At 67.5% G+C, this 55,712-nt stretch carries 50 protein-coding genes, 12 tRNA genes and 2 other RNA genes (2 of these 64 running past the window's edge); 18 read left to right on the plus strand and 46 right to left on the minus strand.

Going from position 1 to position 55,712, the window contains the following annotated elements; genetic code table 11:
• The 5 genes from IB227_RS04985 to dnaX form a co-directional block, all read right to left on the minus strand.
• Positions 1-1,017, minus strand: the 5' portion of a protein-coding gene (locus IB227_RS04985) for a hypothetical protein (RefSeq protein ID WP_192286532.1). Its footprint begins 282 nt before the window's first position; only the first 1,017 of its 1,299 coding nucleotides appear in the window; it begins with the start codon at positions 1,015-1,017; the stop codon falls past the left edge of the window.
• A gap of 60 nt (positions 1,018-1,077) precedes the next feature.
• Positions 1,078-1,428, minus strand: coding sequence for a histidine triad nucleotide-binding protein (locus IB227_RS04990; RefSeq protein ID WP_192286533.1), 351 nt, complete (start codon positions 1,426-1,428; stop codon positions 1,078-1,080).
• Between the two features lie 51 nt (positions 1,429-1,479).
• A complete protein-coding gene (recR, locus tag IB227_RS04995) occupies positions 1,480-2,079 on the minus strand; it encodes a recombination mediator RecR (RefSeq protein ID WP_132864805.1) in 600 nt (199 codons plus the stop codon).
• Between the two features lie 91 nt (positions 2,080-2,170).
• Positions 2,171-2,491 (minus strand): YbaB/EbfC family nucleoid-associated protein, encoded by a 321-nt coding sequence (locus tag IB227_RS05000; protein WP_132864806.1) that lies wholly within the window; start codon positions 2,489-2,491, stop codon positions 2,171-2,173.
• A 5-nt stretch (positions 2,492-2,496) separates the two neighbouring features.
• Complete coding sequence (dnaX, locus tag IB227_RS05005) at positions 2,497-4,383, minus strand: DNA polymerase III subunit gamma/tau (RefSeq protein ID WP_192286534.1); 1,887 nt, start codon at positions 4,381-4,383, stop codon at positions 2,497-2,499.
• A gap of 139 nt (positions 4,384-4,522) precedes the next feature.
• Here dnaX and IB227_RS05010 point away from each other — a divergent pair.
• The 3 genes from IB227_RS05010 to IB227_RS05020 all read left to right on the plus strand — a co-directional run bounded on the left by IB227_RS05010 (position 4,523) and on the right by IB227_RS05020 (position 7,960).
• A tRNA-Ser gene (locus IB227_RS05010) sits at positions 4,523-4,615 on the plus strand.
• A gap of 496 nt (positions 4,616-5,111) precedes the next feature.
• Positions 5,112-7,475 carry a GH92 family glycosyl hydrolase gene (locus IB227_RS05015; RefSeq protein WP_192286535.1) on the plus strand — a complete coding sequence of 788 codons (2,364 nt, stop codon included), beginning with the start codon at positions 5,112-5,114 and terminating at the stop codon, positions 7,473-7,475.
• Positions 7,472-7,960 (plus strand): GNAT family N-acetyltransferase, encoded by a 489-nt coding sequence (locus tag IB227_RS05020; RefSeq protein ID WP_192286536.1) that lies wholly within the window; start codon positions 7,472-7,474, stop codon positions 7,958-7,960. Before IB227_RS05015 ends, IB227_RS05020 begins: the two co-directional genes overlap by 4 nt.
• A 6-nt stretch (positions 7,961-7,966) precedes the next feature.
• Here the strand turns inward: IB227_RS05020 and sugE are convergent, their stop codons facing one another.
• On the minus strand, positions 7,967-8,284 hold the full coding sequence (gene sugE, locus IB227_RS05025) for a quaternary ammonium compound efflux SMR transporter SugE (protein ID WP_132864811.1): 318 nt from the start codon (positions 8,282-8,284) through the stop codon (positions 7,967-7,969).
• Between the two features lie 313 nt (positions 8,285-8,597).
• Here sugE and ffs point away from each other — a divergent pair.
• An RNA gene (gene ffs / locus IB227_RS05030) (signal recognition particle sRNA small type) lies at positions 8,598-8,694 on the plus strand.
• Positions 8,695-8,721: 27 nt separating this feature from the next.
• Here ffs and IB227_RS05035 read toward each other — a convergent pair.
• From IB227_RS05035 to IB227_RS05045, 3 genes are read right to left on the minus strand one after another with little or no spacing between them, the layout of a single operon-like run.
• Positions 8,722-9,135 carry a nuclear transport factor 2 family protein gene (locus IB227_RS05035; protein WP_225591591.1) on the minus strand — a complete coding sequence of 138 codons (414 nt, stop codon included), beginning with the start codon at positions 9,133-9,135 and terminating at the stop codon, positions 8,722-8,724.
• A gap of 2 nt (positions 9,136-9,137) precedes the next feature.
• Positions 9,138-9,905, minus strand: coding sequence for an MBL fold metallo-hydrolase (locus IB227_RS05040; RefSeq protein ID WP_192286537.1), 768 nt, complete (start codon positions 9,903-9,905; stop codon positions 9,138-9,140).
• Position 9,906: 1 nt separating this feature from the next.
• On the minus strand, positions 9,907-10,656 hold the full coding sequence (locus IB227_RS05045; protein WP_132866158.1) for a 3-deoxy-D-manno-octulosonic acid kinase: 750 nt from the start codon (positions 10,654-10,656) through the stop codon (positions 9,907-9,909).
• 22 nt (positions 10,657-10,678) lie between these two features.
• Between IB227_RS05045 and IB227_RS05050 the strand changes: the two genes are divergently transcribed.
• Positions 10,679-11,725 (plus strand): glycosyltransferase family 9 protein, encoded by a 1,047-nt coding sequence (locus IB227_RS05050; RefSeq protein WP_192286538.1) that lies wholly within the window; start codon positions 10,679-10,681, stop codon positions 11,723-11,725.
• A gap of 61 nt (positions 11,726-11,786) precedes the next feature.
• Here IB227_RS05050 and IB227_RS05055 read toward each other — a convergent pair whose 3' ends face one another.
• A complete protein-coding gene (locus IB227_RS05055) occupies positions 11,787-12,185 on the minus strand; it encodes a DUF6165 family protein (RefSeq protein ID WP_192286539.1) in 399 nt (132 codons plus the stop codon).
• A gap of 592 nt (positions 12,186-12,777) precedes the next feature.
• Between IB227_RS05055 and IB227_RS05060 the strand changes: the two genes are divergently transcribed.
• Entirely contained in the window at positions 12,778-14,238 is a 1,461-nt protein-coding gene (locus tag IB227_RS05060) for an MFS transporter (protein WP_192286540.1), read from the plus strand.
• A 296-nt stretch (positions 14,239-14,534) separates the two neighbouring features.
• Here the strand turns inward: IB227_RS05060 and IB227_RS05065 are convergent.
• From IB227_RS05065 to IB227_RS05075, 3 genes are all read right to left on the minus strand, one after another.
• A non-coding RNA gene (locus IB227_RS05065) (RtT sRNA) lies at positions 14,535-14,661 on the minus strand.
• Positions 14,662-14,739: 78 nt separating this feature from the next.
• A tRNA-Ser gene (locus IB227_RS05070) sits at positions 14,740-14,830 on the minus strand.
• Entirely contained in the window at positions 14,809-15,045 is a 237-nt protein-coding gene (locus IB227_RS05075; RefSeq protein ID WP_192286541.1) for a hypothetical protein, read from the minus strand. Before IB227_RS05075 ends, IB227_RS05070 begins: the two co-directional genes overlap by 22 nt.
• On the opposite strand from IB227_RS05075, the gene IB227_RS05080 reads away from it, so the two are divergent.
• Complete coding sequence (locus IB227_RS05080) at positions 15,028-15,732, plus strand: protein phosphatase 2C domain-containing protein (protein ID WP_132864872.1); 705 nt, start codon at positions 15,028-15,030, stop codon at positions 15,730-15,732. The genes IB227_RS05075 and IB227_RS05080 overlap by 18 nt on opposite strands.
• 17 nt (positions 15,733-15,749) lie before the next feature.
• Here IB227_RS05080 and dnaQ read toward each other — a convergent pair whose 3' ends face one another.
• From dnaQ to IB227_RS05095, 3 genes are read right to left on the minus strand one after another with little or no spacing between them, the layout of a single operon-like run.
• Entirely contained in the window at positions 15,750-16,475 is a 726-nt protein-coding gene (gene dnaQ / locus IB227_RS05085; protein ID WP_192286542.1) for a DNA polymerase III subunit epsilon, read from the minus strand.
• An 8-nt stretch (positions 16,476-16,483) separates the two neighbouring features.
• Complete coding sequence (rnhA, locus tag IB227_RS05090) at positions 16,484-16,936, minus strand: ribonuclease HI (protein ID WP_132864874.1); 453 nt, start codon at positions 16,934-16,936, stop codon at positions 16,484-16,486.
• Between the two features lie 17 nt (positions 16,937-16,953).
• Positions 16,954-17,418 (minus strand): methyltransferase domain-containing protein, encoded by a 465-nt coding sequence (locus tag IB227_RS05095; protein WP_225591592.1) that lies wholly within the window; start codon positions 17,416-17,418, stop codon positions 16,954-16,956.
• Positions 17,419-17,618: 200 nt separating this feature from the next.
• Here IB227_RS05095 and gloB point away from each other — a divergent pair, with 200 nt between their 5' ends.
• Both gloB and IB227_RS05105 read left to right on the plus strand, forming a co-directional pair.
• On the plus strand, positions 17,619-18,383 hold the full coding sequence (gene gloB / locus IB227_RS05100; protein WP_192286544.1) for a hydroxyacylglutathione hydrolase: 765 nt from the start codon (positions 17,619-17,621) through the stop codon (positions 18,381-18,383).
• On the plus strand, positions 18,380-19,567 hold the full coding sequence (locus tag IB227_RS05105; RefSeq protein WP_192286545.1) for a lytic transglycosylase domain-containing protein: 1,188 nt from the start codon (positions 18,380-18,382) through the stop codon (positions 19,565-19,567). The genes gloB and IB227_RS05105 overlap by 4 nt, the downstream gene beginning before the upstream one ends.
• A gap of 243 nt (positions 19,568-19,810) precedes the next feature.
• Here IB227_RS05105 and IB227_RS05110 read toward each other — a convergent pair whose 3' ends face one another.
• The 16 genes from IB227_RS05110 to IB227_RS05185 form a co-directional block, all read right to left on the minus strand.
• Positions 19,811-21,781, minus strand: a complete 1,971-nt coding sequence (locus tag IB227_RS05110) for a peptidyl-prolyl cis-trans isomerase (protein ID WP_192286546.1) — start codon at positions 21,779-21,781, stop codon at positions 19,811-19,813.
• 130 nt (positions 21,782-21,911) lie between these two features.
• Positions 21,912-21,988, minus strand: a tRNA-Asp gene (locus tag IB227_RS05115).
• Between the two features lie 63 nt (positions 21,989-22,051).
• Positions 22,052-22,128, minus strand: a tRNA-Asp gene (locus IB227_RS05120).
• Between the two features lie 81 nt (positions 22,129-22,209).
• Positions 22,210-22,286 (minus strand) — tRNA-Asp (locus IB227_RS05125).
• Positions 22,287-22,313: 27 nt separating this feature from the next.
• Positions 22,314-22,388, minus strand: a tRNA-Val gene (locus IB227_RS05130).
• Positions 22,389-22,400: 12 nt separating this feature from the next.
• On the minus strand, positions 22,401-22,673 hold the full coding sequence (locus IB227_RS05135) for an HU family DNA-binding protein (RefSeq protein WP_132862574.1): 273 nt from the start codon (positions 22,671-22,673) through the stop codon (positions 22,401-22,403).
• 206 nt (positions 22,674-22,879) lie between these two features.
• Positions 22,880-25,333, minus strand: a complete 2,454-nt coding sequence (lon, locus tag IB227_RS05140; protein ID WP_192286547.1) for an endopeptidase La — start codon at positions 25,331-25,333, stop codon at positions 22,880-22,882.
• Between the two features lie 140 nt (positions 25,334-25,473).
• The gene (clpX, locus tag IB227_RS05145) at positions 25,474-26,763 is read right to left on the minus strand and encodes an ATP-dependent Clp protease ATP-binding subunit ClpX (protein ID WP_132862572.1); all 1,290 of its coding nucleotides are present in this window, start codon (positions 26,761-26,763) and stop codon (positions 25,474-25,476) included.
• Between the two features lie 127 nt (positions 26,764-26,890).
• Positions 26,891-27,517, minus strand: coding sequence for an ATP-dependent Clp endopeptidase proteolytic subunit ClpP (clpP, locus tag IB227_RS05150; RefSeq protein ID WP_132862571.1), 627 nt, complete (start codon positions 27,515-27,517; stop codon positions 26,891-26,893).
• 67 nt (positions 27,518-27,584) lie between these two features.
• Positions 27,585-28,880: a trigger factor gene (gene tig, locus IB227_RS05155; protein WP_192286548.1), complete on the minus strand. Its 1,296-nt coding sequence runs from the start codon at positions 28,878-28,880 to the stop codon at positions 27,585-27,587.
• 181 nt (positions 28,881-29,061) lie between these two features.
• Positions 29,062-29,146, minus strand: a tRNA-Leu gene (locus IB227_RS05160).
• Positions 29,147-29,257: 111 nt separating this feature from the next.
• A tRNA-Lys gene (locus IB227_RS05165) sits at positions 29,258-29,333 on the minus strand.
• 110 nt (positions 29,334-29,443) lie between these two features.
• Positions 29,444-29,519, minus strand: a tRNA-Lys gene (locus IB227_RS05170).
• A gap of 79 nt (positions 29,520-29,598) precedes the next feature.
• Positions 29,599-29,675 (minus strand) — tRNA-His (locus tag IB227_RS05175).
• 37 nt (positions 29,676-29,712) lie between these two features.
• Positions 29,713-29,789: transfer RNA gene (locus IB227_RS05180), tRNA-Arg, on the minus strand.
• A gap of 45 nt (positions 29,790-29,834) precedes the next feature.
• A tRNA-Pro gene (locus tag IB227_RS05185) sits at positions 29,835-29,911 on the minus strand.
• A gap of 139 nt (positions 29,912-30,050) precedes the next feature.
• Between IB227_RS05185 and IB227_RS05190 the strand changes: the two genes are divergently transcribed.
• Positions 30,051-30,812 carry a Bax inhibitor-1/YccA family protein gene (locus tag IB227_RS05190; protein ID WP_132862569.1) on the plus strand — a complete coding sequence of 254 codons (762 nt, stop codon included), beginning with the start codon at positions 30,051-30,053 and terminating at the stop codon, positions 30,810-30,812.
• Positions 30,813-31,105: 293 nt separating this feature from the next.
• On the opposite strand, the gene IB227_RS05195 is transcribed toward IB227_RS05190, so the two are convergent.
• From IB227_RS05195 to grxC, 3 genes are all read right to left on the minus strand, one after another.
• On the minus strand, positions 31,106-32,110 hold the full coding sequence (locus IB227_RS05195; protein WP_192286549.1) for an isocitrate dehydrogenase: 1,005 nt from the start codon (positions 32,108-32,110) through the stop codon (positions 31,106-31,108).
• Positions 32,111-32,242: 132 nt separating this feature from the next.
• On the minus strand, positions 32,243-32,635 hold the full coding sequence (locus tag IB227_RS05200; RefSeq protein ID WP_192286550.1) for a carboxymuconolactone decarboxylase family protein: 393 nt from the start codon (positions 32,633-32,635) through the stop codon (positions 32,243-32,245).
• Positions 32,632-32,922 carry a glutaredoxin 3 gene (gene grxC / locus IB227_RS05205; RefSeq protein ID WP_192286551.1) on the minus strand — a complete coding sequence of 97 codons (291 nt, stop codon included), beginning with the start codon at positions 32,920-32,922 and terminating at the stop codon, positions 32,632-32,634. The genes IB227_RS05200 and grxC overlap by 4 nt, the downstream gene beginning before the upstream one ends.
• A gap of 152 nt (positions 32,923-33,074) precedes the next feature.
• Here grxC and IB227_RS05210 point away from each other — a divergent pair, with 152 nt between their 5' ends.
• The 5 genes from IB227_RS05210 to ppx all read left to right on the plus strand — a co-directional run bounded on the left by IB227_RS05210 (position 33,075) and on the right by ppx (position 40,738).
• Complete coding sequence (locus tag IB227_RS05210; protein WP_192286552.1) at positions 33,075-34,730, plus strand: M48 family metalloprotease; 1,656 nt, start codon at positions 33,075-33,077, stop codon at positions 34,728-34,730.
• 113 nt (positions 34,731-34,843) lie between these two features.
• On the plus strand, positions 34,844-35,533 hold the full coding sequence (phoB, locus tag IB227_RS05215; RefSeq protein ID WP_132862564.1) for a phosphate regulon transcriptional regulator PhoB: 690 nt from the start codon (positions 34,844-34,846) through the stop codon (positions 35,531-35,533).
• A 90-nt stretch (positions 35,534-35,623) separates the two neighbouring features.
• Positions 35,624-36,964, plus strand: coding sequence for a phosphate regulon sensor histidine kinase PhoR (gene phoR, locus IB227_RS05220; protein ID WP_132862563.1), 1,341 nt, complete (start codon positions 35,624-35,626; stop codon positions 36,962-36,964).
• The gene (ppk1, locus tag IB227_RS05225; RefSeq protein ID WP_192286553.1) at positions 36,961-39,039 is read left to right on the plus strand and encodes a polyphosphate kinase 1; all 2,079 of its coding nucleotides are present in this window, start codon (positions 36,961-36,963) and stop codon (positions 39,037-39,039) included. The genes phoR and ppk1 overlap by 4 nt, the downstream gene beginning before the upstream one ends.
• A gap of 172 nt (positions 39,040-39,211) precedes the next feature.
• Positions 39,212-40,738 carry an exopolyphosphatase gene (gene ppx / locus IB227_RS05230; protein WP_192286554.1) on the plus strand — a complete coding sequence of 509 codons (1,527 nt, stop codon included), beginning with the start codon at positions 39,212-39,214 and terminating at the stop codon, positions 40,736-40,738.
• A 33-nt stretch (positions 40,739-40,771) separates the two neighbouring features.
• Here ppx and IB227_RS05235 read toward each other — a convergent pair whose 3' ends face one another.
• Genes IB227_RS05235 through IB227_RS05250 form a run of 4 tightly spaced genes read right to left on the minus strand, consistent with a single transcriptional unit; the run spans position 40,772 to position 46,093 of the window.
• Positions 40,772-42,835 (minus strand): prolyl oligopeptidase family serine peptidase, encoded by a 2,064-nt coding sequence (locus tag IB227_RS05235; RefSeq protein ID WP_192286555.1) that lies wholly within the window; start codon positions 42,833-42,835, stop codon positions 40,772-40,774.
• A gap of 58 nt (positions 42,836-42,893) precedes the next feature.
• Entirely contained in the window at positions 42,894-44,714 is a 1,821-nt protein-coding gene (locus IB227_RS05240) for a hypothetical protein (RefSeq protein ID WP_192286556.1), read from the minus strand.
• Between the two features lie 13 nt (positions 44,715-44,727).
• A complete protein-coding gene (locus IB227_RS05245) occupies positions 44,728-45,642 on the minus strand; it encodes an ATP-binding cassette domain-containing protein (RefSeq protein ID WP_192286557.1) in 915 nt (304 codons plus the stop codon).
• A 28-nt stretch (positions 45,643-45,670) separates the two neighbouring features.
• Positions 45,671-46,093, minus strand: a complete 423-nt coding sequence (locus IB227_RS05250) for a GntR family transcriptional regulator (protein ID WP_225591594.1) — start codon at positions 46,091-46,093, stop codon at positions 45,671-45,673.
• Between the two features lie 182 nt (positions 46,094-46,275).
• Between IB227_RS05250 and IB227_RS05255 the strand changes: the two genes are divergently transcribed.
• From IB227_RS05255 to lpxH, 3 genes are read left to right on the plus strand one after another with little or no spacing between them, the layout of a single operon-like run.
• Positions 46,276-47,412, plus strand: a complete 1,137-nt coding sequence (locus tag IB227_RS05255) for a glycosyltransferase family 1 protein (protein WP_192286558.1) — start codon at positions 46,276-46,278, stop codon at positions 47,410-47,412.
• Positions 47,393-47,935, plus strand: coding sequence for a phosphatase PAP2 family protein (locus tag IB227_RS05260; RefSeq protein ID WP_192286559.1), 543 nt, complete (start codon positions 47,393-47,395; stop codon positions 47,933-47,935). The genes IB227_RS05255 and IB227_RS05260 overlap by 20 nt, the downstream gene beginning before the upstream one ends.
• 46 nt (positions 47,936-47,981) lie before the next feature.
• Positions 47,982-48,731 carry a UDP-2,3-diacylglucosamine diphosphatase gene (gene lpxH / locus IB227_RS05265; protein WP_192286560.1) on the plus strand — a complete coding sequence of 250 codons (750 nt, stop codon included), beginning with the start codon at positions 47,982-47,984 and terminating at the stop codon, positions 48,729-48,731.
• 120 nt (positions 48,732-48,851) lie between these two features.
• Here lpxH and IB227_RS05270 read toward each other — a convergent pair whose 3' ends face one another.
• The 7 genes from IB227_RS05270 to IB227_RS05300 all read right to left on the minus strand — a co-directional run.
• On the minus strand, positions 48,852-49,286 hold the full coding sequence (locus tag IB227_RS05270) for a hypothetical protein (RefSeq protein WP_192286561.1): 435 nt from the start codon (positions 49,284-49,286) through the stop codon (positions 48,852-48,854).
• Positions 49,287-49,464: 178 nt separating this feature from the next.
• The gene (locus IB227_RS05275; protein ID WP_192286562.1) at positions 49,465-50,334 is read right to left on the minus strand and encodes a ferritin-like domain-containing protein; all 870 of its coding nucleotides are present in this window, start codon (positions 50,332-50,334) and stop codon (positions 49,465-49,467) included.
• Between the two features lie 75 nt (positions 50,335-50,409).
• Positions 50,410-51,876, minus strand: coding sequence for an amidophosphoribosyltransferase (gene purF, locus IB227_RS05280; RefSeq protein WP_132862551.1), 1,467 nt, complete (start codon positions 51,874-51,876; stop codon positions 50,410-50,412).
• A gap of 33 nt (positions 51,877-51,909) precedes the next feature.
• Positions 51,910-52,623, minus strand: a complete 714-nt coding sequence (locus IB227_RS05285) for a CvpA family protein (RefSeq protein ID WP_132862550.1) — start codon at positions 52,621-52,623, stop codon at positions 51,910-51,912.
• A gap of 57 nt (positions 52,624-52,680) precedes the next feature.
• A complete protein-coding gene (locus tag IB227_RS05290) occupies positions 52,681-53,682 on the minus strand; it encodes an SPOR domain-containing protein (RefSeq protein ID WP_192286563.1) in 1,002 nt (333 codons plus the stop codon).
• Between the two features lie 66 nt (positions 53,683-53,748).
• Positions 53,749-55,023 carry a bifunctional tetrahydrofolate synthase/dihydrofolate synthase gene (folC, locus tag IB227_RS05295; RefSeq protein ID WP_192286564.1) on the minus strand — a complete coding sequence of 425 codons (1,275 nt, stop codon included), beginning with the start codon at positions 55,021-55,023 and terminating at the stop codon, positions 53,749-53,751.
• A 330-nt stretch (positions 55,024-55,353) separates the two neighbouring features.
• Positions 55,354-55,712 carry the 3' portion of a histidine phosphatase family protein gene (locus IB227_RS05300; protein ID WP_192286565.1) on the minus strand. It continues 286 nt past the right edge of the window, so 359 of the gene's 645 nt are visible here — the last part of the coding sequence; its start codon lies off the right edge, out of view; the stop codon is at positions 55,354-55,356.

Raw genomic sequence — 55,712 nt, forward strand, 5'->3', positions numbered from 1 at the left:
CACCGGTACGCCCAGCACCGGGCCATCGACCAGCCGCGCACGCAGGGCCGCCACCACCTCGGCCTGCTGCCTGGCGCGGGCGGCCTCCTCGGCCTCGACCTCGGCCAGGCCATGGCGCGCGCCAGCACGCCGGAACGCGGCCTCATCGGCGTCGATGGGTACCCCCAGGCCGACCGCAAGCAGCTGTGGCAATCCGTCCTTCCGGTTCCAACGGGTGCGCCAGTCCGGCGCAGCCCGGTCCAGCAGGACACCGTAGGCAGGCCCGGTGTAGTAGGCGAAGGAACGGGCATAGGCGGTCACGCCGTCGCCGCGGCGCAGGTGTTCGGCAAGGTGTGCTTCCCGCGCCGCATCCTGCGCGAGGATGCGGCCGGTGTACTCGGCGATGCCCTCATGGCGCTCCATCGCATCCTCGGCAGCACGCGACTCCGGGAAACGCGCCTGCCGCCAGCCCCGGAAGGTCAAGGCATCACGGCTGGCCCGTTGCCGCTGCGCCGCGTCCGTTGCCTCCATTGCCGCACGCAACGCACGCAGCTCCAGCCGCAGGGCCGTACGCCCCTGCGCCGTCTCCAGCTGGTCCTGATCGGCATGGGTGGCCGGCAGGCCGATCTGCGCCTGGATGCGGTGCCAGGCCTCGTGCATGAAGAGGATGGACTGCGCCACCGGATCTTCCGGCAGCGGCAGCATCAACATCGTCCAGGTACGCCCATTCCACTCCACCGCGGTGTTGGCCACCGGCACCTTGTCGGGCAAGCGGCCACGGAAGAGTGCGCCCTCGCGCTCCAGCGCGGCATCCACGCCGTCCATGTTGGCAATGAACTGGCGGCTGGCCGGATCGGCCAACAGCACTGGTCCGCACAGGCTCACGCCCCAGGTCTTGCCATCATCGGCCGTACACAGCTGCTGCATGCGCTGGAAGGCCGCGCTGGCGACGGATGCCTCCGGCAAGCCCTGTGCGAATGCTGCCGACGGGAACAACACGAACAGCAGGCCAATGCGCCTGCAGATGCCTCCAGCCACCGAACACCCCCTCATGGCGGAACCGTGTTCCGCGCGTCGTCAAACCCACCCGATGTCGGCTTACGCCGCGCCGAAATGCCCCAGCGGCGCGCCGGCCAGCAGATGCAGGTGGATGTGGAACACCGTCTGGCCGGCATCTTCGCGGCAGTTCATGACGATGCGGTAGCCGTTCTGCGCGAAGCCTTCCCTGCGCGCGTACTCGGCAGCAGCCAGGGCCAGCTTGCCGATCAGGTGTGCCTGCGAGGGCTGCAGGTCATCCAGGGTCGGGATGACGTCGTTCTTGGGAATGAACAGGACATGCACCGGCGCCTGCGGGGCGATGTCCTTGAAGCCCAGCACCTCGTCATCTTCATAGACGATGTTGGCGGGAATCTCGCGGCGGATGATCTTGCCGAAAATCGTATCGGTCATGCGACGGCTCATTGGCGTTGAACGGCCTACAGCTTACCGCCCCGCCGTGGCTTATTCGCTGATTTCGCTGCGGCTGCCAAAGGCGTGCGACAAGGTGCCGCGGTCCACGTACTCCAGCTCGCCCCCCAGCGGCAGGCCCTGCGCCAGGCGGCTGGGCCGCACCTTGTTGCGGCGCGCCAGCTGCGCCAGGTAGTGCGCGGTGGCCTCGCCTTCGACGGTGGAATTGGTGGCGATGATCAGCTCGGTGACCTCGCCTTGCGCCAACCGGGCTTCGAGCTTGTCCAGCCCCAGCTCGCGCGGGCCAATGCCGTCCAGCGGCGACAGCCGCCCCTGCAGCACGTAGTACACGCCGCGATAGCTGGTGGCGTGTTCGATCGCCAGGCGATCGGCCGGTGATTCAACCACGCACAGCGTCTGCCGCTCGCGACTGCTGCTGGCGCAGACCGCACACACCGGGGTTTCGCTGAAATCCCGGCACTGCTCGCAGTGGCCGATCTTCTCGATGGCCTCGGCCAGCACCTCGGACAAGCGCTGGCCGCCGTCGCGTGCGCGCTCCAGCACGTGGTACGCCATGCGCTGGGCCGTCTTCTGGCCGACGCCCGGCAACACACGGAAGGCTTCGATCAGTTGTTCCAGCAGCGGCAGGCTCATCGCGACAGGCTCTCTTCAAAACAAGCGCGCGAAGCCCGGAGGCTTCGCGACGCGGGTAACGCAGGTGCCGGCCCGGCCGGCGCCAGCATCATCAGAACGGCAGCTTCATGCCCGGCGGCAGCTTCATGCCGGCCGTGGCCGAGCCCATGCGGCTCTGCGATTCGGCGTCGATCTTGTTGGAGGCATCATTGAAGGCGGCGGCGATCAGGTCTTCCACCATCTCCTGGTCGGACAGCACCGACGGATCGATGCGCACCTTGCGGCACTCCTTGGTGCCGGTCAGCGTCACGCTGACCATGCCACCACCGGCGCTGCCGGTGACTTCCAGCTTGGCGATTTCTTCCTGGGCCTTCTGCAGGTTCTCCTGCATCTTCTGGGCCTGCTGCATCATTTGGGCGATATTGCCGCGCATGGTTCTTACTCTTTGAAGGGACGGATGGAGTCGGCCACGACCCGGGCGCCCTGCTGGATCAGCTGCTGCACCTGGGGGTCGGCCATGAAAACGGCTTCGGCCGCGGTTTGCTGCTCACCGCGCTGGCGATCAGCGCGCTCGTGCAACGTCTCGGCCTGGACGTTGCCGGTTTCAATCACGATCTTCGGGGTGCTGCCCAAGGCCTGCGACAAGGCCTGCGCCAGCGTCGCCAACGCACGTTCGGACTGCAGGTACTCAAAGCCCGGCAGCAGCGCCAGCTTCAGCACACCGTTCTGGAAGCTAACGAACGCCGCGTTGGCGGCCAGTTCGCGCGACGGGCCGGACAGGCCGCTGTCGACGATCAGGTCCAGCCATTGTTCGGCGCTGTCCAGGGCGCGCCCAGTGCCGGTGGCCGCCGGCCTGGCGGCCGGGGCGATCTCGATTCCGCTCGGGCGCGCTGGCGCGGTCGGGGCCACCGGAACCGCCGGCGCGGCCTGACGTACCGGCGCTTCCTCGACCGGTTCGGACATCGCCATTTCCGCCGCCATCGCCTCGTCACGCGCGGCGGCTTCGGCCGCCTCCACCGCCCACGGCGGCAGGTCGTCATCGGCTACCTGCGACTTGGCCGGCGGCGCCGGCTCGGATGCGGCCACGGCTGCAGGCGGTGCCACCGGCACCACGGGCTCAGCAACCGGCTTGGACGCAGTCACTGGCGCGGCAACGGCCGCGGCCGTCACACCGCTGCCCGTCGTTGCGGCACCGACCTGTTCCCCGGTGCCCTGCCCCGAGCCTTCCGGCACGGCCGGTACCGCGCCGGCCGGACGGAACGCCAGCATGCGCAGCACGGTCATTTCAAAACCGGCACGCGGGCTGGGCGCCAGGTGCAGGTCGCGACGGCCGCCCAGGGCCATCTGGTACCAGAGTTGCACTACTTCCGGGCGCAACCGCTGGCCGAAGGCCACCGCATCCACGCCCTCGCCCGGCACCACGGTGCCCGGGACCAGCTGCTGTACCTGGATGCGGTGCAGCGCCTCGGCCAGCGCGTCCAGCACGCCGCTCCAGTCCGGCGAGAAATCAGCCAGCGCCGCGACCACCTGCAGCAGCCGCGTGCCATCACCATCGGCCAGTGCGTCCAGCATCGCCGCCACCTGGGTGCGGTCGACCGTCCCCAGCATGGCGCGCACCACGTCATCGCGCAGCGCGCCACCGGCATAGGCGATGGACTGGTCCAGCAGCGACAGGCCATCGCGCAGCGAGCCATCGGCTGCACGCGCCAGCTGCACCAGGGCGCTGTCGTCGAACGCGATCTGCTCGGCGGTGAGGATGCGGGTCATCTGGCCGCGGATCTGCTCCTCGTCCAGGCGCTTGAGGTTGAACTGCAGGCAGCGGCTGAGCACGGTGACCGGCAGCTTCTGCGGGTCGGTGGTGGCCAGCAGGAACTTCACGTGCTCCGGCGGCTCTTCCAGCGTCTTGAGCAGCGCGTTGAACGCCGCCTTGGACAGCATGTGCACTTCGTCGATCAGGTAGACCTTGTACTTGCCGCGCGAGGGCATGTACTGGGCGTTCTCGATCACCTCGCGCACGTCATCCACGCCGGTATTGGAGGCGGCGTCGATTTCCAGCAGGTCGATGTAGCGGCCGGCGTCGATGTCCAGGCAGGCCCGGCACTGGCCGCACGGGTCGGCGCTGGTGCCCTGCTCGCAGTTCAGCGACTTGGCGAAGATGCGGGCAATGGTGGTCTTGCCGACACCGCGGGTGCCGGTGAACAGGAAGGCGTGGTGGACGCGGCCACTGTCGAGCGCATTGCTCAGCGCGCGGACCACGTGTTCCTGGCCCACCAGCTCGGCAAAACGCTTCGGACGCCACTTGCGGGCAAGGACGAGATAGGACATCAGGCAACCGTCTTCATCTGAAGCCCCATTGTGCCACGCCCACCCTGTCCGCCAGCACCCTGTTCAGGGGGTGCTTGTGGCCGACGCCCAGTCCCTATAGAATCTGCGCCCCTGCTGAGGCATTGCAGCAGCAGGATCCGGAGAGGTGTCCGAGTGGTTGAAGGAGCACGCCTGGAAAGTGTGTAAGCGTCTAAACCGCGCTTCGGGGGTTCGAATCCCCCTCTCTCCGCCAGATAACTGAAAAAGCCGTCCCTTGTGGGCGGCTTTTTCAGTTATGGGGCGGAAAGCATGGGAGATGACGGCACCAACGGGTTCGACCGCCGGCGTAGCCGGTGGGGCGGCGTAGCCGCCCGAAGGGTGAGGTGCGTAGCACCGAATCAATCCACCTCTCTCCGTCATGTAAAGAAAACACCGCCCAGTGGCGGCTTTCCCTTTGCCGATAAAAGGCACTGAAAGCAGGATGCTCCGCTGCATCGACCTCCGGCCAACGCGGCGGACTGCCCCTCATCACCGGCGACCAGCGATGCAGCCACGCGCAAGTGTCCAGTGAACAAAGACACGATGAGCAAGCCGAGCATTCCCGACGCTCCATGAGAATCGCCCCGACTACTTTTCAGTCTGGATCCGGCACCCCAACGCCGCCAAGTGGTGAGTCGGGAAATGACACCCGCCATGCCCCTCTTTCCCGTGCTAGTTTCGTTTTTTGGACCGATCCAAATAGGTGCGGGATGAAGAAGCTCGGCGGAACCCTGTTGGCACTGGCAACCCTTGCGGGCGCATTCACCGCCGCGCCCTCGCTGTCCCGGGCCGCAGCCCCTGATGCCGGCCAATCGGCCTACGCCGCCGTCGACCCGTTCATCGGCACCGGGGGCGAAGGGCATACGTATCCCGGCGCCACCGTTCCTTACGGCATGGTCCAGCTCTCGCCCGATACCCGCATCCAGTCGCGCAAGGACGGCTACGGCTGGGCGGCAGGCTACCGTTACGACGACAGCACCATCGTTGGCTTCTCGCACACGCATTTCTCAGGCACCGGTCATTCCGACCTGGGCGACCTGCTACTGATGCCGACCACCGGCGCGCTCACGCTTGAACGCGGCAACCCCGACCAGCCGGGCAGCGGCTATACCTCGCGCTTCAACCATGACAGCGAGACCGCGCAGCCCGGCTATTACGCCGTGACACTGGACGACTACAAGGTGCGCGCCGAACTCACCGCCAGCGCGCGCGTAGGCATGCACCGCTACAGCTTCCCGGCCGGTCAGCCTGCGCACGTGCTGCTGGACCTGCGCACCAGCATGTATGACTACCCGGGCAAGATCCTGTGGTCGCGCATCCGCGTGCGCCCCGATGGCACGGTCACCGGCTTCCGCGAAACCCGCGGCTGGGCGCCGGGCCGGCAGCTGTACTTCGCGCTGCGTTTTTCGCAGCCGCTTGCCGGCCATCAGTTGCATGACACCGAGCAGGACGTAGCCTACAAGGGCTTCCCGCCACCGGCCGAAAAGAACCCGGCACAGCGTGCGCAGATCGAAGGCCGGCAACTGGTCGCCGCCTTCGACATAACGCCGCGCGCCGGTACCCCGCTGCTGGTCAAGGTGTCCATCTCGCCGGTCAGCGAGGACAACGCCATCGCCAACCTCGACGCCGAAGCACCGGGCTGGGACTTCGACCGCATGCGTGCGGCGGCCAAACAACAATGGAGCACCGCGTTGGGCGCGGTCGATGCCCAAGGCGACGCCGCGCAACGCACCCGCTTCTACACCGCGCTGTACCACACCCTGCTCGGCCCGACGCTGTTCATGGACAGCGATGGCCGCTACCGCGGGCCGGACAATGCGGTGCACCAGGCAAAGGGTTGGACGAACTACTCGACCTTCTCGCTGTGGGACACCTACCGTGCCCTGCATCCGCTGACGACGTTGCTGCAGCCACCGCAACGCACCAACGACTTCGTCAACTCACTGCTCGCCTCGCGCCGCGAAAGCCCGTACGGCGTGCTGCCGGTGTGGTCGTTCCACGGCCTGGAGACGTGGTGCATGATCGGCTACCACGCGGTGCCGGTGATCGCCGATGCCTACATGAAGGGCATCCGCGGGTACGACACCGATGAAGCCCTGCAGGCCATGGTCGCCAGCGCCAACTACGGCCCGTACGACGGCATCGCGCAGTACCGCGAGCTGGGCTACGTACCGATCGACGAGGAAGGCGAAGCGGCCAGCAAGACGCTCGAATACGCCTATGACGACTGGAGCATCGCGCAGGTAGCGCAGGCGATGGGCAAGGACGCGGTGGCCGGCGAGTTCAGCCAGCGCGCGGCCAACTGGAAGCACGCCTTCGACCCGGCCACCGGCTTCATGCGTGCACGCCAGCGCGACGGCAGCTTCCGCGAGCCGTTCGACCCGAGTGCCAGCGGCTACGGCAGCGATTACACCGAAGGCAATGCCTGGCAGTACTCGTGGTACGTGCCGCAGGATGTGGCCGGGCTGACGGCAGCGCACGGCGGCCGCGAGCGCCTGCTGCAACGGCTGGACGCGGTGTTCCAGGCCAAGGTGGACCCGGCGATCTTCGCGCACATGGAGGACATCACCGGCCTGATCGGCTGGTATGCGCACGGCAACGAGCCCAGCCACCACGTCGCCTACCTGTACGCCTACGCCGGCCAGCCGTGGCGCAGCCAGGCGCGCCTGAAGCAGATCATGGACAGCCAGTACGCCGCGCGCCCCGATGGCCTGGCCGGCAATGACGACCTGGGCCAGATGTCGGCCTGGTACGTGTTCACCGCGCTGGGCTTCTACCCGGTCACGCCGGGCAGCAACCAGTACATCCTCGGCCGTCCGTTCCTGCCGCGCGCCACGCTGAACCTGCCCAACGGCAAGCAGTTCCGCATCGTTGCCGATGGGCTGGATGACGCGCACACCTATGTGGGCGGCGTCACCCTCAACGGCAAGCCATTGGACCGCGTATTCCTGACCCATGAGGAGATCCTGGCCGGCGGCGAACTGCAGTTCCGCATGCAGGCCGAGCCGAACACCCAGTGGCCTTCGGCGGCGGCCATCGCGCCCTATTCCCAGTCCGGCCCGGTGATTCGATGAACCCACCCGGCACCACCACCCGCGCGCCTGTCCACGACGTGCGCGCTTACCGCGCGACCGACGCTGCGGCCTGCCTGGCGTTGTTCGATGGCAATACGCCCGACTACTTCGCCCCCGGCGAGCGTGCCGACTTCGCGCGCTTCCTGGACGCGCTGGCGGGTGAACACGGCTATCTGGTGATTGAAGCTGCGGGCCGGGTCGTGGCCTGCGGTGGCCTGACCCTCAGCCCGGACGGCACGGCGGGCTTCTGCTGGGGCATGGTCGCGCGCCAACGGCAGCGGCAAGGGCTGGGCCGGCAGCTGGCGCTGGCGCGCCTGCAACAGGCACGCCAGCACCCGCAGGTGCGGCAGGTGGTCCTGAGCACCAGCCAGCACACCGAGGCGTTCTACGCCGGGCTGGGCTTCCGCGTGACCGGCCGCGTGGCCAATGGCCACGGCCCCGGCCTGGACGCGGTGGACATGGTCCTGCTGCTGGACGAGCGCTGAGCCGCCTCAGCTGCTGGACAACTTCATCAGCACCAGGCCGCTGACGATCAACACCGCCGCGCCGATACGCATCGCGCTGACCTGCTCGCCCAGGAAGGTGATTCCGATGACGAATGCACCGACCGCGCCGATACCGGTCCAGATGGTGTACGCCGTGCCCAGCGGCAGGGTGCGCATGGCCGCGGCCAGCAACCAGAAGCTGGCGATCATGCCGACGAGGGTGATGACGCTAGGGACCAGCCGGGTGAAACCATGGGATTGCTTCATCGCCAATGCCCAGACGATTTCCAGCAGACCCGCGACCAACAGATAGATCCAAGCCATGACAGGGCTCCTTGAAGGGGCCAGGCCGTCCTGGATGGGTTCCCGCGATGGGGGAGGTCGTCCTCCGTTGTGGGGCGCATTCTAGCCAAGCCGGCCGGCAATGGCCGTCAACGCGAGGTCACGGGTTACACGGGGTTTACACACGGATCTGGCCGCGCAGCCCCGGCATGGGCTACAATCTCCGCGCACGACAGGACCTGCTCCAGTTTGTGTCCGGTCCGTGAGCTGCGGCGGCTGATGATCCCATCGCCCCAACACTTTCTGGATTGCGAATGGCCGCGCATTGCGCGGCCAAACCGTCTCTATGGTGGCCCCGTCGGCCCCTCGCGACGCTAGGTCGAAAATCCCGCCAGGGCCGGAAGGCAGCAACGGTATCGATCGACGCGGGCGCCGAGGTCAGCCGGCGGGGCCACCGCCTTTTTGCGGGGTTGCCGCGCTCAGCGCGCGGGCGTGGCCTGGTGGAAGCACAGCCGCCAGCGTGAACCCTGCCGCCGCCACAACGAACTGCGCTCGGCCCACGCGTCTGCCTGCCCGGCGGGGCGATACCGGCTGCGGTAACGCACCTGGGCAAGATCCGGCGCCAGCAGCGCCACCACGAAGTCCTTCGCCTCGATATCCACCTGCGCGCCTTCGGCGGGCAGGTGCCGCAACATCTGCGTGCGCGTGTAGCAGCGGCCGGACTGGCCGACCTCGCTGAAGTCTTCGTCCAGCAGGGCTTCCAGCCGTTGCCGGTCAGCCCGCACCTCGGCGGTATGCAACGCCCGCTCCAGCATTTCCAGCTCGGTGGCCAACGCCCGCTCCAGCATTTCCAGCTCGGTGGCCAACGCCGCAGAGGCGGACAGGCCGTGCATGCTCAGGGCAAGGTCGCAGGATCGACCTGCGGACCGCTGCAATCGGCCAGTGCAATGCACTCACCCGGCTCCGCCACCCGATGCCCGCGTGCGCGCAGCGCCTGGCCATCGGCGGCGCCGGCGTAGTGGTAGAGCACCATGCGCGCCTGCGTGGCCGCGTCGTACTCGCGCTCCAGGTCGTCCACGCCGGTATGCGAGGGATTGCCGTGCAAGCCGCAATCGTGGGCGATCAATTCGTTGTCGCCGGCATACCGGGCCAGCATCTCCGGGATTGGCCGGGTGTCGCCACTCCAGACCAGTGCGCCGGGCAGGCGCAGGCCATAGGCGGTCTCCGGCCAGTGGTGGCGCACCGGGAATGCCTCCAGCCGCACGCCCTGGTGCCAGAACGCGTCCCCGACCACGATCAGCTGGAACGCATCCCAGAAATTGGCCCCGCCTTCGGCCAGCACGTTCGGATAGTCACCGATGCGCTTGTGCAGCAGCGGCACCACCGTGGCCGGCACGTACACACGCACCTTGCCGCGCCGCTGCCGGTTGAAGAAGGCGTCCACGAACAGCCGCTCGAAGCCGGCCACATGGTCCAGGTGGACATGGGTGATGAACAGCGCATCCGGCAGCGCGCCGTAGTGCGCGCGGTAGGCGGTCAACCCCTCGCCACCGCAGTCGATGGTCAGCCATGGCTGGCCGTCGCGCTCGATCACCGCCATCGGCGAGCCCAGTTCCACCGCCGAGGCATTGCCGACGCCCAGGAAACGTACTGCCCAACTCATCTCACACGCCCCGGTTCCAGGCCAGATCGTAGGCACGGCGCAGCCGTGCATAGTCCTTCTCGACATCCTCGCGGCTGCGCTCGCCGCGCAGCTTGAGCAGCGAACGCAGCAGGCGCTTGAGGTTGCGCTCCCGCCAGCGCGTGGCCGGGATGCGCAGCACGCCCCGGTCGAAATCGATCAACCAGCCACGGCCATTGGCGTCGAACAGGATGTTGTGGGCATTCAGGTCGGCATGGTCCAACCCGGCCCGGTGGAAACGGGCGATCAGCCGCCCGGCTTCTTCCCAGGGGGCGCCACGCCCGGCCACCTGCGCGCGGTCGGCCAGCGAACGCACGTCCTCCAGACGCTCCATCAGGATCGCCGCCCGGTAACGCACGCCATCGCGCATGTAGAACGCGGCCAGCGGCTGCGGCACCGGCAGTTTGTGCGCGATGAGCTTTCGCATCAGCCGGAATTCGGCGAAGCTGCGGGTGCGGTCCGGGCCCTGCCACAGGTAACGGTCACGGCTGAACTTGGCCGCCACCCCACCGCGCAGGTAGTTGCGCAGCACGCAATGCCCGAACGGCGCATCCACGAACCACGCGCCGCCACGCCCGCCCTCGCCCACCGGCCGCGCCTTGTCGCCCCAGTGGGCAGGGGAAAACAGCGTCGGCTCGGCTTGCCGCAGGCGTTGGCGGTCGAACAGAATGGCACCGTATCCACGACCTTCGCGGCACGGCGTCAGAGCTTCAGTGGCGTCGAATGCGACCATTCTTAGCGAGTCTAACAACACCATGCCTGCAACGTCCTCCCCGCTGTGCCTCTTGCGCCTCTCGGCGCTGGGAGACGTGACCCATGTGGTGCCGCTGGTACGCACCCTGCAGCAGGGCCTGCCGGGCACGCCACTGCACTGGGTGATCGACAAGGCCGGCCACAAACTGCTCGACGGGCTGCCGGGCGTGCATTTCCACGTCTACGACAAGAACACCGGCCTGGCTGGAATGCGTGCGCTGCGTCGCGAATTGCCGGAGGGGCGCTTCGAGGCCCTGCTGCAGATGCAGGTGGCGCTGCGTGCCAACGTGCTGTCGGCCTTCATCCCTGCCCGGCGCCGCATCGGCTACGACACGTCACGTTCGAAGGACCTGCACGGGCTTTTCATCAACGAGCGCATCCCCGACCGCCCGGGCATCCATGTGCTCGATGCGATCGGCAGCTTCTGCGAGCCGCTGGGCCTGAAGCAGACCGAGGTCCGCTGGGACCTGGCCACGCCGGCCGACGCCCATGCGTGGGCCGCCGCGCAATGGCAGGACGATGGCCGGCCGGTGCTGATGATCTCGCCCTGCTCCAGCCACCAGCGCCGCAACTGGTACGCCGAGCGCTACGCCGCGCTGGCCGACCACGCCGCTGCCCAAGGCTGGCGGGTGGTGCTGTGCGGCGGCCGCAGCGACCTGGAACGCGACACCACCGACGCCATCCTCGCTGCGATGCAACACCCGGCCCTGGACCTGGTCGGCAAGGACACGCTCAAGCAGCTGCCCGCCCTGCTCTCCCGCGCCAACCTGCTGGTCACCCCGGACTCGGGGCCGATGCATATCGCCAATGCGGTCGGCACCAAGGTGCTGGGCCTGCATGCGGCCAGCAATCCGGCACGCAGCGGCCCCTATTCGGACCGCCGCTACTGCGTGGACCGTTACGACGACGCCGCCCGCCGCTACCTGCACAAGCCGGCCAGCGCGCTGAAATGGGGCACCAAGATCGAGTTCGACGAGGTGATGTCACTGATCACCGTCGAGGACGCCATCGCCGCCTTCGAGCGTTACCGCAGCGACCACGGCCACTGATCCGCGCAACGAAAAGGCCGCCCCCAGGGCGGCCTTTTCAATTGGCGCGGCTTCCTCCGGCTCAGCCGGCGCGGTAATCCTGGTAGGACTTCTCTTCCACGTAGCTGGAGCCCAGCGCCAGGTTGATCGCCTTCTTGATCCGGGCGCGCTCGTCGTTCTGGAAGTAGACGCTGCGCGCCAGCTGCACGAAGCCGTCGTCGAAGGACTGCGCCTTCTCCTTCAGGCGGATGTCGTCCTCGATGTCCCACAACCGCTCGTTGACCGCCTTGAGCTCGCTGCGCAGCGCGGCGATGTCCTGCACCGCGGCCGGGTGGGCCGCCCAGGTGCGGTCCAGCGCCGCCAGTTCATTGCGCACATTGGCCAGCTTGGCCGCATCGCTCATCCGCTCGGACTTGATCTGCAGGATCGAGATCTTGTCGAGCAGCTCGCCAAAGGAAACGGGGACCAGGATTTCAGACATGGGGCACACCTGCGAAACGTGGCGCACAGTGTAGCCGTGCATGGCATCGCAGTGCCCCTCCCTGCCCCTCGGCCCGACCGCCGCCCGCCGTACCAGAGGCATTTGCCGCCCTTTTCCTGCACGGGCGGCAGGGCCCCGCGGCATGGCGGCATGCGTCCGGCGGTCCGCATCCACGCATTGCGGCACATCGTCGGGCGATGCTGCATTGCGGCGACGCGGGCCGCTGTGCACACGCCATTCCGGCCCCGCGGCAGCGAACTTGGTAACGGCTGAAAGTCTTCGTTGACAGTGCCGACAAACGCTCTGTACAACCGTCGCCGGCTGGCTCGGACGGGCAATGCCATGACTGCACGCGGGGAAATCGGGGAACCGGGGGAGGTCGGCCAATGGCCTGACGGCCGCCACCGTCGCTTCCGACACCCGCCGCGTGGGTCGAGTCCAGATCATGCTGCTGGCCTTGCATCGCCCCACGGCACCGGGCACGCAATGCCCGCTGCACCCCTGCATGTGTGACGGGCCGCGCCGACAACTCCCGCAGGGGAAGCCGCGTGGCATCGGGACACCTGCCCTCCTCTGCCGCGATGACTACTCCATGAGCCAAAAAACCCGCTGGTCCCAGTTTGCCGTCCTCATCACGGTGTTCTTCTTCTGGGGCTTCGTCGCTGCCAGCAACGACATCCTGATCCCGGTCTTCAAGAACGCCTTCCACCTGACCCAGGCACAAAGCCAGTACGTGGCGCTGGCCTTCTACGTCGCCTATACGGTGGGCTCGCTGTTCTACTTCTTCACCTCCAAGCTGATCGGCGCCGACGTGCTCAACCGCATCGGCTACAAGAACGGCATCAGCCTGGGCCTGTTGATCTCGGCCGTCGGCACCCTGCTGTTCTACCCGGCCGCCAACCTCGGTTCGTTCGGCCTGATGCTGTCGGGCCTGTTCATCGTCGGCCTGGGCTTCTCGCTGCAGCAGATCGCCGCCAACCCGTTGGCGGTGGTGATGGGCGACCCGGCCACCGGCGCGCAGCGGCTGACCCTGGCCGGTGGCATCAACAACTTCGGCACCACCATCGGGCCGTTGCTGGTGAGCTTCGCCATCTTCGGCAGCGTGGCCTCGGGCAACACCGAAGCCAGCATCGAAAGCGTCAAGACGCCCTACCTCGTGCTCGGTGGCGTGTTCGTGCTGGTGGCGCTGCTGCTGAAGTTCTCGCCGCTGCCCAACCACATCGACCTGGATGCGCTGGCGGCCGACGAGGCCCAGGACAGCGACAAGCTCATCCACAAGCGCTCGGCATTCTCCTACCCGCAGCTGGTGCTGGGGATGATCGCGATCTTCCTGTACGTCGGCGTCGAGGTGTCCACCATCGCCAACCTGCCGGCCTACCTGGAATTGCCGGTCGACCAGGGCGGTCTCGGGCTGGACGTGTCGGTGATCGCCCCGTTCGTGTCGCTGTACTGGGCCAGCCTGATGATCGGCCGCTGGAGCGGCGCGGCCGGCGCGTTCGACGTCGGCAACAACGTCAAGCGCTGGCTGACCCTGCTGTTGCCGTACATCGCCTTCGGCCTGTTCCTGGCGGTCAATGCCATCGCCCGGCATGAGATCTCGCAGTTCTACGGCTACGCTGGCGTGATCGTGCTGATGATCCTGGCCACCCTGGCCAGCAAGGGCAACCCGGCGCGCATGCTGCTGTACTTCGCGCTGTGCGGCATCGCCGCGCTGCTGGTGGGCATGTTCACCACCGGCATGACCAGCGTGATCGCCTTCATCAGCGTAGGCCTGTTCTGCAGCACGATGTGGCCATGCGTGTTCACCCTGGCCATCACCGGCCTGGGCCGCAACACCAACGAGGGCAGCAGCCTGCTGATCATGATGATCATGGGCGGCGGCGTGGTCAGCTTCGCGCAGGGCGCGCTGGCCGACCGCATCGGCATCCATTACAGCTTCGTCGTCGGCGTGCTGTGTTTCTGCTACCTGGCGTTCTACGCGCTGCGCACCGTCGGCATCCTCAAGAAGCAGGGCATCGACCTGGACAAGCTGGCCGCCCAGGGCGGGCACTGACCGGCACGGCCCCGCGTGGAATGCCACCGGGTTGCACGCGGCCAGGTACCACCGCGCGATGAGGAAGGCCGCCTTCGGGCGGCCTTCTTCTACCTGGCGGATAGGGGATTGATTCGACGCTGCGCGCCTCACCCTTCGGGCGGCGTCGCCGTCCCACCGGCTGACGCCGGTGGTCGAACCCCGGCGGGGCTTCTCATCCCCCGCGATCCCTCTCGCATGTTCCAGCCCCGGGCGGATACGACCCGAACGATGCCCCCCCAAAAAAAGCCGCCCGGAGGCGGCTTTTTTCATGTATCTGGCGGAGAGGGGGGGATTGATTCGACGCTGCGCGCCTCACCCTTCGGGCGGCTTCGCCGTCCCACCGGCTGACGCCGGCGGTCGAACCCCGGCGGGGCTTCTCATCCCCCCGCATTCCATCTCGCATGTTCCAGCCCCGGGCGGATACGACCCGAACGATGCCCCATGAAAAAAGCCGCCCGGAGGCGGCTTTTTTCATGTATCTGGCGGAGAGGGGGGGATTCGAACCCCCGAGGCGCTATAAACGCCTGCCTGATTTCGAGTCAGGTACATTCAACCGCTCTGCCACCTCTCCAGATGGTCCCGGCGAGCCGGGCTGCGAATGATAAGGGGCTTCGGCCAAGCCGACAAGCGCTTTTTCATCATCAAACCGATCAACGCCACGTCCGGCAACCTTTCCCGCAGCTGGCTGGCCCCCTGCCGCCGCTTGCCGTACACGTCCATGAACGCGATGATGCGGATTCTCCATACGCCGCGCCCTTCCGGGCACCCATGATCGAATTCGGACACCTCAGCCACGTCGGCCTGCGCCGCCAGCTCAATGAAGACACCTATTACGGTGACGGCGAGCTGGGCCTCTGGCTGGTCGCCGATGGCATGGGCGGGCATGCCTGTGGCGAGGTCGCCAGCGCGCTGGCGCGCGAGACCATCGTGCGCGAAGTCCGCAACGGCACCGCGTTGGCCCAGGCCATCCGCATCGCCGACGAGGAGATCATCCGCACCTCGCGCCGCCGCAACGACAGCCTGCCGATGGGCACCACCGTCGTGGCCGCGCGCGTGCAGGGCAACCGCTTCGAGGTGGCCTGGGTCGGCGACAGTCGCGCCTACCTGTGGCGCGACGGCAAGCTGGGCCAGCTCAGCCAGGACCACAGCTACGTGCAGGAGCTGATTGCCCAGGGCACGCTCACCGCCGAGCAGGCCCGCGCCCATCCACACCGCAATGTCGTCACCCAGGCGCTCGGCGTCACCGATCCGGCCCACCTCAACGTCGCCACCATGACCGGCGAGCTGCGCCCAGGCATGCAACTGCTGCTGTGCAGTGACGGCCTGACCGAGGAAGTGGACGACCGCAGCCTGGCCGAAACCCTCGGCCACGCCGACTGCAGCGCGCAGGAATGCGTGGACATGCTGGTCGCCGCCGCGCTGGATGGCGGCGGCTCGGACAACATCACCGCCATCCTCGTCCGCTGCCACTGAGGCAGCGGCTCCCGGCCTCAGGCCGGTTCCGGTTCCGGCGCGCGGTCGCCATCCCACCAGGCGTGGCCAGCCTTCTTGCGGAGCTTGGCCAGGCGCGCCTCATGCGCCTCCAGCTCAGACGCCGTGGCCACCACCTGTGGCCGCGGCAACAGCACCGAAGCGTCGAAGGCCTGCATCGTGCCGGCGGCACTGGCCTTCTCCGCCTCGGGCTGGCCGAAGCCGATCTCTTCCTGGCCGGAGGTCAGCGCGATGTAGACGTCGGCCAGGATCTGGGCATCGAGCAGGCCGCCGTGCAGCTGGCGGTGCGAGTTGTCCACGCCCAGGCGCTTGCACAGCGCATCGAGTGAATTGCGCTGGCCCGGGAAGCGTTCGCGCGCCATCGCCAGGGTGTCGGTCACCGCCACCCGCTCGCTCAGCCGGCCCTTGCCGGCCAGCACCATCTCGTTCTCCAGGAAGCCCATGTCGAACGAGGCGTTGTGGATGATCAGCTCGGCGCCGTCCACGTAGGCCAGGAACTCATCGACGATTTCGTCGAAGCGCGGCTTGTCGGCCAGGAAATCCAGGCTCAGGCCGGTCACTTCGGCCGCGCCGGCCTCGAAGTCGCAGTCCGGCTTCATGTAACGGTGGAAGTTGTTGCCGCTGGGGCGGCGCTCCAGCAGCTCCACGCAGCCGATTTCGACCACGCGATTGCCTTTCTTCCACTCCAGGCCAGTGGTTTCGGTATCAAGGATGATCTGGCGCATGGCCTACCTCAGTTGCTTGCGGCGCCATCGCGCACGCGGATTGCTGCATCGCGGGCCAACTGGTCCACGCGTTCGTTGTCAGGGTCACCATTGTGGCCCTTCACCCAGCGCCATTCGATCTGGTGCCGCTGGGTGGCGGTGTGCAGGCGCTCCCACAGGTCGCGGTTCTTCACCGGGTCGCCGCCGGCGGTCTTCCAGTTGCGCCGCACCCAGCCCGGCATCCACTCGGTGATGCCCTGGCGCACGTACTGCGAGTCGGTCTGCAGCATGATGTTGCACGGCTCGCTGAGTGCCTCCAGCCCGGCGATGGCCGCCATCAGCTCCATCCGGTTGTTGGTGGTGTGCGCTTCGCCGCCGCTCAGTTCGCGCTCGTGCGCCTTGTAGCGCAGCAGGGCCGCCCAACCGCCCGGCCCCGGGTTGCCGAGGCAGGCGCCGTCGGTATGTATTTCGATTGACTTCATGTAGTTCCGTAAGTTGTTCAGGTCACGACCGGCCGCGACCAGCCTGCACGGCTGGCCTTGATCGGCCCGATCAGCGCCTCGGTGCGCTTCTCCGCCTCCAGCACGCACAAGGCGCGCAAGGCCGGCAGCCCGCTGCCCGGGGCATCGGCGGCCTGGCTCCACAGCGGCCCGTAATACTGCACGGTCTGGCAACGGATGCCATGCCGTTTCAGCAGCACGCGGCTGCGCGCCATCGAGGCCGGCCGCGCGCCCTGCCACTGCCAATGTGCCCGGTACGGGCTGTAGCGGTTGAGCAGCGTCATCCACAGGCGTCCGCCGGGCATCAGCACCCGCGCGCACTCGGCCAGCAAGCGGTCCAGGTCCTCAGAGGCCGCGTGCTGGATCACGATCGCGTTGAAGCCTTCGGCCGGCAATGGCAGCGGCAGTCCGCAATGCAGGTCGCCGAACCAGTGCCCGCCGTTGCCCACCCGGTGCAGGCGCAATCCACGTCCCGCCGGACCGTTTTCGGGCCGCCATGCCGCATTGGGGGACAGCCACAGCCAAGGCTGTGAAGGCACGCCCTGCAGGCGCTGGAGCAGGTGCCGGTGCTCCCAATCCCGCATCGCCTGCGCCCCGGCCATCTCAAACCAGGGCGAGACTGCAGCTTGACGGGGGGACGGGGCGGCAGGCATTTTCCAATTCTATGCGACTGACCGCCCTGCCTGCATTCCAGGACAACTACATCTGGGCGCTGCAAACGCCCGACGATCGCGCTGTTTTCGTCGACCCGGGCGAGGCCGGGCCGGTGCTGGAGGCTGCCGCCCAGGGCATGCAGCCTGCCGCCGTCCTGCTCACCCATCACCACGACGACCACATCGGCGGAGTGGCCGAACTGCGCCGGCAGTGGCCGCGCCTGAGGGTGTTCGGCCCCGTGGATGAACGCATCGGCCTGGAACATGAACAGGTGGCCGATGGCGACCGGGTACAATTGTCCGGCTTCGACCTCTCGGTGATGGCGGTACCCGGCCACACCCGAAGCCACATCGCGTACTTCGGCCACAACCACCTGTTCTGTGGCGACATGCTGTTCAGCCTGGGCTGTGGGCGCATGTTCGAAGGTACGCCCGCCCAGATGCTGGCCTCGCTCAAGCGCCTGGCCGCCCTGCCCCCGCAGACATGGGTCTGCTGCGGGCATGAGTACACGCTGGCCAATGCCGTGTTCGCGCGGCATGTCGATCCCACCAACGCGGCATTGCAACGCCGCCAACAGGAAGCCTTGGACATGCGCAGCCGTTCCCGTCCCACCGTTCCCGCCGTACTGGCCAACGAACTGCAATGCAATCCCTTCCTGCGCACGGGCGAAGCCGTCATCCGTGACGCCGTCGCCGCCCACCTGGGCCAGTTCCCGGCCGACGAGGTGGACGTATTCGCCGGATTGCGGCGCTGGAAAGACGGTTTCCGCGCGTGAAGCGGGGCAGCCTCTCCTTGGTGCTCGGGCTGTTGCTCGGCGCCAGCGCCGCCGCCAGCGCCCAGTCGCTCCCCGCCGGCCTGAGCCAGAACCTGGCCACCGCCGCGGCCCTGCCGCTGGACCCGAACTCCCTGCCGCCTGCCACCACCCGCAACGGCCGCGAGATCTTCAGCAACTTCCGCGAAGGCCTGGCCGCACCGCAATGCGATGCCGAAGCCACCAGCCCGCGCTGGCGCAAGCAGTTCGCGCATGCGCCGAGCCGGCTGGGCAACATCGACGACGATGCCCTGCCGCTGTTCGGCTACGTGGTCGATGAACTGCGCAGCGCCGGCCTGCCCACCGAGTTCGCCCTGATCCCGTTCGTCGAGAGCGGTTACCGCCCGGGCGCCCGCAACAGCAGCGGTCCGGCCGGCCTGTGGCAGTTCATCGCCACCACCGCGCGCAACCACCGCGTGCCGATGGAAGGCGGCTACGACGGTCGTCTCTCGGCGGTGGACTCCACCCGTGCCGCGGTCCGCTACCTGAAAACCCTGCACGGCATGTTCGCCGGGGACTGGGAGCTGGCGGTGATGGCCTACAACGCCGGCGAATACCGCATCCTGCAGGCCCTGCGCCGCGGCGGCATGAACGCACAGAATGCCGACGCCAGCGCCCTGCCCGGCCTGTCCCCGATCACCTATTCCTACGTCGAGAAGCTGCATGCGCTGGCCTGCGTGCTGGAGCAGGCCGAAGGCGAACCCGACCTGATGGCCGCCCTGGATCGGCCGGTTCCGATCCTCAAGGGGCACACCCTGCCAGCCAACACCTCGCTGGCGGCCTGGTCGGCGCAGAACGCGCTGGACCCGGCCCGCATCGCCCGCCTCAACCCGGCCCTGACCGCCGCCCGCTCCGGCACCGCCGTGCTTGCGCCGGCCCTGGCAGGCGGCGCCGTGGACGTCCCGGTGCTCGCCGCCGCCGAACCTGCGCCCGCCGCAACACCAGCACGCAACGCGCCGGCCGCTCCGCGCGCGGTTGCTTCGGCCAGCAGCAGCGCACGCCGCCACACGGTCCGCAATGGCGAATCGGCCTGGTCGATCGCCCGTCGCTACGGGATCCCGGTCAAGGCCTTGTTGTCGTTCAACAACCTCGATGCGCGCGCCGTCCTCAAGCCCGGCATGGTGCTGCGTTACGAAGAAGCGCGATAAGCCGCGCCCCTCCGATTGCAGAACGCCCGGCAACGCCGGGCGTTCTTTTGTCCGGCGGAGCGCCCTCGGGCGCAAGCGGATCATCCCTGATCGAAAGCAGCGCCTTGCGGACACGGCAATATGTTTACCCGCCTCGGTAGTCGCGGCGGCTTCGCCGCTGAAGCCGCTCCTGCGACAGGCGTGCAGGCCCCACAAAAAAGCCCGGCCATTGGCCGGGCTTTTCGTCTTCATCCCTTCAGGGAATCAGAGCTGCGATTCCTGCACCTGCACCTTGAAGCGCTTGCGCATGCCATCGACGTAGGCCTTGGCCGCAGCGGCACCATCAATCTGGCTGAGCTGCTGCTTGAGCATGGCCTGCTGCTGTTCCGGCACTTCGGCGGGGTTGCCCGGGGTCACCTTGGTCACCGCGAACAACGCATAGCGACCATCCTCGAGCGCGACCTTGCCGTAGCTGGGCTTGTCCGCAGTCGGCGGCGCAGCACTGAACACGGCACGGTTGGCGACAGCGCTGGGCATCGGCGCGTTGCGCGGCAGGCCAGGGATCGGCATCAGCTGCAGCTTCTCCGCCTCGGCCAGTGCCTGCAGGGTCTGCCCGCCGTTCAACTTGGCCAGCAGTGCATCGGCGGCCTTGTTCGAAGCCTCCTCGACGCGGTGCTCGCGCACCGCAGCGATCACCTGGTCACGCGCCTTGTCCAGCGGAATGGCCTGCTCCGGCGTATGCGCGGTAACGCGGATCATCACGCTGTGGTTCGGTGCCAGTTCGATCGGATCGCTGACAGTGCCATCCTCGACCAACGCATCGGAGAACGCCGCCTTCAGCACCGCCGGGTTGGTGGCGATGCCGCTGGCGGTGGCACGGCTGAACGGCGCAAGGGTCTGCACCGGCAGCCCCACTTCCTTGGCCGCCGGCTCCAGCGCGGTCGGATTCTTGTAGACCAGGTCCACCAGACGACCGCTCAGGTCGTTGAACGCACGCTCGGTGTCGGCCTGCAGCTGCTCGGCCGCCAACTGGTCACGTACTTCCTCGAACGGACGGCCTTCGCCACCCTTGATCTCGCGCAGCTTCAGCACGTGGTAGCCGAACTCGGTCTTCACCGGCCCGACCACGTCGCCCGCCTTCATCGCGAACAGCGCATCTTCGAACGGCTTGACCATCACGCCCTTCTCGACCCAACCCAGGTCACCACCGGTGTCCTTGGAACCGGGATCCTGCGAATTGGCCTTGGCCAGTGCGGCGAAATCGGCCCCCGGCTGCTTGGCCTCGGCGGCCAGCTGGGTGGCCTTGGCCTCGGCGGCCTTCTGCGACGCCTCGTCGCTGCCGGCGCTGATCAGGATGTGCGAAGCCAAACGCTGGTCCGCCGACACGAAACGTGCCTTCTCGTCCTCGTAGCGCTTGCGCAGCGTCGCCTCGTCCGCAGCAGCAGCTGGCGGCATCGCCGCCGCGTTGAGCTCCACGTATTCCAGCGACACCGTCTCCGGCTGCAGGAACTGCTTGGGATGGGTGTCGTACCACTGCTTGATCTCGGCATCGCTGACCGCGGCGGTGTCGGCCTCCGGAGCCGGCAGCAGCGCGAACTCGGTGTCACGGGTTTCACCCAGCAGCTTCAACAGGCGCTCGCTTTCGCCCTTGGTGGTGAACCCCGACTGCGCCAACGCATTGGGAATGATCGACTGCTGCAGGCTGGTACGCACCAGCTGCTCGAACATCGCCGGCGTGCGCGGCGGGTTGCCCTGCGCCAGGGTCAGTCGGTACTGGTCGCCATCGAACTTGCCGTCGCGCTTGAACGCGTCGATGCTGTTGATGTAATCGCGCACTGCGGCGTCACCGACGACGATATGCGCATCTTCGGCGGCCAAGCGCACCACCTGCTCGTCGATCAGCTGGTCGAGCACGGCGCGCTTGCTTTCGGTGGTCTCGAACTCACGGGGGTCGAAGTTGTCGCCCTGCATTTCGCGCGCCTGCATGCGCGCCTGTTCGAAACGCGTCCGGAAGTCCTCGACGCTGATCTCGTGGTGGTTCCACAGGAACGACATCGGCCACCACGACGGCGCCGAGCGCCACCACGACGGCGGTGCCGATACCTTGGCCACGTTCTGTGCGCCGACGCCACCGAGGTAGCTGTTGTCGATCACGAACAGGAACGGGATCATCAGCAGGCCCATGATCACGGTAACGATCCAGCCTGAGGTCTTGTCGCGAAGTTTCTGCAGCATGGGAAAAATCAGGGCCTATTGGCGAGCCGGGCAGTGTAACCCGCTTCCCCCTTGACTCCCAAACAAGCCCTCCGCAGGCGGGCGGCCAAAGAAAAAGCCCCCGGCTTGCGCCGAGGGCTTTTGAGACAACTGGCGGAGCGGACGGGACTCGAACCCGCGACCTCCGGCGTGACAGGCCAGCATTCTAACCAGCTGAACTACCGCTCCACGTTTTGACTCGTCCACCGCCGGAAACCCGACGATGCGCGCTCCGGGGAGCGACTTGATTAATGGCGGAGCGGACGGGACTCGAACCCGCGACCTCCGGCGTGACAGGCCAGCATTCTAACCAGCTGAACTACCGCTCCGCATTAACTTTTTTAGTTTTCCTTCAACCAAAGTGGTTTCGAGAAAACAAGGCCCCCGATCGCTCAGGGGCCGGTATGAAGTGGCGGAGCGGACGGGACTCGAACCCGCGACCTCCGGCGTGACAGGCCAGCATTCTAACCAACTGAACTACCGCTCCACTTTCAAACTTTTCGTTGGTGCTTATTGGTGGGTGCTGAGGGTTTCGAACCCCCGACCCTCTCCTTGTAAGGGAGACGCTCTACCACTGAGCTAAGCACCCCCGGTGAGCCGCTTAGTTTACAGCGTCCTTCAGGGCTTTACCAGCCTTGAAGGCAGGATTTTTTGCAGCGGCGATCTTGATCTCTTCGCCGGTCTTCGGATTGCGGCCGGTGCGCTCGGCGCGCTCGCGAACCTGGAACGTACCGAAGCCCACCAGAGTCACGGCATCGCCCTTCTTCAGGGCCTTGGTGATCTCGGCGATGACAGCGTCAACTGCACGGCCAGCCTCGGCCTTGGACAGGTCAGCAGCAGCGGCAACGCCATCAATCAATTCGGTCTTGTTCATTCTGTAAAACTCCCTTTGCGGCAAATCCGCGGAATAGTTGGGTGGGTCGCTGCCGCTATGGCAAGGCAACGACCGGAGATCCTGCATTCACGCCACATCGCAGAACAGCGTGTGCGCGAGTGGCACTTTTATACCAGCGCCCCCCTACCCACGCAAGCTGAAAAGCCAATAACGGCGCGGGTTTCGGGGGGTTTTGCGTTCACATTTCAATGCTTGACGCGCGCACTCGGAGCTGCCTTGGACTTGCCACGGACAGTGACACGCTGCGCAGTTTTACGCGTCTTCTTCGGCGCCAGCGGCGACTCCAACGCGATGTCCAGCACCTCGTCGATCCACTTCACCGGGACGATCTTCAGATCGCGGGTGACGTTGGCCGGGATGTCCGCCAGGTCCTTGCGGTTCTCATCGGGGATGATCACCGTGCGCACGCCACCGCGCAGCGCGGCCAGCAGCTTTTCCTTCAGGCCACCGATGGCGGTGACGCGCCCGCGCAGGGTGATTTCACCGGTCATCGCCACCTCGGCCTTGACCGGCACCTTGGTCAGGGTCGACACCAGCGAGGTGACCATCGCGATGCCGGCGCTCGGGCCGTCCTTCGGGGTGGCACCGTCGGGCACGTGCAGGTGCACGTCGTGCTTCTGCAGGAAGTCCACGTCGATGCCCAGCGCCTGGGCACGCGCACGCACCACCGACAGCGCCGCGGTCGCCGATTCCTTCATCACGTTGCCGAGCTGGCCGGTCAGCGTCACCGCGCCCTTGCCCGGGATCAGGGTGGACTCGATCTGCAGCAGGTCGCCGCCGACCTCCGTCCAGGCCAGGCCGGTGACCAGGCCGATCTCGTTGGCTTCCTCGGCGCGGCCGAAGTCGAAGCGACGCACGCCCAGGTACTTGTCCAGGTTCTTGCCGTCGACCACGACCAGCGCCTTGGCCTTCTTGGCGCCCTTCCTGGCCTTCTTCTCCACCTGCGGGCCCGCCAGCGCGATCTCCTTGACCACCTTGCGGCAGATCTTGGCGATCTCACGCTCGAGGTTACGCACGCCGGATTCGCGCGTGTAATAACGCACGATGTCGCGGATGGCGTCTTCCTCGACCGACAGTTCCTCGGTCTTCAGGCCGTTGGCCTTGAGCTGCTTGGGCACCAAGTAACGGGTGGCGATGTTGAGCTTCTCATCCTCGGTGTAGCCGGGGATGCGGATGACCTCCATGCGGTCCAGCAGCGGGCCGGGGATGTTGAGCGAGTTCGAGGTCGCCACGAACATCACTTCGCTCAGGTCCAGGTCCACTTCCAGGTAGTGGTCGTTGAAGGCGTTGTTCTGCTCGGGGTCGAGCACTTCCAGCAACGCCGAGGACGGGTCACCACGGAAATCCATCGACATCTTGTCGATCTCGTCGAGCACGAACAGCGGGTTCTTGCTGCCGACCTTGTTGAGGTTCTGCACGATGCGGCCCGGCATCGAACCGACGTAGGTACGACGGTGGCCGCGGATCTCGGCCTCGTCGCGCACGCCGCCCAGCGACATGCGCACGAACTTGCGGTTGGTGGCCTTGGCGATGGACTGGCCCAGCGAGGTCTTGCCCACGCCCGGCGGCCCGACCAGGCACAGGATCGGCCCCTTCATCTGCTTCACGCGCGACTGCACGGCAAGGTATTCAAGGATGCGGTCCTTGACCTTGTCCAGGCCGTAATGGTCGGCGTCGAGCGTGTCCTGGGCGACCTTCAGGTCCTTGCGCACCTTGGTGCGCTTCTTCCACGGCACGCCCAGCAGCCATTCCAGGTAGTTGCGCACGACGGCCGCTTCGGCCGACATCGGCGACATCTGCTTGAGCTTGTTGAGCTCGTTCTTCGCCTTGGCCTCGACGGCCTTGGGCATGCCGGCCTCGGCGATCTTGCGGGCCAGCTCGTCCAGCTCGCCCGGCGCGTCGTCCAGGTCACCCAGTTCCTTCTGGATGGCCTTCATCTGCTCGTTGAGGTAGTACTCGCGCTGGCTCTTCTCCATCTGCGACTTCACGCGGCCGCGGATGCGCTTCTCCAGCTGCTGCACGTCGATCTCGCCATCGACCAGGCCGACCAGCATTTCCAGCCGGTCACCGACCTGCAGCGTTTCCAGCAGCTTCTGCTTGTCGGCCAGGCGCACGCCGATGTGGGCGGCGATCGTGTCGGCCAGGCGCGCCGGCTCCTCGATGCCGGCCAGCGTCTGCAGCAGCTCCGGTGGCAGCTTGCGGTTGGTCTTGACGTACTGCTCGAACAGCGACATCAGCGAGCGGGCGATCGCCTCGATCTCGCGCGGCTCGCGCGACTCGTCCGACTCCAGTTCCACGCCGTGGCCCTGCAGCGCGCCGTCCTGCTCGTAGACCTTGTCCACGCTCACGCGCGACAGGCCCTCGACCAGCACCTTGATGGTGCCGTCGGGCAGCTTCAGCAATTGCAGCACCTGGGCCAGCGTGCCGACGGTGTACAGGTCCGCCGCCGCCGGGTCGTCGGTCTCGGCCGACTTCTGGGCCAGCAGCAGGATGCGCTTGTCCGCCTCCATGGCGCGTTCCAGCGCCTGCATGGACTTGTCGCGTCCGACGAACAGCGGAATGACCATGTGCGGGAACACCACCACGTCGCGTAGCGGCAGGACCGGCAGGTCGAGGACTTCGAGTTGGGACTGCGCCATGGCGGGCTCCACTGAATTCGGGGAAGGCTGAATAAAAAAGCCGATGGCCCCGTTATGGGGCCATCGGCTGGGGGTTGCAAGAGGCGGAAAATCCCGCAGCTGAACCACAGAATCCCGGTTCAGCCCCCTCTGAGACTGACTCAGTCGCCGGACGCGGCCTTGGCCGGTGCCGGCGGGGTCTGGTAGATGATGTACGGCTCGGACTTGTTCTCGATGACCGACTCGTCCACCACCACCTTGCTGACGTTTTCCTGCGACGGCAGGTCGTACATGGTGTCCAGCAGGACCGACTCGACGATGGTACGCAGGCCACGGGCACCGGTCTTGCGCTTGAGCGCCTTCTTGGCGATGGCCGACAACGCGTCCGGACGGAACTCCAGCTCCACGTTCTCCATCTCGAACAGCTTCTTGAACTGCTTGGTGATGGCGTTCTTGGGCTCGGTCAGGATCTTGATCAGGGCCGGCTCGTCCAGCTCCTCCAGGGTTGCCACGACCGGCAGGCGGCCGACGAACTCCGGGATCAGGCCGAACTTGATCAGGTCTTCCGGCTCGACTTCGGCCAGCACCTTGCCCACTTCCTGCTTGCGCTCGGCGCTCTTGACCTTGGCACCGAAGCCGATGCTGCTGGTTTCCGAGGAACGCTGCTGGATCACCTTGTCCAGCCCGGCGAACGCACCGCCGCAGATGAACAGGATGTTCTTGGTGTCCACCTGCAGGAATTCCTGCTGCGGGTGCTTGCGGCCACCCTGCGGCGGGACGCTGGCCACGGTGCCTTCGATCAGCTTCAGCAGCGCCTGCTGCACGCCTTCGCCGGACACGTCGCGGGTGATCGACGGGTTCTCGCTCTTGCGCGAGATCTTGTCGATTTCATCGATGTAGACGATGCCCTGCTGCGCCTTCTCGACGTCGTAGTCGCACTTCTGCAGCAGCTTCTGGATGATGTTTTCCACGTCCTCGCCCACGTAGCCGGCTTCGGTCAGCGTGGTGGCATCGGCCATGGTGAACGGCACGTTGAGCAGGCGCGCCAGCGTTTCGGCCAGCAGCGTCTTGCCCGAACCGGTCGGGCCGACCAGCAGGATGTTGGACTTGGACAGCTCGACGTCGTCGCTCTTCTGACGGCTCTCGATGCGCTTGTAATGGTTGTACACGGCCACCGCCAGCGTGCGCTTGGCACGGTTCTGGCCAATGACGTACTGGTCGAGCACTTCGAGGATCTCGCGCGGCTTGGGCAGCGAGCTGCGTGCCGACTGCGCCTTTTCCTCAAGCTCCTCGCGGATGATGTCGTTGCACAGCTCCACGCATTCATCGCAGATGAACACGCTCGGGCCCGCGATCAGCTTGCGTACCTCGTGCTGACTCTTGCCGCAGAACGAGCAGTACAGAATCTTGCCGCTGCTGTCCCCGGAACGACCTTGCCGGTCTTCGCTCATGCTTCGCTTACCCAGTTGCTTCCCCCTCTGAACAGGGGGTTCGATTTCGAGAATAGCACAGGGCCGGATGGACGCCAGTCCAGTTCCGACCCTGCAAAAAATGCCGTATTTTCGGCCACTTGCACCGTTACCCGGCCTGGATCGACTCGTCCGGACGACGCTCCAGCACCTGGTCGACCAGACCATAGGCTACCGAGTCGGCCGCACTCTTGAAGTTGTCGCGCTCGGTGTCGCGCGCGATGGTCTCCAGCGACTGGCCGGTGTGCTTGGCCAGCACCTCGTTCAGGCGCGAACGCAGGGTCAGGATTTCACGGGCATGGATGTCGATGTCCGTGGCTTGGCCCTGGAAGCCGCCCAGCGGCTGGTGGATCATCACCCGCGAGTTCGGCAGCGCATAACGCTTGCCAGCCGCACCGGCCGCCAGCAGCAGCGCGCCCATCGAGGCGGCCTGGCCGACGCAGATGGTGCTCACGTCCGGCTTGATGTACTGCATGGTGTCGTAGATCGCCATGCCGGCGGTGACCACGCCACCGGGCGAATTGATGTAGATGCTGATGTCCTTTTCCGGGTTTTCCGCTTCCAGGAACAGCAGCTGCGCCACCACCAGGTTCGCCATGTGGTCGTCGATCGGGCCGACCAGGAAAATCAGGCGCTCCTTGAGCAGGCGCGAATAGATGTCATAGGCGCGCTCGCCACGGCTGGTCTGCTCGACCACCATCGGAACCATGTTCAGGGCTTTGGCTCGGTTGTCCATTTCGTGAGGCACCTATTCTTGAGAAGTAACCCCCGCGCCGGAGCGCGGGGACGGAACGCCCGCCGGTTTACTGGCGGATGGCTTCCTGGAACGACAGCGCCTGCTCGGTGTGCTGGGCACGCTCGGCGATCCAGTCGATGACCTGCTCTTCCATCACGCGGTTCTGCAGGCCAGCCATAAGCTGGGGATCATTACGGTACATCTCAATGACCTGTTCCGGTTCTTCGTAGGTCGAGGCGATCAGGCGCATGGTTTCGTTCAGGCGCTTCGGGTCCAGGCGCAGCTCGTTCTTGCGGGCCACCTCGCCGACCAGCAGGCCGACCAGCACGCGCTTGCCGGCCGCATCCTTGAAGCCTTCATGGGCATCGGCCGGGACATCGCCCGGGTTGCCGCCCTGGCGGCGGATGGCATCGATCTGCTGGGCCAGCATCGAGCGGGCTTCACCCTCGACCAGGCGCGGCGGCAGCTCGACCGAGGAATAGGCGGCGATCAGCTGCTCGCCGACTTCGCGGCGCAGACGGTTCATCAGCGCGCCCTTGAGCTCGCGCTCCAGGTTGGAGCGGATGTCCTTGCGGAACTGCTCCAGGTCGCCGTTCTTCACGCCGAAGCTCTTGATGAAGGTGGCGTCCACTTCCGGCACGTCCTGCTCGGACACTTCCACGGCCTTGACCGTGACCTTGACCGACTTGCCGGCCAGCGCCGGCACGCGCCAGTCAGCCGGGAACTCGACGTCCAGGACCTTTTCCTCGCCCTTGGCCAAGCCAACCAGGCCCTTCTCGATCTGGTCGAACATCATGCCCTGCCCGATGATGATGGTGCCCTTCTCGGTGCCTTCGGCCGGCAGGCGCTCGTCACCGGCCTGCGACCAGGTTTCCAGGCCGACCAGGTCGCCTTCCTGGGCACCACGGGTGACCGGCTTCCAGGTGCGGCGCTGCTGGCGCAGGTTCTCGATCATCTGGTCGATGTCGGCGTCGGTGATCTCGGCGGTGTGGCGGACCACGGTCAGCTTGGTCACGTCGACGTCACCGAAATCCGGGATCAGCTCGACGGTGGCCACGAAGTCGAACTCGCCTTCGCCGGCCTTGTCGATGCGCGGGTTGCCGGCGATGCGCAGCTCGTGCTCGCGCAGGGCGGCGTCGAAGGTTTCACGCAGCAGGCCGTCCATCGCCTCGGCGCGCACCTGCGGCCCGAAACGCTGCTCGATCACCTTGGCCGGCACCTTGCCCGGGCGGAAGCCCTTGATACGCGCGGTACGCGCGATTTCGCCCAGACGCCCGTTGATGTGGGTCTGCAGACGTTCGGCCGGCAGCGAGAAGCTCAGGCGGCGTTCCAGGTTGCCGGTGGATTCGATCGAAGCTTGCATGTTGACTCCTGCCACCGGTGGCGACGGCCCCCGGCACGATGTGGTGGTTGAAACGATCCCAGGCGGCGGATTTCCGCCGCAGCCCTCTAGTTTGGCCGATAACGGCCGGCACCGCCAGCAGTGGGGGGCCATTCAGGGCGGCAGGAAGCGCGCCCGGCGGTGGGCGCGGTGAACCGGGCAATGGTGCGAAAGGGGGGACTCGAACCCCCACGCCTTGCGGCACTGGAACCTAAATCCAGGGCGTCTACCAATTCCGCCACTTTCGCAAGGCCGGTTCAGGGGCGCCATTGTTGCAGGCCAACCCCGAAAGCGGAAGCCGGGACGAACGCGGCAACCGGCAAGAAAAAAGCCACCGGATTGCTCCGATGGCTTCAATTTGGTGGGCTGTCAAGGATTCGAACCTTGGACCTATTGATTAAGAGTCAACTGCTCTACCAACTGAGCTAACAGCCCTGAAACTTCGGCGCGAATTGTACACCAGCGGTGTTTTTCGCACCAGCCCGAAAACACTAGGCTTACACTTAAAGAAAAAGCCACCGGATCGCTCCGGTGGCCTTTCAAAATGGTGGGCTGTCAAGGATTCGAACCTTGGACCTATTGATTAAGAGTCAACTGCTCTACCAACTGAGCTAACAGCCCTGAAAATCAGGAGGCGAATCTTAACGCATCCTTCTTTTTTTTGAAACCCCGAATTTCACTTCGGTGCTTCTTCATTCAGTGGGGTGGCTGAGGGGATTCGAACCCCCGACCACCGGAATCACAATCCGGTACTCTAACCAACTGAGCTACAGCCACCACTGAAACAACAACCTTGCCTACCGCTTGCGCCGATTGGCGCGCCCGACAGGAATCGAACCTGTAACCGCCGGCTTAGAAGGCCGGTGCTCTATCCAGTTGAGCTACGGGCGCTCAAGACCGGATCGTCGCACTCCGGTGCGCCTTGAGTGCATCGGATGGTCGGGGTAGAGGGATTCGAACCCCCGACATCCTGCTCCCAAAGCAGGCGCGCTACCAGACTGCGCTATACCCCGGCGGTGAATCTCTCCGGTGCCCCGGAAAGGTCGGCTATTGTCGGAACTGAAGCCGGATCTGTCAACGACAATTTTCACTTTCGTCGATGCAGGTATGCTGGGCGGGATAAACCCTCCTCACCCAGCCATGGAGCATTGCATGCGCAGCGGCAATCCGGCCCTTTCCGAATCCACCTTCCTCGACCTTGGCAGCGGCACCGTCGTCTCGCGCGGCGCCGATGCGATGACCATCAACGGCACCGTCAACAAGACCGGCATCCTGCTGCTGCTGGCCGTGCTGACCGCCGCCTTCGCCTGGAACGGCACGATCAGCGACAGCGGCGAACTGCTGCCGGCCGCCAAGCTGTACCTGTGGGGCGGCATGATCGTCGGCTTCATCCTGTCGCTGGTGACGATCTTCAAGAAGACCTGGGCACCGGTCAGCGCACCGCTGTACGCCCTGGCCGAAGGCCTGTTCCTGGGCTCGATCTCGGCCATCTACGAGGTGCGTTTCAACGGCATCGTGTTCCAGGCCGTGATCCTGACCTTCGGCACCCTGTTCGCGCTGCTGTTCGCCTACCGCAGCGGGCTGATCAAGGCCACCGAGAACTTCAAGCTGGGCGTGGTCGCGGCCACCGGTGGCATCGCGCTGGTGTACCTGGCCACGATCGTGCTGGGCTTCTTCAACATCCAGATCCCCTACATCCACCAGTCCGGCCTGATCGGCATCGGCTTCAGCCTGTTCGTGGTGGTGATCGCGGCGCTGAACCTGGTGCTGGACTTCGACTTCATCGAAAGCGGCGTGGAAGCCGGCGCCCCGAAGTACATGGAGTGGTACGGCGCGTTCGGCCTGATGGTCACGCTGGTGTGGCTGTACATCGAGTTCCTGCGCCTGCTGTCAAAGCTGCAGTCGCGCAACTGAGCCGACCGTCATGCAGGAATCGAAGGGCGCCGCGAGGCGCCCTTCTTGTTTGTGTTTTCCTGCATTGATGGGGTGAGGACTGGCTTGTTGTCCGTGTATGCGGGGTTGTTTGCAGCGAAGAACTTCCCCCCTCCCCGGCCCTCCCCTTCGCCTCCGGCGAAAGGGAGGGGCAATAGCGTCGGTTTCGGCGAAAGGGAGGGGGCTAATGCGTTGGCGTTGGTGGCGGACAGGCAAAAAGAAACGGAGCGCTTGCGCGCTCCGTTCTGGTTGAACCACAAGCGTTGGCCGGTGGATCAGATGCGGCTGGCGATGGCCTGGGCGAAGCCCATGGTGGTGCCGGTGCCGCCCAGGTCGCCGGTCAGCGAATCCTTGGCTTCCATCGTGGCGACGATGGCCTTGCGCAGGCGCTCGGCGTTTTCCGGCTGGCCGACGTGGTCCAGCATCTGTGCAGCGGCCAGCATCAGCGCGACCGGGTTGGCCTTGCCCTGCCCGGCGATGTCCGGCGCGGTGCCGTGCACGGCTTCGAAGATCGCCGCGTCCTTGCCGATGTTCGCACCCGGGGCCAGGCCCAGGCCGCCGACCAGGCCGGCGCACAGGTCGGAGATGATGTCGCCGAACAGGTTGGTGGTGACCAGGATGTCGAACTGCTCCGGACGCATCACCAGCTGCATGCAGGCGTTGTCCACGATCATTTCCTGGAACTCGATTTCCGGGTACTGCGCGGCGACTTCACGGGCGACGTTCAGGAACAGGCCCGAGGTCGACTTGATGATGTTGGCCTTGTGCACGGCGGTGACCTTCTTGCGGCCGGTGCTCCTGGCCAGCTCGAAGGCGTAGCGCACGATGCGCTCGGAACCCTTGCGGGTGATGCGGGTGCCGGAGAACGCGGTCTCGCCGTCGGCGGACACTTCCTGGCCTTCGGCCAGGTAGGCGCCTTCGGTGTTCTCGCGCACCGTGATCATGTTGATGTTCTCGTAGCGCGACTTGGTGTTCGGGAACGAGATGGCCGGGCGCACGTTGGCGTACAGGTCGAACTGGCGGCGCAGGGCCACGTTGATCGAGCTGAAGCCGCCGCCCACCGGGGTGGTCAGCGGGCTCTTCAGGGCGACCTTGTTGCGGGTGATCGATTCCAGCGTGGCAGCCGGGATCAGCTCACCGTGCTTTTCCAGCGCGACCAGACCGGCGTCCGCATCTTCGTACTGCAGCCCGGTGTTGAGCTTGTCCAGTACGAACAGGGTGGCGTCCATGATTTCCGGGCCAATGCCATCGCCGCGGATGACGGTGATTGTCTGCGTCATTTGTTAGGTATTCCGAACAGGGAGGAGTGATAGCGCCATCCGGCTGCCCGGATACCGGCGCGTATGAAACAGTTTCAACTGTCAATTATGCCTGATCCGGCCCCCTCCCCCAACTGGACCATGGTCTGGGGTTCAGCCGTGGTCGTGCCCGGCCGGGGCCTCGGCGGCACCGCTCTCCAGCTGGTCCAGGAAGTCCACCGCGCGGCGCAGGTGCGGGATGACGATCGACCCGCCGACCACCAGCCCGACCGAGAAGGTCTCGAAGAACTCCTCGCGGGTCACCCCGGCCTCCTTGCACTGGGCCACGTGGTAGCTGATGCAGTCGTCGCAACGCAGGACCAGCGAGGCGACCAGGCCGAGCAGCTCCTTGGTCTTCACGTCCAGCGCGCCGGCCTGGTAGGTCTGGGTGTCCAGCGCGAAGAAGCGCCGCACCACCTGGTTCGGCTCGGCCAGGATGCGCTGGTTCATGCGCTGGCGGAACTCGGTGAACTCGGCCACGCGGTCCTTGTCGGTGGGCTGGCTCATGCGCCCTGCCCCGCCAGCAGCGGCTCCAGCTTGCCGGCGCGATGCAGGGCCATCATGTCGTCGTAACCGCCCACGTGGACGTCGCCGATGAAGATCTGCGGCACGCTGGTGCGACGGGTCAGGGACATCATCTTCTCGCGCTCGGCCGGGTCCAGGTCGATGCGGACTTCGGTCCAGGACTGGCCCTTGCTCTGCAGGAAGTTCTTGGCCGCCACGCAGTACGGGCAGACCGCCGTGGAGTAGATGGTGATCTCCGGCGCGCCTGCGCCATTGGCTTGGTTGCTCACGAGGAAACTCCCGACAGGAAATGTTGTCTGTATATGGTAGCTGGCGACTGGATTTTCCACGCCACCGACAGAACACTGCGGATTAACCTGTGCTTCACACCGCGGCACCCGTTCCCCGTCATCCTCCGCCCTGCCTCTTCCGGAGCTCCCGCTTGCGCACGCTTCTGCTCGCCACCGCTGTCACCCTGGCCCTGGCCACACCGCTGTCCCGGGCCGATGACACCAAGTTGCCGGACATCGGCTCATCGGCCGGCGAGCTGCTGACCCCGGCCCGGCAGGCCGAGTACGGCGGGATGATGCTGCGCGAGCTGCGCAACTACGGTTACCTGCTGGACGACCCGCTGGTGGACGACTGGCTCAACACCATGGGCCGGCGGCTGGGCTCCAACAGCGCCCAGCCGCAGCAGAAGTACACGTTCTTCATGATGAAGGACCGCCAGATCAACGCCTTCGCCACGCTGGGCGGCTACATCGGCATGAATGCCGGGCTGGTGCTGACCGCAGAGCGCGAGGACGAGGTGGCCGCGGTGCTGTCCCACGAGATCGCCCACGTCACCCAGCAGCACGTGCTGCGCGGGGTGGAGCGCGCCCAGCGCGACCAGATCCCGATCCTGCTGGGCATGCTGGCGGCGGTGATCGCCGCCCAGCAGGCCGGCGGCAATTCCTCCGGCGACGCCACGATGGCGGCGATCACCTCCGGCATGGGCCTGATGCAGCAGCGGCAGATCAACTACACCCGCTCCAACGAGTCCGAGGCCGACCGCCTGGGCATCCGCACCCTGGCCCGCAGCGGTTACGACGTGGATGCGATGGCCGGCTTCTTCGAGCGCATGTCCGCGGCCATGCGTGGCAACGAGGGCGGCTACTCGACCCCGGACTTCCTGCGCACCCACCCGGTCAACACCACCCGCATCAGCGAGGCCAAGTCGCGCGCCGAGCAGATGAAGAAGGACACCCTGCTGCTGACCACGCAGACGCCGACCGGGATCCACCAGGAACGGGTCAACCCGGCCATCCCCGATACCACCGGCGACCCGCTGTCCAGCAGCGGCAACCCGCTGCTGCCCTCCGGCCTGCAGCTGTCGCTGCCCAGCAGCAGCCTGCCGCGCGGGGCCACCGGCCAGTTCGACTGGGCCCGCGAGCGACTGCGCGTGCTCAGCGCCACCACGCCCTCGGAGCTGATCCGCGAGTACGAAGGGCTCAAGCGCAGCCAGAAGAACGGCCTGACCGACGCCCAACGCTACGGCGTGGCGATCGCCCGCCTGCGCGACGGTGGCACCGCGGCCAGGCAGGCCCTGCAGGAACTCCAGCAGCTCGACGGCGAGTACCCCGACAACCTCTGGATCGAACTGGCGCTGGGCGAGGCGGAGTCCCGCAACGGCCAGTTCGCCCAGGCCAATGCCCGCTTCGACGCACTGACCAGGCGGCTGCCGCAGAACCGGCCGGTCGCGCTGACCTATGCGCGGGTGCTCAACGAACAGGGGGGCGAGGACGCCGGCAAGCGCTCGCAGGCGATGCTGCGGCCGTTGCTGGCCCGTTCCGGCGACGACCCGGTGTTCCAGGCCACCTTCGCCCGCGCCAGCGAACTGGCGGGCGACACCACCCGGGCCAGCGAAAGCTACGCCGAGGCCGCCTACCTGAACGGCCGTCCGGAACAGGCCCTGATCCAGTTCCAGGCCCTGCTCAAGCAGCCCAGCCTGGATTACGTCACCCGGGCCCGGGTCGATGCCCGGATCGAGTCGATCATGCCGACCGTGCTGGAAATGCGCCGGCTGGGCCAGCGTGACCCGGAGATGTCACGCAACTGACCGATGCTGCACGGGCGCCAACCGGTACGCCCCCCGCGCTGTCACAAACCCGTCATCAAACCGTAGTCTACTGGGCGCATTCCCGCTTGATGGGCACTAACGGTAGGCACGACGTGCAGAAACGCATCCTGATTGTCGATGACGAACCCGCGATCCGTGACATGGTCGCCTTTGCCCTGCGCAAGGGCGAGTACGAACCGGTGCATGCCGGTGACGCCCTCGAAGCCCAGACCGCCATCGCCGACCGTGTCCCGGACATGATCCTGCTGGACTGGATGCTGCCCGGCACCAGCGGCCTGGAACTGGCCCGGCGCTGGCGCAAGGAAGCGATGACGCGCGATGTGCCGATCATCATGCTCACCGCCCGTGGCGAGGAGAACGACCGCGTCGGTGGCCTGGAAGCCGGCGTGGACGACTACGTGGTCAAGCCGTTCTCGGCACGCGAACTGCTGGCGCGGATCCGCGCGGTGATGCGCCGCACCCGCGATGACGATGAGGACGGCAGCGTGTCGGTGGGCACCATCCGCATCGACGGTGCCGCCCACCGCGTGTTCGCCGGCGACGTGCCGGTGCCGATCGGCCCCACCGAGTACCGCCTGCTGCACTTCTTCATGACCCACCCCGAACGCGTCTACACGCGCTCGCAGCTGCTGGACCATGTCTGGGGCGGCAGCGTCTACGTGGAGGAGCGCACCATCGACGTGCACATCCGCCGCCTGCGCAAGACGCTGGAACCGTTCGGTGCGGAAAACATGGTGCAGACCGTTCGTGGCGCCGGCTATCGGTTCTCCGCTTCGATCTGAGCGGTGATGCGGCCGGCAGGCCGTGCCATGCGCTTGATGCTATAACCCGGGTTCATCCGCATGAACCCTCCGCGCCACCCCGAGAACGCAATGCCCCGCCAATTCCGATCCGCCTGGTTGAAGACGCTGGCCACCGTGGCCGTGCTGTTGCTGCTGGCCGGATTGCTGGGGACGTGGACCGGTCATCCGGCCCTGTGCGTGGCGGTGGCGGCGCTGCTGGTCCTGACCTGGCACTACTGGCGACTGCGCCAGGTGCTGCTGCGCCTGACCGCACGCCAGCGCTGGGAGACCAGCAATGGGGTGGGCGTCTGGAACGAGCTGGACCGGCTGCTGTACCGCAACCAGCAGGAGATGCGCGTGCGCAAGCGGCGCCTGATCGAGATGCTGCGCAGCTATCGCGCAGCCGCCGCCGCGCTGCCCGACGCGGTGGTGGTGGTGGACCGCAACACCCAACGCGTGCAGTGGTTCAACGAAGCGGCCACCAGCCTGCTCGGCCTGCAGCACCCGGCCGACATGGGCGCGGCACTGGTCGAGCGCCTGCAGCCGCTGCCGCTGGCGCATTGGCTGGCCGGCGGCCGCAACGCCGAGCCGATCCTGGATGCCAATTCGCCGGTCGACCCGGGCATCCGCCTGCACCTGCGCCTGATCCCGTACTCGGACCACCACTGGCTGCTGGTGGCGCGCGACGTCACCAAGCTGCTGCACCTGGAACAGGTACGCCGCGACTTCGTGGCCAACGTCTCGCACGAGCTGCGCACGCCGCTGACCGTGGTGCATGGCTACCTGGACATGATGGACCCGGAAGACTTCCCCGATACCGGCCCGATGCTGTCGGAGATGCGCAAGCAATCCCAGCGCATGGCGCAGCTGGTCGAGGACCTGCTGACCCTGTCGCGGCTGGAATCGCAGCAGCACACCGAGCTGGAGACGGTGGCGATGACCTCGATGCTGGCCTCGCTCAAGCGCGAAGCCGAAGCGCACAGCCAGGGCCGCCACACCATCACCGTCGAGGACCAGGCTGGGGTGGACCTGGCCGGTTCCAACAAGGAACTGCACAGCGCCTTCTCCAACCTGCTGACCAATGCGGTGCGTTACACGCCCGCCGGCGGCAGGATCAGCCTGACCTTCGCCCGCGAGGGCAAGGGCGCGGTGCTTGCGGTCACGGACACCGGCTACGGCATCCCGGCCAACCACCTGCCGCGGCTGACCGAGCGCTTCTACCGCGTGTCCAGCAGCCGCTCGCGCGAAAGCGGCGGCACCGGGCTGGGGCTGTCGATCGTCAAGCACATCCTCGGCCTGCACCAGGCCCGGCTGGAAATCCGCAGTGAAGTGGGCCAGGGCAGCACCTTCGCCTGCCATTTCGATGCCGAACACGTACGTCCGCGCAGCAACTCCCCCTCGATCTCGTCCACGGAAGACTTCCCGGCATGAACCCGCCCTCCCCCGCCCCCGTCGCTGCCCCCGAACTGTTGCGAGATCCGGCGCTGTACATCAACCGGGAGTTGTCGCAGCTGGACTTCAACTTCCGCGTGCTGGCCCAGGCGAAGGACGAGCAGGTGCCGCTGCTCGAACGCCTGCGCTTCCTGTGCATCTCCTGCACCAACCTGGACGAGTTCTTCGAGATCCGCGCCGCCGCCGTGCGCCACGCGCAGGAGTTCGGCCTGCCGCCGGCGCCGGACGGGATGAGCCCGCAGGCCATCCTGAGTGCCATCCACGACCGTGCCGCCGAACTGGTGGACCAGCAGTACCGCTGCTGGAACGAAGTACTGCGCCCGGCACTGGCCGAGGCCGGCGTCGGCATCCTCGCGCAGAAGGCATGGACCGCGCGCCAGCACCGCTGGCTGCGCGCCTACTTCCGCAACGAGATCATGCCGGTGCTGTCGCCGCTGGGCCTGGACCCGTCGCACCCGTTCCCGAAGATCCTCAACAAGTCGCTGAACATCGTGGTCGTGCTGAAGGGCACCGATGCTTTCGGCCGCGCCGGCCACCTGGCGCTGGTACGCGCGCCGCGCTCGCTGCCGCGCATCATCCAGCTGCCCGAGTCGCTGGGCGGCCCGCAGAACTTCGTGCTGCTGTCGGCGGTGCTGTCGACCTTCGTCGACGAACTGTTCCCGGGCATGGAAGTACAGGGCGCCTACCAGTTCCGCGTCACCCGCAACTCCGAGCTGGTGGTGGACGAGGAGGAAGTGGAGAACCTGGCGCTGGCGCTGCGTGATGAACTGGTCGACCGCGGCTATCGCCCGGCGGTGCGCCTGGAGATCGCGCACGATTGCCCGAAGCCGATCATGCAGACGCTGCTGCAGAACTTCGGCCTGTCGGAGAACGCGGCCTACCGCATCAATGGCCCGGTCAACCTCAACCGCGTCATCCAGGTCTATGACCTGCTGCAGCGGCCGGACCTGAAGTACCCGCCGATGAGCCCGCGCGTGCTCAAGACCTCCGAAGGCATCTTCGAGATGGCCGCGCGCAACGACATCCTGCTGCACCACCCGTTCGACTCCTTCAGCACCGTGCTGGAGCTGATCCGTGAGGCGGCGGTGGACCCGAACGTGCTGGCGATCAAGCAGACCCTGTACCGCACCGGCAAGGACTCCGGGATCGTGGAAGCGCTGATCCTGGCCGCGCGCAACGGCAAGGACGTCACCGTGGTGGTGGAACTGCGCGCGCGCTTCGACGAAGAGGCCAACCTCGGCCTGGCCGACCGCCTGCAGGATGCCGGCGTGCAGGTGGTGTACGGCGTGGTCGGCTACAAGACCCACGCCAAGATGCTGCTGATCGTGCGCCGCGAGGGCCGCAAGCTGCGCCGCTACGTGCACCTGGGCACCGGCAACTACCACAGCGGCACCGCCCGCGCGTACACCGACCTGAGCCTGATCAGCGCCGATCCGGACATCGGCAACGACGTGCACCTGCTGTTCCAGCAGTTGTCCGGGCTGGCGCCGAAGATGAAGCTCAAGTGCCTGCTGCAGTCACCGTTCACCCTGCACGCCGGCCTGATCAAGCGCATCGAGCGCGAGACCCGGCTGGCCCAGGAAGGCAAGCCGGCACGCATCATCGCCAAGATGAACGCACTCAACGAGGCGCAGGTGATCCGCGCGCTGTACGCCGCCTCACAGGCCGGCGTGCAGATCGACCTGATCGTGCGCGGCGCCTGCACTCTGCGCCCGGGCGTGGAAGGCGTCTCGGACAACATCCGGGTGCGCTCGATCGTCGGCCGCTTCCTGGAGCACAGCCGCGTGTACTGGTTCGGCAACAACGGCGCGCCGGAGCTGTACTGCGCCAGCGCCGACTGGCTGGAGCGCAACCTGCTGCGCCGCGTGGAAACCTGCTTCCCGATCCTGGACAGCGACCTGGCCAAGCGCATCTACCGCGAAGTGCTGCAGAACTACCTGGACGACAACCTCAACGCGTGGGACCTGCAGGCCGACGGGCGTTACCTGCAGTGCCAGCCGGCCCCCGGCCAGCCGCCGCATTCAGCCCAGCAGGCCCTGCTCGAAGCGCTGTAAGGCAGGGACCGGGGAAACAGGAACGAGGAGTGGAGGGGGCCGCTGCTGCAGCGCCCTCCGGCGACTACGTCGCGCCCGCGCGGGCGGCGGCGGTGATCGGGCGAGCGGTGCGCCGCCTGTTTTTTCCCGTTCCTCACTCCTCTTCACTCCCTCCTGCCAGTACCATTCCGCCATGCCCCAGTCCTCAACGACCCCACCGCCCCTGCAGGACGGCGACCTGCTGGCCGCCATCGACCTCGGCTCGAACAGCTTCCATATGGTCATCGCGCGCTACCTGCTCGGGCAGCTGCGCGTGGTCGATCGCCTGCGCGAAACCGTGCGCATGGCCGACGGCCTGGACGGCAAGGGCGGCCTGTCCGCCGACGCCCGCCAGCGCGCGCTGGAATGCCTGGCCCGGTTCGGCCAGCGCATCCGCAACATCCCGCCCTACCGGGTGCGTGCGCTGGCCACCAACACCGTGCGCCAGCTGCGCTCGCCGCTGTCCTTCCTGATGCCGGCCGAGACCGCGCTGGGCCACGCCATCGAAGTGGTCAATGGCCGCGAGGAAGCCCGCCTGATCTACCTGGGCGTGGCGCATGCGCAGCCCCCGAAGCCGGGCCAGCACCGGCTGGTGATCGACATCGGGGGCGGCTCGACCGAGTTCATCATCGGCGAAGGCATGCAGACCCTGGAGCGCGAAAGCCTGCAGGCCGGCTGCATCGCCAGCACGCGACGCTTCTTCCCCGGCGGCAAGCTGAGCAAGAAGCGCTGGAAGGACGCACTCACCGAGATCGGCGCCGAGTTCCAGCCCTTCGCCAACAAATACAAGGCGCTGGGCTGGCAGGAGGCGCTGGGCTCGTCGGGCACCCACAAGGCGATCAGCGAGATCTGCGCGGCGATGAAGCTGAGCAAGGGCGCGATCACCGCCGAGGCCCTGCCGCAGCTGCGCGAGGAACTGCTGCGCGCCAAGCACATCAACGACATCAACCTGCCGACCCTGTCCAGCGAGCGCCGCCCGATCATCGCCGGCGGCGTGCTGGTGCTGGAGGCGGCGTTCCAGTCGCTGGGCCTGCAGAAGCTGCTGGTCAGCAAGGCGGCGATGCGCGAAGGCATCCTCTACGACATCATGGGCCGTGCCAGCGACAACGACCCGCGCGACGAATCGGTGGCGGCGCTGACCCAGCGTTACGCCATCGACACCACCCAGGCCCTGCGCGTGGAGGCCACCGCACAGCGCCTGTTCGAGCAGGTGGCCGAAAGCTGGAAGCTGGATTCGGACGATGCCCGCATGCTGGGCTGGGCCGCGCGCCTGCACGAGCTCGGCCTGATGATCGCGCACAGCGGTTACCACACCCACGGCAGCTACGTGATCGAGAACTCGGACATCTCCGGCTTCTCGCGGCAGGAACAGCAGATGCTGGCGGCGCTGATCCGCACCCATCGCCGCGGCGTGTCCAAGGCCGCCTTCGATGCCCTGCCCGAGCGCCTGCTGCTGCCAGCCAAGCGTACCGCCGCCCTGCTGCGGCTGGCGGTGCTGCTGCACCGCGCGCACGAGCCGGACCCGATCCCGACGCTGGAGCTGTCGGTGGACGGCAACACGCTGTCACTGGTCCTGTCCAAGGACTTCATCGACGCACGGCCGCTGCTGCGCGCGGACCTGGTCGGCGAAGCCGAAGGCATGCTCGGCCTGGGCATCAACTTCCGGCCGTTCGTGGCCTGACCTCCCGCACGCGGCGGACGGAAGCCAACGGGCTCATGGCGAGGGCGCCGGTTGCGCCAGGGCCGCGAACTCCGGCCCGGCCACCCGCAGGTTCTGCCGCAGGTAGGCGCGCAGGCGCTGGCCGGCGGGTTCGGGCACCGGCCCACCCAGATGCCGCTGCAGCATCGTTTCCATCGCGAACAGGTAGGCCTCGCGGGGGATCGGGTCGACCGGCGAATGCCCGCCTTCCGGGTCGACCAGCAGGGTGACCGGGGTGGCCTGCGCCTTCAGCGTGGCCACGTAATGGGTGACCTCGCGGATGGCCACGGTGCGATCAACGGCCCCGGCCATCACCAGCAAGGGCCGGCGCATCCGCGCCGCATTGGCCGATGGCGACTGCACGTGCAGCCGCGCCCGGGTCGCCGGCTCGGTGGCATCCAGTGACAGCGCACGCAGCGTCTGCCGCAACGAACGATCGGGCAGGTCCCCCTGCTCGCCGGACATGACCAGCCAGCGCATCGCCCAGCCCAGGTCCGCGGGCGGCGCGCCGGCCACGCCGACCTTGAACAGCTCCGGCTGGAAGGTCAGCCCCAGCAGCGTGGAGTAGCCGCCGAAGGAATGGCCGACGATGCCGACGCGCCGTGGGTCGCCGATGCCCTGCGCCAGCAGCCAGCGCACGCCGTCGACCACGTCCTGCTGCACGCGGCCATTGCCGTAGTCGCCCTGCGGCGCGAACGTGTACGCGCGGCCATGGCCGGTGGAGCCGCGGAAGTTGGACTGGAACACCACGTAGCCGCGATTGGCCAGGAACTGCGCCACGCCATCGAAGCCGGGGCGGAAGTGGCTGATCGGACCGCCATGGACCTGCGCGACCAACGGCGCCCGCGCCGGATCCACGCCCGGCGGCAACAGCACGAAGCCATGCACCTGCATGCCATCGGAGGCGCGGTAGGACACCGCAACCTTGCGCGAGAGCTGGCTTTCCGGCGGTGCCTGCCCGGCCACCGCGGGCGCATCGAGGATGCGCCGCAGCCCGCCGCGCCGTGCGTCGTACAGGTACCACTGCGGGTCGCGCAGGGTCGCCGCGCGCGCGGACACCAGCCACGTCGAGGATGCGCCGGCGGCCTGCACGCCGATGTCGCGCCCCGGCAACTGGCGGGCGATGGCCGCCAGTACCGGCGCCGCCGCGCCGATGCCGTGGGTGGTGGCCACGGTGCTGCGGTAACTCGCCGCCACGGGCTGCTGGGTGGCCGGATCGAGCACGACCTCGTCCAGGTCGGCCTCGTGGCGCGGATCCTCGTGCAGCGTCCGCAGCGTGTCATCGGCCTCCAGGCGCAGCACGCGGCGGAAGTTGCCGCCGGGGTTGCCGTCCAGCAGCAGGCTGCCGTCGTCCATCGCCGCCAGCAGGTTGACCCGTTCCAGCGGCTGCAGCCGCAATACCGCCCGCAACCGGCCATCGGGCTGCACCCGGTACAGGGCGTCGTGATCGCCATCGAAGCGCGCCAACGCCACGATCCGCCCGGCCGCGTCCAGCGCGACGTCGTGGACCCAGTGCGCGTCTTCGCGCAGCACGCTGCGCTTGCCCTGCGCGTCCATGCGGACGATCCGCCAGCGCTCGCCATCGCCGGCCACCACGCGCTCGCGCAGCAGCACGGCCGCCGGCTGCGAAGGATCGACCTTCATCACCTGGCGCTGCTCCACGCCGCCCAAGGGGGTGCGCATGCCGCCGGCCGAATGCACCGGCACCATTGCCAGCGAACGCGGTGCACGCAGGAACAACCAGCGGCCATCGCGCGACCAGGACAGTTGCCGCGCCTGGGTGCGGCCTACCAGGACCCTGGCTGCACCACCGGCGGTGGGCAGCACCATCAGGCTGCGCGCCTGGCCCTGTTCGCGCAGCCAGGCCACCTGGTCACCGCCCGGCGACAACCGCACAGCGGTGAGTGCACGGTCTTCCAGGAACGCGGCACGTGGCAGACGCGCGGCGGGCGCCAGCGCGCGTTGCGCGGTGGCGGCGCTGTGCAACGTGGGGTCCGGGTCCGCCGCCGGCACGTCTGCGGCCACGCTCATCAGCACAAGCAGCGCCAGCGCCACGCAGGCGTCACGGAACTTGCTCATCATCATTCTCCATGGGTTTCCTGCCCGTTCCCGCACCACGGGAACGGGACCGTTGCGTTCAGGCGATGGCCGCGTGCGTCGACGCAGCGGGTACCGGCAGCGGTTCGCGACGCGGATACATCAGCCACAGGCTGACCAGCGCCGGCAGGCCGACCACGCCGCACAGCAGTACCCATGCCCAGCGCTCGCGCGGCGAATGCGATTGCCGCGCGCTCACCCAGATCGCACCCAGCAACGACGCCAGGCAACCGGCTAACGCCAACCACACCATTCCGGTTGGAACCGGCTGCGGGGGCGCACGCAGTGGATCCGGCGCCGCATACAGGTCCTGCGCACCGAGGCACAGCGTGCGCAGCACCGGCGACAGCCACCAGATGCGCGCCGGATAGGCCGGTGGCAGGTCGACCTGCAGCGCGCGGCGGGCGACCGGATGCACGCGCCCCTCGCCGTCGACGCGCAGCACCTGCTGGAACGGTTGCTGCAGCTCGCTGGACCACACGCCCCAGGTGTAGGTGAACGACACCAGGTAGCCATCCAGCAGCTCGATCATGTCCACCCGGCTGAGGTTGCCCACCGCGGCCGGCATCGGCACGCGCAGCAGCGGCTGCATCCGGTCCAGGCCGTTGGCCGCTTCGCGCCCGGGATAGAAGTAGGCCGCGCGGTCACTGAGCGCCAGCACGTTGTCCCCGGCCGGTGCCGGCGGGCTGGCCATCACCTCGCCCTGCGGCAGACGCACGCGTTCGAAGATGCGCTGCTGCTCGCTGTCGTACTGGTAGGCCGCGTTCGCGTTGAACAGGTAGCCGTCGTCGTACTGCAGCGTCGGTGCCGGGAACGCCGCCTGCGCCGGACCCGCCCCCAGCACACCGCGCGCGCGGCCGTCCAGCGTGCCGTAGCCCACGAAGCGCATGCCGTCGTGCGTGAACACCCAGCGCACCCTGTGTTCGGCATCGTCGAACTCCATCGGCGCCACGTTGGTCAGCTCGCCCCGCCGCGGCAGGCTGCGCAGCGGGTAGCGGGTGACCACGTCGGACAGGGCGATCTGTTCACGCCACAGCGCCGCGTCCGGGTCGCGGCTGTCGGCGATGCCGGACAGCAGGATGTCCTTGCCCTGGGCACGTTCGGCCTCGATGTAGCCGCCCTTCGGCGGCACCGGCATGTTGAGCGGATGCGTGCCGGAAAGCGTCCAGGTCATCTCCACGGCGAAGCCCAGCATCCAGATCAGGAAGTAGGCCCCGACCTGCACCGGCAGCGCGGTCAGCACCACCGCGGCGAAGCTGCGCGGCGGTGCCACCGGATCGGGGCGGAAGGCGATCGCCACCAGTACCACCAGCAGCGCCAGGATCGACAGCTGCACCGCGAGCATCATCACGCCGGAGGCCTGCGCGAACATCAGCAGCACCGGCAGCACCACCACCGCGAACGAATGACGGCGGTTGGCGACCATCGCATAGGCACCGGCGGTGTAACCGATCAGGCCGATCAGCCAGGCCGCGACCGGCAGCATCCAATGCCGCAGGTCCACCACCCGCGCGGTCATCGTGTCCTGGTACAGGGCCACCAGCGCGATCGGCAGCGCCATCGCCACGAACAGCAGCACGGCGCCGGCGCCCCCCAATGCCGCGGCGATGCGCAGGCGGTGCATCGGCCGGTGCAGCAGGCTGAGCCACTGGTTCGGCCGGCGGTAGCTGCCCATCTGGTACAGGCCCAGCAGGGTGCCCGATACCGCATAGGCCACGCTGAAGACCTGGTAGACCTGCAGCGGCTGCTGCGCCAGGTCGACCAGCCGGGTCAGGAACCCGAGGATGCCCGCATGCACCACCGCCGCGGCGATGGTCCACAGGCGAAAGCGCTGCAACTCGCTCTTGAACAGATCGATCATGATCGTGGGCTCCTCAGGCCGCCGCGGGGGCGGCATGGTTCTTGGCCAGGAAGGCATTGACGGCACGGTCCAGGCTGACCGCCATCGACTGCACGTTGCGTGCGCCGCACGCGCGCAGGAAGCGCTCGAAGCCTTCGTCCTGGTCGAGCACCAGGTAGTGGTGCAGGCCATCCAGGCGCTGCACTTCCAGCAGGCCCGGCACGGTGCGCGGGTCCGGCCCCTTGAACGGGACATCGGCGACCCAGTGGCTGACCCGCGCGGTGAAGTCCTCCGGGGCGGACATGTGCTTGAGCTGCCCGCGCTCGAGGATGATCAGGTTGTCGGCGACCCGCTCGATCTCCTCCATCTGGTGCGAGCAATAGATCACCGTGCAGTCATCGGCCGCATTGCTGTAGAGCAGCGACTCCAGGAACGCACGCTTGGCGACCACGTCCAGGCCCAGCGTCGGCTCGTCGAGCACCAGCAGTTCCGGCCGCTGCGCCAAGGCCAGCGCCAGGTTGAAGCCGGCGCGTTCGCCGCGCGAGAGCTGGCCGATCTTCTGCTCCGGCAGCACGTGGTAATGGCCGATCACGCCATCGAAGGCCTGCTGGTTCCAGCGGCGGTACTGGTGGCGCTGCATCGCGGTCACCTGCGACACCCGCATCCAGCCCGGCAGGGTGTGCTCCTCGTTGACGAAGCCGATCCGTGCGCGATCGGCCGGGGTCAGCTGCTGGCTGTCCTTGCCCAGGATGCACGCCTGCCCGCTGCTGGGGGGCATGAAGCCGAGCAGGACCCGGAACAGGGTGGACTTGCCGGCGCCATTGGCACCGACGATGGCGTGGATGCGCCCGCGCGGGATGGCCAGGTCGAGCCGGTCCAGCGCCAGCTTGCGGCCGTAACGCCTGCTCAGCGCCCGGGTCTGGATCACGTAGTCGGTGTCGGTGTGCATGTCGGTTCCAATGCCGCGCCGGGGCGGCTCAGGCGGTCTTGCGGGAGGCCAGCTGCTGCAGTTCGTGGGCCAGGCGTGCCTCCACGGCTTCGTCCGGGAAGCCCAGCGGGATCACGTCGTTGACGAAGCGGCCGATGGCCTCGTCGAGCCGGCGCTCACGCTCGGCATCGGACAAGCGCTGGCGGGGCGCAGCCACGTACAGGCCCATGCCCTGCCGGGATTCCAGCCAGCCCTCGGTGGTCAGCTCGGCGTAGGCCTTGGCCACGGTGTTGGGGTTCACCATGAGTTGCTGGGCCAGGCCGCGCACGCTGGGCAGCTGCGCACCGGGCGCGAGCGCGCCGGTGGCGATCTTCATCCGTACCGCGTCCACGATCTGGCGCCCGATCGGGCGGGGATCGCCGGTGACGATCTGGATCATCAATGCCTGGGTGCGTGCCATGTCCTTGCCCATCAACTGTACTAGTTGAAATAGTACAGATAGATCAGCCGGTGCCGTCAAGCCCCGTCCGACGAAACGCCCGCAGGACGACCCAAACCGGTGCCCGCGGCGACGAACGTCATGGGCCAGTCATCCACACGACACGCATTGGTCACCGCCGGTGCCCACGCTGTCGGCAAAACGGAGGCACTGCCATGCGCTATGCGATCGTCACCGAGACCTATCCGCCGGAGGTCAACGGCGTGGCCTTGACCGTGCAGAGCCTGGAACAGGGCCTGCGCCGCCGCGGCCATGACGTCGAACTGGTCCGGCCACGGCAGAACCAGGACCCACCGGCCGCGTACGAGCTGCTGGTGCGCGGTGCGGCATTGCCGCGCTATCCCGGCCTGCGCTTCGGCCTGCCCGCCCCGCAGCGCTTGGCCCGGCAATGGCAGCAGCAGCGCCCCGACGCGATCTACATCGCCACCGAAGGCCCGCTCGGCTGGTCGGCGATGCGCGCCGCACGCCGGCTCGGCATCCCCGTCGCCTCCGGGCTGCATACCCGCTTCGACGAGTACCTGCAGGACTACGGCGCGGCATGGCTGCAACCGGTCGCGCTGGGCTGGATGCGGCGCTTCCACAACCAGGCCGATGCGACGCTGGTGCCGACCAACGAACTGCAGCAGTTCCTGGCCGCGCAGGGCTTCTCGCGGGCACGCCTGCTGGCACGCGCGGTCGACGGCAGCCAGTTCGACCCGCAACGCCGCGATGCCGCCCTGCGCGCGCAGTGGGGCCTGCCGGACGATGGACTGGCGGTGATCCATGTCGGTCGCATCGCCGCGGAAAAGAATCTTGGGCTGGCGGTGAAGGCGTTCCGCCGCATCCAGCAGGTCAAACCGGACGCACGCTTCGTCTGGGTCGGCGATGGCCCGCTGCGCGAGAAGCTGGCCAGCGAGAACCCGGACTTCATCTTCTGCGGCATCCAGCGCGGCGAGGCATTGGCACGGCACTTCGCCAGCGGCGACCTGTTCCTGTTCGCCAGCCGCAGCGAAACCTTCGGCAACGTCACCCTGGAAGCCATGGCCAGCGGCGTGGCGACGGTTGCCTTCAATTACGGTGCCGCGCGCGAACACCTGCGCAGCGGCCATAGCGGAGTTGCCGTGGAGAACGAGGAAGGCTTCATCAACGCGGCCGTGCAGCTGGCCGGTGATGAGGAGATGCGTACCACCCTGGGCGCCAACGCCAACCGCGCGATGCAGCGGCTGCACCCGGAGCAGGTGGTCGCCGAATTCGAAGCCCTGCTCGATGAACTTGCCCTGCGGAGACGTGCCCATGTCGTTGCTGCCGCCTGAAGGTATCGCCGCCCGCGAGGCACGCTGGTGCCGCCGCGCCAACCGCTACGGCCGCCGCCGTGGCATCCGCATCGTGTTCTCCACGCTGAGCCGGCTGGGCGATGGGGTGTTCTGGTACATGCTGATGGGCGCCCTGGTGCTGGCCGATGGCCTGGACGGCCTGCAGGCCTCGATCCACATGGCCATCACCGGGGCCGTCGCACTGACCCTGTACAAGGGCCTCAAGCGCTGGACGCGCCGCCCGCGCCCGTTCGCCGCCGATGTGCGCATCCGCGCCTGGGTCGCGCCGCTGGACGAGTACAGCTTCCCCTCCGGCCACACCCTGCATGCGGTGTCCTTCACCGTGGTGGCGCTGGCCTACTACCCGTGGCTGGCACCGCTGCTGGTGCCGTTCACCGCGGGCGTGGCGATGTCGCGCGTGGTACTGGGCCTGCACTACCCCAGCGACGTCCTGGCCGCCACCGGCATCGGCCTGCTGCTGGGGACCGCCTCGCTGCAGCTTTCCCCGCTGCTCGCTGGCTGAGGCCGGCGGGCGCGCGTGGCCGCCGCGCACGCCCTACAATGCGCGCATGACCACGTTGTTCATCTCCGATCTGCACCTGGACCCCAGCCGTCCAGCCATCACCGAACTGTTCCTGGCCTTCCTGCGCGATGAAGCCCGGCAGGCCGAGGCGCTGTACATCCTGGGCGACCTGTTCGAAGCCTGGATCGGCGATGACACGCCCTCGGCCGCCGCCGATGCGGTGGCCACGGCACTGCGCGGGATCAGTGATGCCGGCGTGCCGGTGTACTTCATCCGCGGCAACCGCGACTTCCTGGTCGGCAACGACTACGCGGCCCGTGCCGGCATGCGCATCCTGCCGGACCCGGCGGTGATCGAGTTGTATGGCAAGCCGGTGATGCTGCAGCACGGCGACCTGCTCTGCACCGACGACGTCGCCTACCAGGCCTTCCGCGCACAGACCCGCGATCCGGCGTTCATCGCGCAGTTCCTGTCGCAACCGCTGGAAGCCCGCATCGCCTTCGCACAGAAAGCGCGCGCGGCCAGCCAGGCGCGCCAGTCGGAGATGAAGCAAGGCGACCGCGCGCAGTTCGAGACCGTGACCGACGTGGCCCCGGCCGAAGTGGCCGCCACGTTCCAGCGCTATGGCGTGGACACGATGATCCATGGCCACACCCACCGCCCTGCGATCCACACCCTGCAGGCCGGCGATCACGCCTGCACGCGCATCGTGCTCGGCGATTGGTACGAACAGGGTTCGGTGCTGCGCGTGGATGCCGACGGCTACCGGCTGGAAGCGTTGTTCGCATCCCCCTGATGCGATAGCGCCGGGCTCTGCTTGGCCGTGAGCGTCGCCGCCCACGTCCAAAGCCCCCCTCCCCTTTCCCGTGGCAAAGGGAGGGGGCAAAGCATCACTCAGGTGGCGTGATAGCAGGCGTCAGGGCGCTTCCACCGGCACGGCCGGATCGCGGGCGCAGCCTTTGAAGGTGTTCTTGCCCAGCACGAACTCAGCCGTGAACGGGTGGCTGAGGTCGGACATGCCGTCCGAACAGGTCGCCCGTTCGATGGTCAGGCGGAATGCGTTGTCGCCCTCGCCGCCCTGCACCTGCAGCAGCCCGTCGACCAGGCTGCGCGTACCTTCGAAATGACGCGGCGCGTCCTGCGTCTCCGGCGTGGTGTAGTCCAGCGTGCCGCCTTCCACGCGCACGCCCCAGAACGGCTCGGTGCCCGATGCCTGCAGCACCTGCGGGAAGTCAGTGCTTGCCGCGACGACCGGCTCTGCCACCGGGGCCGGGGCTGGCGCGGGGGTTTCAGCCACCGGCGGCGCCGGCTGGCTGCAAGCGGCCAACGTGGCCAGAAGCACGAGTCCCATGTATGCCTGCTTCATCCATTTTCTCCTTGGTGGGCAGCGGTGAAGGTGGCTACCTTCGCATCCCAGCCTGTGACGGCACGTGACTGGCGTCAATCGGACGGGCGCTGAAATCCTGCTTCATCGGGCGATGCTCCCGCCCGGCGGGTGACCGGATCCCTCTCCCGTCCGCACGCCAGCCTCAGCCGGCCTGCTCGACCAGGTTGGCCAACTCGTCCTCGTCGAAGCCGGCCAGCAGGCGGGCCTCGATGTTGAACGGGCCATGCAGGTAGCCACCGGCGTACTCGCGCAGCAACTGCTTGAAGCGCGCGCGTGGCTCGACGCCGGCGCGCTCGCAGTACCAGCGGTACCAGCGCGAGCCGGCGGCGACATGCGCCACTTCCTCGCGCAGGATCACTTCCAGCACGTCGGCGGTGGCCTCGTCGCCGAGCGAACGCAGCTTGGTGATCATCGCCGGGGTGACATCCAGGCCGCGCGCCTCAAGCACGCGCGGCACCAGGGCCATGCGCGCCAGGCCGTCATGCGCGGTCTTCTCGCACATTTCCCACAGCCCGTTGTGGGCGGGGAAATCGGCGTAGTCATGGCCATGCGCCAGCAGGCGCTCGCGCAGCAGCATGAAGTGGCGCGACTCGTCATCGGCGCAGCTCACCCAGTCGGCGTGGAAGCTGCCGGGCAGCCCGCGGAAGCGATACACCGCATCCCAGGCCAGGTCGATGGCGTTGAGTTCGATGTGGGCGATGGCATGGATGAAGGCCGCCCGCCCTTCCACCGAGCCCAGGCCACGGCGCGGCAGGTCACGCGGATGCACCAGCACCAGCTGCGACGGACGGCCCGGCATGCGGATCGGCTCGGGATCGGGGGCGTGCGCGGGCAGCTTCAGGGTGCCGCTGCGAAAACGCGCGGCGTAGTGCTGGGTGAGCGCGACTTTCTCTAGCGGGTCGGCGGCGGCCAAGCAGATGCAGGCGGCATCGAGCAGTGAAAAACCGGCAGCTTCGGGCGGTGGCAGGAATGTTGTGCCTGCAACTGCAGGCTGTGCTTGTTGCGGGTTCATGGGTGCTCGCATGGTGCCGCTTCTGTTCTGCCCTCTCCCCAACCCCTCTCCCGCAGGGAGAGGGGCTCAAGCGGGTCAGGCGCGGCGCAGCGTCTTGGCTTCGTCCGAACGCAACTGCTGGATGCGCTCGAAGTAGCCCGGCTCGATGCCGGTGACGTAGTGGCCGTTGAAGCAGGAGGAGTCGAACTCCTTCAGCTCCGGGTTGCCTTCGCGCACCGCCGCTTCCAGGTCTTCCAGATCCTGGTAGACCAGCCAGTCGCAGCCCAGGTGCTGCTCGATCTGCTCGACGCTGCGCTGGTTGGCGACCAGTTCCTCCACCGCCGGCATGTCGATGCCGTAGATGTTGGGGTGGCGCACCGGCGGTGCGGCGCTGGCCAGGTAGACCTTGCGTGCACCGGCGTCGCGCGCCATCTGCACGATCTGCTGGCTGGTGGTGCCACGCACGATGGAGTCGTCGACCAGCAGCACCACGCGGTTGCGGAACTCCAGGTGGATCGGGTTGAGCTTGCGGCGCACCGACTTCACCCGCTCGCCCTGGCCCGGCATGATGAAGGTACGGCCGACGTAACGGTTCTTGACGAAGCCCTCGCGGTACTTCACGCCGAGCACGTTGGAGATTTCCAGCGCCGCATCGCGCGAGGTGTCGGGGATCGGGATGATGGTGTCGATATCGTGGTCCGGGCGCAGGCGCAGGATCTTCTCGCCCAGCTTCTGGCCCATGCGCATGCGCGCCTTGTGCACCGAGACATTGTCGATCATCGAATCCGGGCGCGCGAAGTACACGTACTCGAAGATGCACGGGGTCTGCTGCGTGTTGGTCGCGCAGATCTCGGTGAACAGCTCACCGCGTTCGGTGATGACCACCGCTTCGCCCGGGGCCACGTCGCGCACGCGCTCGAAGCCGAGCACGTCCAGCGCCACCGACTCGGAGGCCACCACGTACTCGTCGCCTTCGGCGTGGCTACGCTTGCCCAGCACCAGCGGACGGATGCCGTGCGGGTCGCGGAAGGCCACCAGGCCCAGGCCCAGCACCACGCTGACCACCGCATAGCCGCCCTTGCAGCGACGGTGCACGCCGGCCACGGCGCGGATCGCCGCTTCCGGGGTGAGCATGCGCTGCGCGTCCAGCTCGTAGGCGAACACGTTCAGCAGTACTTCGCTGTCCGAATCGGTGTTGATGTTGCGGCGGTCGGCCTCGAACACCTGGCGACGCAGTGCCTCGGTGTTGATCAGGTTGCCGTTGTGCGCCAGCGCGATGCCGTACGGCGAGTTGACGTAGAACGGCTGCGCCTCGTCGGTGCCTTCCGAGCCGGCGGTGGGATAGCGCACGTGGGCGATGCCGATGCGGCCCTGCAGCAGCCCCATGCGACGCTCGTCGAACACGTCACGGACCAGGCCGTTGCCCTTTTCCACGCGCAGGCGGGTGCCGTTTGCGGTGGCGATACCCGCGGCATCCTGGCCGCGATGCTGGAGGACGGTCAGGCCGTCATAAAGCTGCCCGGCGACGTTCTGGTTGCCGACGATTCCGACGATGCCACACATGTTGCGCGATCTCCGCTGGGCGCAGGCGCCCGGTTAACGTGAAGGTGGCCGTGCCTGGCCCTGTGCCCCGTCCCGCGTGGAGTCGGGGTGACCCGGGCGCACCTGCGCCGGATCGATGTTGGAGGGCAACGCCCCCGCCGGGTCCACGGACCCACCTGCGCCGGGCTGCCCGGCTGGCGGCTGTCCGCTGCCCGCGTCTGTCTCGTTCGGTCGCGCATTATCGCCTGCCAGCACCGACTTGCCCAAGTCCATCAGCACGTCGTGCGGCAATTCAGTCAGGTCCGGCGGCTGCGGCAGTTTTCCACGCAGCCAGCCCACCATCGGCTGCAGCGGCGGCAACAACACCGATTGCTGCCATTCCGGCTTGCCGGGCATCGAGGTGAAGCCCAGCACCAGCACCACCAGGACCGCCAGCAGCACGCCGCGGACCACGCCCAGGCCGAAGCCCAGCAGGCGGTCCGGCCACTTCAGCAGGATCGTGGAATCGACCAGGCCGCGCAGCGCCATGCCCAGCAGCATCAGCGCCAGCAGCGCGCCGACGAAGGCCAGCACGTAGCCGCCGGCGTACTCACCGGCGGTGGGCTGGCTGCCACCGGACAGCACCCGCGCCACCTGTTCACCGAAATGGAACGCCGCCCAGCCCGAGACAACCCAGGACACCACGCCCAGCACGGTCGCCAGCAGGCCGCGCATCAGCCCGATCAGGGCCGACAGGGCGATCACGGCCAGCAGGATCAGGTCAATCACGGCAGGCCCGGTCCGGTCCCGGCGCGGTATGGGCCGGGACGGCAGTCATCGCTCGCATCAGGGATGCGGACGGACCATACCCGGGATGCCGACCTTGGCGGCCACCTGGGCCTTGAGCTGGTCGGCCTCGGCGCGGCTGGCCACCGGCCCGACCCGGACGCGGTTGAGCGTGCCGTTGTCGGTACGCACCTGCTCGACGAAGGCGCTGAAGCCGGCCGCGCGCACGCGGTCACGCAGCGCATTGGCCTCGGTCGGCTGCGAGAACGCGCCCAGCTGCACCGCGAAACCGACGTTGCTGGCGGCCGGGGCGGCCGGGGTGCGCACGTCAGGACGCGCCGGAGTGGTCGCCACCGGCTTGGGGGCCTCAGGTTTCGGGGCCGCCGGCTTGGGGGCTTCCGGCTTGGGCTCCGGACGCGGCGTGGCGGCCACCGGGCGTGCCGGTTCGGCCGGCAGCGGCTCGCTGCGCACCGGGGCCGGCGCAGGCGCCGCGGTCGCGGTGCTCGGTGCCGCCGGGGTCTCGGCCGCGGCATTGAGCACCACCACCTGCGCATTGACGTCGTTGCGGACCTTGCCCGCTTCCAGTCGCACCAGTTCGGCCTGGGCGCGGTCGGCGTACGGCCCGATGCGCACGCGCCATGCCGGGCGACCGTTGATGGTGTCGGCCTGGCTGAAGCCCGGCAGGTTGGATTTCTTCAGGTGCGCGATCACCGCATCGGCATCGGCCTGGGTGGCGTAGGCACCGAAATTGACCGCGTAGTTGCCTGCCGCCACGGCCGCGGGCAGGCCATTGGCCGGCTGCGTGGCCGGCGCCTGGGCGGTAGCGGTTTCCGGGGCGGTGGCCGGCATGCCCAGTGCCCCGCCGGCCGGTACGCTCGGTGCGACCAGCGGCAGCTCACGGGTTTCGAACTGGCCCGCGGCCGGGGCCTCGGGCGCCTGCAGCGGGACATCCTGCACACCGCTGTCCGGTGCCGGCCCCTTGACCAGCATGGGCAGGAAGATCACGGCCAAAGCCACCAGAACGATGGCACCAATCAGTCGCTGTTTCAGAGGAGTATCCACAGATGGCTTACGAGCGGCGTGGCGGAATGCCCCGGCGATTATATGCGTGGCGTCCGGCGCACGGCCTCAGCCAGCTGAACGAAGCAATGGGAGGGCGTCGGCGACGGTGTGGAACGAACCGAACAACAGCACCCGGTCGCCCTCGGCCGCCTGTGCCAGTGCCGCATTCAGGGCCGTCGCCACGTCCTTGGACAAGGACGCCGACGCTGCCGGGGTCTGCTGCAGGCGCTGCTGCAACTGCGCCGCACTCTGTCCACGCGCGCCGTCCAGCCCGGCCAGGAACCAGCCATCGACCTGCGCCTGCAGGGCCTGCACCACGCCCTCGGCATCCTTGTCGGCCAGCGCGGCATAGACCGCCAGGGTACGGCCAGCGCCCGGCTGCGACTTCAACGCCGCGGCCAGCGCGGCGGCGGCCTGCGGGTTGTGGCCGACGTCGACCAGCACTTCCACGCCCTTGCGCTGGAAGCGCTGCAGGCGGCCATCGATGGCCGCCCCGGCCACGCCCTGTGCCCAGGCAGCGCGCGGCACCGGCTTGTCCAACGCGCGCAGCGCGGCGATGGCGGTGGCGGCGTTGTTGCGCTGGATCGGTGCCCACAGTGCCGGCTGCGGCAGTTCGATGCGGAAGGAGACATCGCGCCAGCGCCAGCGTTCGGCATCGATCGGCTCGGCGAAGAAGTCGCTGCCGAAGCGGATCGCGTTGGCGCCCAGCACGTAGGCACGCCGCAGCACGCTGGAGGGTGGGTCGATCTCTCCCAGGATCACCGGCTTCCAGCCACGGAGGATGCCGGCCTTTTCCTCACCGATGGCCTCGCGGTCGGTGCCCAGCCAATCGGCGTGGTCGATGTCCACCGTGGTGATCACCGAGACATCGGCATCGATCAGGTTCACCGCATCCAGGCGCCCGCCCAGGCCGACTTCCAGCACGGCCAGATCCAGCTGCGCCTGCGCGAACACCCACAGCGCGCACAGGGTGCCGTATTCGAAATAGGTCAGCGGGGTGTCGCCGCGGGCATCCTCGACCGCGTTGAAGCCCGCCACCAGGGTGGCATCGTCAACGTCGGCGCCATCGATGCGCACGCGCTCGTTGTAGGCCAGCAGGTGCGGCGAGGTGTAGGCCCCCACCTTCCAGCCGGCGGCTCGGGCGATGGATTCGATGAAGGCCACGGTCGAGCCCTTGCCGTTGGTCCCGCCGACCACGATGCTGCGCTTGCCTGGCTGCCCCAACTGCATGCGTGCGGCGACCTCGCGCACGCGCTCCAGCCCCATCGCGATGGACTGCGGGTGCTGCTGTTCGATATGGGCGAGCCACTGGCCAAGCGTGGCGGGACGTGCGGAAGACATGCGGGACGTTCTCGGATCATGGGCCGGCGCGACGGCCGGCAGCGCGTTGCGCGCGGGAAAGGCGTCCATGATACAGCCGGCCTTTCGGATGCCCCCATCCCGCCGTGCGGACCACGTTCGGCACGGGTATGGCCGATGACACCCAAAGCACCCCATCCCCGCCCTCCCCTTGCCTGCGGCAAAGGGAGGGGGCAAGAGCAGCAGTGCCTCGCCACGTTCGGCAGGGCTGTGGCCGATGACACTCCAGGCCCCCTCCCCCGCCCTCCCCTTGCCCGCGGCAAAGGGAGGGGGCAGAGCAGCAGCGCCGGGCTGGATCAGGGTGACGTGGCTTTACAGCGCGCGGTGCTTGGCTTCGCCGAAGAACGGGGTGTGATGCGCGCAATCGTTCAGGCGCACCACTTCCAGATGCTCCACGTCCGGGCCTTCGAGCAGGTTGAGCGTGGTCGGGGCCTGGCGGAAGGTCCACAGCTTGGCGATCGGCAGGCCCAACACCTTGCACAGGATCACCCGGTTGACCGCGTCATGGGCAACGACCAGCAACGTGTCGTCCTCGCCCAGGTCTTCGGCGGCCTTGGCCAGGCCGCGCCAGCTGCGGTCCAGCACCTGGCGCAGCGATTCGCCGCCCGGCATCAGCACGGTATCCGGCTCCTCGCGCCAGGCGCGCAGGCGGGCCGGATCCTTGTCGTGGA

The sequence above is a fragment of the Stenotrophomonas sp. STM01 genome, assembly GCF_014852135.1.
GTDB classification, from domain to species: Bacteria; Pseudomonadota; Gammaproteobacteria; order Xanthomonadales; family Xanthomonadaceae; genus Stenotrophomonas; species Stenotrophomonas capsici.

Excerpts from the sequence above, each read along its gene's own strand:
- dnaQ (WP_192286542.1), bottom strand. The coding sequence starts at position 16,475 with ATGCGCCAGATCATCCTTGATACCGAAACCACTGGCCTGGAGTGGAAG.
- IB227_RS05250 (WP_225591594.1), bottom strand. The coding sequence starts at position 46,093 with ATGGGCAAGGACATGGCACGCACCCAGGCATTGATGATCCAGATCGTC.
- clpX (WP_132862572.1), bottom strand. The coding sequence starts at position 26,763 with ATGAGCGAAGACCGGCAAGGTCGTTCCGGGGACAGCAGCGGCAAGATT.
- tig (WP_192286548.1), bottom strand. The coding sequence starts at position 28,880 with ATGCAAGCTTCGATCGAATCCACCGGCAACCTGGAACGCCGCCTGAGC.
- IB227_RS05240 (WP_192286556.1), bottom strand. The coding sequence starts at position 44,714 with ATGATCGATCTGTTCAAGAGCGAGTTGCAGCGCTTTCGCCTGTGGACC.
- IB227_RS05110 (WP_192286546.1), bottom strand. The coding sequence starts at position 21,781 with ATGCTGCAGAAACTTCGCGACAAGACCTCAGGCTGGATCGTTACCGTG.
- folC (WP_192286564.1), bottom strand. The coding sequence starts at position 55,023 with ATGTCTTCCGCACGTCCCGCCACGCTTGGCCAGTGGCTCGCCCATATC.
- IB227_RS05190 (WP_132862569.1), top strand. The coding sequence starts at position 30,051 with ATGCGCAGCGGCAATCCGGCCCTTTCCGAATCCACCTTCCTCGACCTT.
- IB227_RS05245 (WP_192286557.1), bottom strand. The coding sequence starts at position 45,642 with ATGCACACCGACACCGACTACGTGATCCAGACCCGGGCGCTGAGCAGG.
- IB227_RS05035 (WP_225591591.1), bottom strand. The coding sequence starts at position 9,135 with ATGCACGGCCTGTCCGCCTCTGCGGCGTTGGCCACCGAGCTGGAAATG.
- IB227_RS04990 (WP_192286533.1), bottom strand. The coding sequence starts at position 1,428 with ATGACCGATACGATTTTCGGCAAGATCATCCGCCGCGAGATTCCCGCC.
- IB227_RS05020 (WP_192286536.1), top strand. The coding sequence starts at position 7,472 with ATGAACCCACCCGGCACCACCACCCGCGCGCCTGTCCACGACGTGCGC.
- purF (WP_132862551.1), bottom strand. The coding sequence starts at position 51,876 with ATGTGTGGCATCGTCGGAATCGTCGGCAACCAGAACGTCGCCGGGCAG.
- clpP (WP_132862571.1), bottom strand. The coding sequence starts at position 27,517 with ATGGACAACCGAGCCAAAGCCCTGAACATGGTTCCGATGGTGGTCGAG.
- IB227_RS05260 (WP_192286559.1), top strand. The coding sequence starts at position 47,393 with ATGTCGTTGCTGCCGCCTGAAGGTATCGCCGCCCGCGAGGCACGCTGG.
- IB227_RS05080 (WP_132864872.1), top strand. The coding sequence starts at position 15,028 with ATGATCGAATTCGGACACCTCAGCCACGTCGGCCTGCGCCGCCAGCTC.
- ppx (WP_192286554.1), top strand. The coding sequence starts at position 39,212 with ATGCCCCAGTCCTCAACGACCCCACCGCCCCTGCAGGACGGCGACCTG.
- rnhA (WP_132864874.1), bottom strand. The coding sequence starts at position 16,936 with ATGAAGTCAATCGAAATACATACCGACGGCGCCTGCCTCGGCAACCCG.
- gloB (WP_192286544.1), top strand. The coding sequence starts at position 17,619 with ATGCGACTGACCGCCCTGCCTGCATTCCAGGACAACTACATCTGGGCG.
- IB227_RS05235 (WP_192286555.1), bottom strand. The coding sequence starts at position 42,835 with ATGAGCAAGTTCCGTGACGCCTGCGTGGCGCTGGCGCTGCTTGTGCTG.
- IB227_RS05055 (WP_192286539.1), bottom strand. The coding sequence starts at position 12,185 with ATGTCTGAAATCCTGGTCCCCGTTTCCTTTGGCGAGCTGCTCGACAAG.
- IB227_RS05270 (WP_192286561.1), bottom strand. The coding sequence starts at position 49,286 with ATGGGACTCGTGCTTCTGGCCACGTTGGCCGCTTGCAGCCAGCCGGCG.
- IB227_RS05195 (WP_192286549.1), bottom strand. The coding sequence starts at position 32,110 with ATGACGCAGACAATCACCGTCATCCGCGGCGATGGCATTGGCCCGGAA.
- lon (WP_192286547.1), bottom strand. The coding sequence starts at position 25,333 with ATGGCGCAGTCCCAACTCGAAGTCCTCGACCTGCCGGTCCTGCCGCTA.
- IB227_RS05045 (WP_132866158.1), bottom strand. The coding sequence starts at position 10,656 with ATGGTCGCATTCGACGCCACTGAAGCTCTGACGCCGTGCCGCGAAGGT.
- IB227_RS05000 (WP_132864806.1), bottom strand. The coding sequence starts at position 2,491 with ATGCGCGGCAATATCGCCCAAATGATGCAGCAGGCCCAGAAGATGCAG.
- sugE (WP_132864811.1), bottom strand. The coding sequence starts at position 8,284 with ATGGCTTGGATCTATCTGTTGGTCGCGGGTCTGCTGGAAATCGTCTGG.
- dnaX (WP_192286534.1), bottom strand. The coding sequence starts at position 4,383 with ATGTCCTATCTCGTCCTTGCCCGCAAGTGGCGTCCGAAGCGTTTTGCC.
- recR (WP_132864805.1), bottom strand. The coding sequence starts at position 2,079 with ATGAGCCTGCCGCTGCTGGAACAACTGATCGAAGCCTTCCGTGTGTTG.
- IB227_RS05135 (WP_132862574.1), bottom strand. The coding sequence starts at position 22,673 with ATGAACAAGACCGAATTGATTGATGGCGTTGCCGCTGCTGCTGACCTG.
- IB227_RS05040 (WP_192286537.1), bottom strand. The coding sequence starts at position 9,905 with ATGAGTTGGGCAGTACGTTTCCTGGGCGTCGGCAATGCCTCGGCGGTG.
- IB227_RS05050 (WP_192286538.1), top strand. The coding sequence starts at position 10,679 with ATGCCTGCAACGTCCTCCCCGCTGTGCCTCTTGCGCCTCTCGGCGCTG.
- IB227_RS05060 (WP_192286540.1), top strand. The coding sequence starts at position 12,778 with ATGAGCCAAAAAACCCGCTGGTCCCAGTTTGCCGTCCTCATCACGGTG.
- IB227_RS05200 (WP_192286550.1), bottom strand. The coding sequence starts at position 32,635 with ATGAGCCAGCCCACCGACAAGGACCGCGTGGCCGAGTTCACCGAGTTC.
- IB227_RS05255 (WP_192286558.1), top strand. The coding sequence starts at position 46,276 with ATGCGCTATGCGATCGTCACCGAGACCTATCCGCCGGAGGTCAACGGC.
- lpxH (WP_192286560.1), top strand. The coding sequence starts at position 47,982 with ATGACCACGTTGTTCATCTCCGATCTGCACCTGGACCCCAGCCGTCCA.
- IB227_RS05275 (WP_192286562.1), bottom strand. The coding sequence starts at position 50,334 with ATGAACCCGCAACAAGCACAGCCTGCAGTTGCAGGCACAACATTCCTG.
- phoR (WP_132862563.1), top strand. The coding sequence starts at position 35,624 with ATGCCCCGCCAATTCCGATCCGCCTGGTTGAAGACGCTGGCCACCGTG.
- ppk1 (WP_192286553.1), top strand. The coding sequence starts at position 36,961 with ATGAACCCGCCCTCCCCCGCCCCCGTCGCTGCCCCCGAACTGTTGCGA.
- IB227_RS05015 (WP_192286535.1), top strand. The coding sequence starts at position 5,112 with ATGAAGAAGCTCGGCGGAACCCTGTTGGCACTGGCAACCCTTGCGGGC.